This window comes from Helicobacter pylori, from assembly GCF_003638305.1.
In the GTDB taxonomy this organism is placed as follows: domain Bacteria; phylum Campylobacterota; class Campylobacteria; order Campylobacterales; family Helicobacteraceae; genus Helicobacter; species Helicobacter pylori_DJ.
The window spans coordinates 1-40,604 of record NZ_MVYP01000015.1 but is presented as its reverse complement, the minus strand read 5'-3'; the positions used below and the strand labels follow the sequence as shown (position 1 = coordinate 40,604).

Here is a 40,604-nt window from a genome sequence, read left to right as displayed (position 1 = left end):
ATGCCTTAAAGGGAAAGTGGAAACCTTTTAGAGAATGCCACATTAAGCCTGATATTTTGCTTGTGTATTTAGTGAAAGATGATGAGCTTATTTTGTTAAGGTTAGGCAGTCATAGCGAGCTGTTTTAACCCACCCACACAATTTATAACGCTTAAACCAACTACCCCCCTTTTTTAGGGATAAATTCAGGGGTAAAACACCGCTTACGCTTTTTTGCTTTTTAAACACCCTCGTGTTTCCCGCTTTTTAAACACCCTCGTGTTTCCCGCTTTTTAAACACCCTCGTGTTTCCCGCTTTTTAAATACCCTCGTGTACGCATTTCCTTGCGCTTCAAAGCCCCTTCATAACGGCGGATTTCAACCTCTGTTTTAGGCTCGTATTTAGGCATGGGGGTGGGTTTGCCATTTTCTACAGCCACCATCGTGAAATAGCAAGAATTAGTGTGCGTGATTTCACGAGTTTTAATATCTTCGCTCAAAACCTTAATCCCCACTTCGCACGAGGTGTTGCCCACATAATTGATGCTGGCTAAAAAAGTGAGCAAATTCCCTACAGGAATGGGGTATTTAAAAGTAACCCCATCCACGCTTAAAGTGACCGTTCCTTTAGCGCAATAACGAGTTGAGCACACATAAGCCACTTTATCCAATAAATTCAATAATTCCCCCCCATGCATGACGTTGTTGAAATTAGCGGTTGTAGGCACGACTAAATAGCTCATCAATAATTTAGTGCGATCCGCTGTGTCTATAGTGAAATCAAAATGATTGGAATGCGATGATTGTATTTGAGGCATTGCTTCTCCTTAATTTAAAATTGGTGTTAAAAACGTTTTTTGTAAAAAACATTCCAAGAACTATATATTAGTAAAAATTAAGTAATATTAAGTGAATATTAGAGGAATTAGAAAAATAATAAGAGGGTTAGCGTTAAATAATGGGCGTTGGAGAGAAAGAAGAGAAAAAAGAAAGCCAAAAGGTGGCGGTTATCACTGGGGCGAGTTCTGGGATTGGGTTAGAGTGCGCGTTAATGCTATTAGATCAAGGCTATAAGGTCTATGCGCTCTCTAGGCATGCGACTTTGTGCGTAGCCTTAAACCATGCGTTGTGCGAGTGCGTTGATATTGATGTGAGCGATTCTAACGCTTTAAAGGAAGTGTTTTCAAACATCAGCGCTAAAGAAAATCATTGCGATGTTTTGATCAATTCTGCTGGTTATGGGGTGTTTGGGAGCGTGGAAGACACGCCCATTGAAGAGGTTAAAAAGCAATTTAGCGTGAATTTTTTCGCCCTTTGTGAAGTGGTGCAACTTTGTTTGCCCTTATTAAAAAACAAGCCCCATTCTAAGATTTTTAACCTTTCTTCCATAGCGGGGCGTATGAGCATGCTCTTTTTAGGCCATTACAGCGCGAGTAAGCATGCCTTAGAGGCTTATAGCGATGCCTTGCGTTTAGAGCTTAAACCCTTTAATGTTCAAGTGTGTTTGATTGAGCCAGGCCCGGTGAAAAGCAATTGGGAAAAAACCGCTTTTGAAAACGATGAGCGAAAAGATAGCGTTTATGCTTTGGATTTAGAAAAAACCAAAAATTTTTATTCTGGCGTGTATCAAAACGCCCTAAGCGCTAAAGCCGTGGCGCAAAAAATCGTTTTTCTTAGCATGAGTCAAAAAATCAAGGCTCGTTATTTGATCGGCTTAAAAACCCAATTGTTGTTGGCGTTGTATCAAATCCTCCCGAGTAGCTGGTATGATTCTTTGTTCAGATTAATCGTTCTTAAAAGGAAGCGTGATGCTTAAAACCTATCATATTGCATTAGCTTGCGTGATTTTAGCGGTGGTGGTGCTGTTGTTTGGAGGGGAGTCTTTGAGTTTGGAAGAATGGAAAGAAGTGTGCCTGAATGTGAAAAACCACTTTTTGCACAATGAAGAACTGAGCTCTTTAAGTGTTATTATTTTAGAAATACGATTACCACGAGTGATTTTAGCGCTTTTAGTGGGGGCGAGTTTGTCCGGGAGTGGGGTGGTGATGCAAACGATTTTTAGAAACCCCTTAGTTGATCCCTTTTTATTAGGGATTTCTAGCGGGGCGATGCTAGGCGTGGCGATGGCGATAGCGGTAGTGGAGTCTAACATTGCGATTTTAGCGTTTTTTGGGGCGATTTTAGCCAGTCTTGCTGTCTTAGCGATGAATAGGGTTTTGGGTAATTCCGTCCTTTCGTTGGTGCTTTCAGGGGTGGTGTTGAGCGCGTTTTTAAGCGCACTTGCCGGAGCGATAAAATTCTTTGTGATCCCCCAAAAAGCGCAAGCGATTGTCGTGTGGCTTTTAGGGAGCTTGTCTTTAAGCAGTTATAAGGATTGCTTGATCGCTTTCATAGGGCTATCTTTAGGCTTTATCCCGCTCTTTTTGTTAAGGTGGCGCATCAATTTATTGAGCTTGAGCGATGCGCAAAGTTTGAGCTTGGGGATTAACCCAGTGCTGTTACGATCGCTTTGTCTGGTGTGCGTGAGCGTGGCGAGCGCTTTAGCGGTGAGCGTGTCCGGCACGATTGGCTGGATTGGGTTGGTCATTCCGCATGTGGCTAGGTTGTTTTTTGGGGCGAATTTACAAAAATTGCTTTTAAGCTCTTTGTTAATGGGGGCGTTTTTCTTGCTTTTAGCGGATGTGGCGGCTAAAACCATTACCCCCTATGATTTACCGGTAGGCATTGCGACAAGCGTTTTAGGAGCGCCTTTTTTCTTGTGGCTTTTGTTTAGAACTAGGGGGGTGTGATGGTCTTAGAAGTTAAAAACCTATCCTTTAAATATTCTCAAAAACTCATTTTGGATAAATTGAGTTTTAGCGTGCCAAAAAACAGCATCACCAGCATTTTAGCACCTAATGGCTCCGGTAAAACCACGCTTTTAAAATGCCTTTTAGGGCTTTTGAAGCCTTTAGAAGAAACCGAAATCAAGGCGTGTAACAAAGATATTTTACCCTTAAAGCCTTATGAAAAAGCCAAACTAATCGCTTATATCCCCCAAGTGGAATATTATGCGTTTAATTTCAGCGTGTTGGATTTTGTTTTAATGGGGAAAGCGACGCATTTGAATCTATTCGCCATGCCTAAAGCCAAGCACATTAAAGAAGCGACTAGCGTTTTAGAGCGCTTGAATTTAGAGTCCTTAAAAGATCAAGGCATTAACGATTTGTCCGGCGGTCAAAGGCAAATGGTGCTTTTAGCCAGAAGTTTATTGCAAAGAACGCCCTTATTGTTACTGGATGAGCCTACGAGCGCGTTAGATTTAAAAAACCAAGCCCTTTTTTTTGATGCGATTAAAGATGAGATGAAAAAACGAGAATTGAGCGTTTTAGTCAATATCCATGATCCTAATTTGGTTGCCAGGCACTCCACGCATGTGGTCATGCTCAAAGATAAAAAACTTTTTTTACAAGCTTCCACGCCAATCGCTATGACTTCGCACAATTTAAGCGCGCTTTATGACACGCCCCTAGAAGCGATCTGGCATGATAACAAGCTTGTCGTGTATGCGTTGTAGGGGTTGAAAGAAGGGGATTTTTGAGTTATAATATTTGGTTTATTTTTTTTTTTAAAGGGTTTTTATGAAAATTAGCACACCTGTTTCCCCCCCCCCCCCCCTCATTTCAAACTATCCCTATAATAGTAGCTTTTGACAATAATTATTGTATCCCTGCGGGTGTGAGTTTATATTCCATGCTTTCTTCTTGCACGCAAGAAAGAGATGGGGTAAAACTCTTTTATCAAATCCATTGTTTAGTGGATAGTTTGAGCGCTGAAAATGCAGAAAAATTAAAGCGGACTATAGCCCCCTTTAGCGCGTTTTCTGGTATTGAATTTTGTGATATTTCAAAGAATGACGCTTACCCTTTTAAATTGGTTTCTCAACTTTTCTTAAGACTCAATCCTTTCGCTAAAAAGCGTTTTTCTAAAATGATTTTATGCCGTTTGTTGCTAGCGAGTATTTTTTCTCAATATGAAAAAATTATCATGTTTGATGTGGATACCTTGTTCGTGGGCGATATTAGCGAGAGCTTTTTTATCCCTATGGATGGAGCGTATTTTGGAGCGACCAAAGAAGATCTCTCATTGATTAACATTCATAGCGCTAATGATTTGTTTGCATCTCGGCTTAATTGGTCTAAGGGAATGGGTGTCAAACTCAATCATAAAAGCCTGAGCTTTCAAGAAGTGGGAATTCTATATGAAAACCCTTTTAATGCAGGTTTTATGCTGGTCAATTTGGCGTTGTGGAGGGAGAGTCATTTGGAAGAAAAGCTGATTGATTTTTTTAAAACAAGAGATGAAGGGTTATTGTTGCCAGAACAAGATTTATTCGTGCTTGTTTGTCAAGGGCGTATTTTAGAAATGCCTTGCAAGTATAATGTCCATCCACGCATGGTTGGGACGAGAATGATACCTAAAAAATCTGATGCTTGCATGTTGCATTTTTATGCTGATGAAAAGCCTTGGAAGCATTTTGGCTACCCGTATTCTAAAGAATGGCACCAAGTCGCTTTTAAAACTTCTTTTGACTCTTTAGTTTTTGAGAATTTAGTGGGTAAAATTGAAACTTTTACTGAACTCAATAACCACAACAAAAAGAGTTTTTTTGAATTTTTAAACACTAGGCTGAATAAAAAATTTCTTATACAATATGTTTTGTTTAAGATTTTTAAAAAGCTAGAGTCTTTTTGTTTGCGTTAAGCAGAATTTATTTGAAGGCTAACCCATTATTTGGGGTTAGTTTGCTAACACACTCCCCCTAGTTATATTTTTTTAACTCATCACACCCCATGCCAAAGCATGGGTTTTAGATCGGTATTAGAAACTATACCTCATTCCTAAATTGGAAGCGAAATGGCCTATATTGGAAATCAAATTGTGCAAATAAACCACGCCCAAATTCAAAAACACTTCTTTAGCTAATTTCAATTCCCCACCCATCATCACTCTCGCATGGGTATTTAAAGGGTTGCGAGCGGTATTCACTTTAAAGGTGTTTAAAGACGCGGCGTTATTAGAGCCAAAGCGAGCGAACTCTTGTAAAACTCCAGCGTTCATATAGAAGTATGAAGTGTCCCCATAATAATAGCGCGCTTCCACATTAGCGCTAGCCCAAACATTGGTAGGTTTTTCATATTTAGGGGCAAATTGATACAACACTTCTGCCGCGCTCTCTAAAGAAGCGAATCTTTGGCCTTTTAAAGCTTGTAAGCGTTGAGCGAACGAGTTGATATTGTTGGTGTGTCTCCTAGAGAGATTGACTAAACGAGAATTTAAAATCATCGCATTACTCAAGCTCAAAGTTTGTAAGCCGCTGGTTTTATGCTCTAAACTGGCTACGTTGTTTAAAGTGGTAGTGGCCGCATTCAATTGCTTGGTGATTTCACCGGTGCTTGTGTTATCAATCATTTGTCTGGCATAACCCGCATCATGGCTATCAATCAATAAAGTTTGTAAGAGATCCCTGCCTTGCGCACCTGAATGAGTATAAAGCGTGTCAATATCTTTAGAGCGGTTAGCCAATTCAAACACGCTCTCAATAGTGCCAAAATCATGCTGATTGATAGCGACTAAATTAGGAGTGGCGCTGTGAGCGAAAGGAGCGTTCTTCACGAGGGCGTAGTTAGCAGAACGCACATTATTAGTGGTGCTTGTAGGCAAGTTTGTGGTATTGCCACCATTCTCAGTAGGCGTAGAATTGCCTAAATAATACACCGAAATTTTAGAGCCGTTAGCCGTTTTACTGATGCCTATATTTCTCCATGCCTTACCGATAAGATACTTGTAATTGTCAGGGTTGTTCACCATGCTTTGATTGCCGATAGCCATACCGCATGCTTTAATGTCATTTTCATTTCGCACCACACAAGTATCCATGCGGTTATTATTGTTATAAAGGGCTAGGCGCTCTTTGAATTGCTCTTCTAGATTAACATTACTAATGCCATTGGTACCTGTAGAAACATTACCATAACCAATGATTTTCGCTTTCAATAAAACATGCTCTGTATTTTTAATGAGATCTTGAGCGCTGTTAATCTTGATGAGCGGTTTGTAAAATCCGGTCGCGCTGTCTATATCATTATTAAACATCATAGCTGCTGCATTGCCTACATTTAAGGTTGCCACTTTCCCGCCTCGGACCAGATAGTTGATAGTGCCTTGATTGTTGATAAAATCCCCCTAAATGGTTAAATTTGAAAATTGACTATAGTCCATGACCGCATTTTGACCCAGGGTTAGATTATTAAACATGAGCTTTGATGTGCCCCAAGGGTTTTCTGGGGTTGAAGAAGCGAATTTTCTGGTGATTTCAACATTTTTAATATTCCTAGCGTCAAAATAATTCCAAGGGCTATAGTAAAACTCATCTATAACCAATTTTTCGCCGCTTTTAAATTTGACACCCCCAGAAAAGATTGACCTAGTGCCAGTTTCCAAACGCACGGTATTGATGCGCGATTGACTGCCTATATCTTCGCTAAAATGAGTGTATTCCCCCACGCTCACCCCATTGGTTTTAACAATCAATTCATTAATGTTGAAGTTTTTAACGGCCACATTAGTGGAAGCTGTGATGAGCTTGTTGATATTGACCTTACCTGTAACACCACTAAAATCTAAGGTGTTGAAACCACCATTACCCGTATCAATACCTTTAAAATTAGCTGTATGAGCATCCACCTTTAAATTCACAAATCTTCCCAGACTAATATCGTTATTAAAAGTGGCTGTGCCGTTTTTAGTATCCACACCAGCCTTAAATTCAAAATTCGCGCTTGATCCTGCCAAAGCATAGCCACCCACTTGATTATTCACTCTTAAAGGCCCATCAACGGTGATATTCCCGGTTAGATTTTCCACTAAAAGGGTGCGCCCGCTCGCTTGATTGGACAGATTGACACCGCCTTTGCCGATATTCAAATGAGCTGCATTGGTGGTAAGAGAAGCTTTAAACCCTCCCACTCTAATCGTGCCATCGGCTTTAGTGTTGATGCGATCAATATTGACAACCGTGTCTTTGCCACCCGCAAAAGGCCCATCAATGACTTGCGTGGGTTCAGTTTCTGTTTTTTGCGTGTTATTGGGTGGGTTAATGACCTCTGTGTTGCTATTGTTATTTTGACTGATCTCTTGCTTGTCGTTTTTAGCACCACTTTGAGAAGTGGTATTATTAGGTTTATCCTTGTAGCCGCCTTCTGGAGGGGCGATAATGTTTAACCCGGCGCTTTGCCACAAATCCAGTGTGCCAATATGAGTCTTATTGCTAGCGATAATGCCCGCTTGAGCGGCGTTTTGATCCCCCACAGTGAGATGGTTAAAATCCACTTCTCCTGTTACTTTTGAAGTGTTGATTGTGCTGTATGAAGGGGCCAAATACGCTCCCACGTATTGCAAACGGCCCATCCACACATTACCATTTAATTTAACGCTGTTTGAAGCTAAATTGAGCGTGGCACCATCATAAAGAGAAATTTCCGCATTTTTACTGCTAGTAATCCCTTCTGAAGCTTGCAAAGTCAAAACCGTAGAGCTGGCTTTCCTCCCGGCTCCAGAACCCACACGATTATTGATTTCTACAAAATTATCAATTGAGATGTTTTTAGCGTTGAAATTCACTCTCGTGGTGCGATCGGCGCTATCCTTATAGCTTGTGAAAGAATTGCCATTGAATTGGCCCAAGCGTAAAGTGGCTTTTTGCATATTGACATCTAAATCCCCACCAGTAAAGTTTCTAAGCCCTGATAGTTTATAAGTCCCTACAGCGTCTTTCATATCCACTTCAAGCTTGTTCCATTGCCCGCCTTTGACCCAATAATGCCTAGCGGCGTTCCCCCAGTCCCAACCTCCATCAATCTTACTGGATAAAAGGGATTGGTATAAGTCGTACTCCTTGTTAGGGAATTCATTAAAGCCTTTTCCTGCTTGAATGCGCCAAACTTTATCGGGTTTATCTGGGGTTTTATTCGCTTCTTCGGCTTGTTTGAGTCCCCAGCTAAGAAGCCCTGAGACCGTTCCTACAGCGGTGCCTGTAGCGATACCCCCAACAATGGCTGGAATGATCACGGTCGTGAAAAAGGCGGCATGACTCTCTTGTGGTATGGCGCTAACCAACGCTCCTGCTAAAACAAGAGAAACTAAAGGGCGATTCATTTTGCGGTGTGTTTGTTGTATTTCCATTTTCTTCCTTTCTTTTTGTAAAACGATTTTTGCACAAAGGGTGCGACTCTAGACTAGAAAATTTCTGTTGCATTTACGATTAAGGTTATAAACATGTAGTATCTACAACCAATGTTAAACTTTTATCAAATTAAGGTAAATAAACATAAAACTTAACAAGATTAAAAAGCAACATGGCTGAAATTTGTGGCTAGAGCGTGTAAATAGGTAAAATTTGAAAAGCTTAAAAAAGCTTCTCCCAAATCGTGCCTTGTGGGGTGTCCATCAAAGCGATTTTGTGGTTTAAAAGCTCTTCTCTGATGCTATCGGCTTTTAAAAAATCTTTTTGTTCTTTGGCGCGTTTTCTTTCTTCTATCTTGTTTTCAATGTCTTGTTTTTCGCTCTCGCTCACGCCTAACTGGAAATACGCGCTAGGGTCTTTAAACCCGATGCCAAGCAGTTCTTCTATGAATTTCAAATTCGCTAAAATTTCGCCCTTTAGAGCCTTGTTTTTGGGGTTTTGATCCAGTTTTTCATTCGTAGAAGAAAGCATGCTTTCTAAAACGCTCAACGCTTTAGAAACGTTTAAATCATCTTGCATGCATTCTAAAATTTCTTTTTTAAAATTTGGATTTATTCCCCCAAGATTCCCTAAAACGCGCTGTTTCAAACGATAGATTTTATCCAAGCGTTTTTTACTCATTAACAAGTCTTCTTCATTGAAATTCAAAACAGAGCGATAATGCACCCCCAATAAGTAATTGCGCAAAATCTCGCCATCATAGTTTTTCAAGGCGTCTTTAATAAAAAAGCTATTCCCTAAACTTTTAGACATTTTTTCGTTATTGATATTCACAAAGCCATTGTGCATCCAGTATTTGGCGATCTCCACGCCAAAAGCGCAACGGGTTTGGCACGCTTCATTTTCATGGTGGGGGAATAACAAATCCGCTCCGCCTGCATGGATGTCAATTTGATAAGGGGCGTTAGCGAGCGCTAAAGTTTCAAAAACCATGCTAGAGCATTCTATATGCCAGCCAGGGCGCCCTTTGCCTAAAGGGCTATCAAAACCCACATCATTATCCCCCTTATAGCTTTTCCACAACACAAAATCCTGCTCAAGCCGTTTTTCTTGCACCAAACCGATACGGCTAAATTCCATACTGCTATTATGCACGCTCAAAGAGCCGTAATCTTTATCCTTGCTCGTGTCTAAATAAATATCCCCATTAGAGACTCTATAAGCGAAATTTTTTTCTAAAAGCGTTTCAATCATGCGCACCATAGCGTCTAAATACTCGCTCGCTTTAGGCTCTAGGCTGGGTTTTTTCACATTCAAAGCGTTTAGATCCCTTGTGTAAGATTCAATGTAAATGCTGCTTAATTCTTGAATGCTTTTGTTTTCTTTGAAGGCTTTGTTGATGATCTTATCATCAATATCCGTGAAATTCCTTACTAGCACCACTTCATAGCCGCTCAATTCAAGCGTTCGCCTCAACAAATCAAAAGCAATCGCGCTCCTGGCATGCCCTAAATGAGCGTCATCATACACCGTAGGCCCGCACACATAAATATTCGCCTTATTTTGGATTAAAGGCTCAAAAGGGACTTTTTGTTTTGATTTGGTATCATAAATGAACATTTAAAAACCTTGAAAATAATAAAATAAATATAAATGTGTAACCCACGATTTGAACGCTAAGAGTAATAAGATTTCCACGCAAGCGAGGAAAAGGATTACAAGCCATGATTTTAAATTCTTGATTATACCCAAGAATGGTTGAAAGCCAAACGCTTTGATCGTTAAAACAAATAAAAACAGCCCGCTCAAACTATTCGCTAACGCCAAGCCTAAAACCCCTAACAAAGGCATTAAACTCAAAGAAGCCACCAAACCTAAAAAAAGCGAAATTAAAGAGATTTTAGCCGCTTTTTTTTGCTCTAATTTCGCATAAAGCCACAAAGAAAAGAGTTTGGTTAGCCCAAAAGGGAGCAAGCCTAAAAGATAGAGCGAAAAGACTTGCGAAGTGATTAAAGTGTCTTTAGGGCTAAATTGCCCCCTTTCAAATAAAAGCTCGGTGATTTCTTTGCTTAACATGATCCCCCCAATGCTGCAAAAGAGCAAAACCCCCATCAAAAAAAACCACGCCTTTTGCAAGCGTTGTAAGACTAAATCCTGCTTGTTGTTTTTAAGCGCGATCGCAATGCTGGGGAAAAGAGCTGTGGAGATAGCGATAGCAAATAGGGCTAAAGGGAGCTGGAAGACTCTGTTAGCGTAATACAAATAAGACACGCTCCCGCTCGCTAAAAAAGAAGCGATTGTGGTGTCTAAAAAAGAAGCGATTTGAGCGCTAGAATTGCCTAAAACGCTAGGGATGAATTGCTTGAAAAACCCTTTCAAATCCCTTTTAGCCCTATTCAAACGATATTCTTTTTTGAGCGCGTTTTTAGTCTTAAAGCCCAACAACCCTTTAAATAATAAATCCCATAAGCCTAATTTCACTAAAGGGTAAAAGTGTAATAAAATTTGAGCCACGCCCCCTAAAAGCACGCCATAGCTCAAATAATACAACGCTTCTAAATGCGTTTTTTCTTTAGAAATAAAAAGGGCTAAAATCATGCATACATTGAGTAAGCTTGCGCTATAAGCGCTGGCAAAAAAGCTGTGTTTGTATTGTAAAAGCGCGCCTAAAAAAGTGGTAATAAACACCAATAAAAGATACCAAAAATTGATCGCTACAATAGGGGCGCATAATTTGAGCGTCTCTTCATCAAAGCCGTAAGCTAGGAGTTTGGTTAGCCATAAGGGATTGAGCGCTACTAATAAGCACCACATGAATAAAACGCCGCAAAAAATAAGCCCCACTAAACTCGCAAAACTCCCTTTAATGGAGCTTCGTATGAAGCTCGGTAAAAAGCTTTGAGAAAAAGAGCCCTCCGCAAAAATACGCCTGAATAAATTAGGCAATTTGAAAGCCACAAAGAAAATATCGCTATACACCCCAGCCCCTAGAATATTAGCCATCATCAAATCCCGTAAAAAGCCAAAAATCCTAGAGCATAAAATCCCTAAGCTGTTGGTTAAAAATATTTTTTTTAGCATACTAGTTGTATTTATTACCTAATTTTCAGTGTTTTTTTGTTAGCATATTTCTTTTTTCAAATTCTCATATTATACCATTTAAGGATTAAAAAATGAGCTTGGAGCGTTTTGCCCCTATAAAAGTTGAGCGGTGCAAAGACATTCAAAAGGAATTAAAAAAAGCGGCCGCTGAAAATAAATTACAAACAGAAGATCTATGGTTTGAGATCTTAAAAACTTCTATTTTTATCAAAAACAGCGCTAAAGACGATTTTAGCGAGGCTTTTGGTGGGGAATTGCAGCAATTAGAAGAAGAGGAATACTATGAAAAAAAAGAGCTAACTCTTTATCAAACCCACGACATTAAAATCAAATCAAACGCTTACAAACGCTTTTTTGAAGTAAAAGTGGATGAAGATTTAAGCAAAATAGAAATTATTTTAGACGAGTGTTTTATTGTCCTAGACACTGAAGAGCATTACCAAGAAATGTTTGCGTATATTAAGGAGCGTTTAGCCTTTGAAGGTGTGGTGTTTAGGCATTTTTCACAAATGTATGAAAATTTAAAAACAGAGTTAAGAAAATATCAAAAAGAAGCCCAAAACAAGCACTTTATTTTATACGCTTCTTTAACCTTTATCCCTAATATTGAAGAAAAATCGCATTTTTTATTAGAAGAAGAATACCTTCCAACCCATACCATTTTTTTAAGCGATCAAGAAGAATCTTTTGTTAAAGAAAATTATTATATCGCTAAAGAAAATCAAAAAGTCGCTTGCGTGAGTTGCCCCAAACAAGGCAGAGACGGCCGTAACCTCAAAGGCCTTTATATTGAATTGCCTAAAGTCGCTCATTCGCCCACCCCCATAGGGCATGACAAAAACGCTTTTGAAGAAAGAGAAGAAAATAACGCCTTAGTGTATTACTCCAAAGCCTTACAAGGGGTTAAAATGGAAAAGGGGCGTTTGGTTTCTAAGCAAAATTTTATTTTTAAAAACGGGATCAAGTCTATTGAAACGCCTAATCTTTTAGGGGGAGTGGAAAGCGGGTTAGTTTTAGAGATCCAAGCTAAAGACGAATTGAGCGATGCGATTGATTCCAACCTCATTTTAGAAGCGAGCGTAATTAACATTAAGGGCAATGTGGGCAAGAATGTGATCTTAGTGGCTAAAGAAATCACTATAGAGGGGCAAATCCACCCTGAAAGCTATGTCTATGCCAATCAAGCGCGTATCACTAACCATAAGGGCGTGTGCTACGCTAAAGAGTTTGAGTGCAAGTATTTAGAGCGCGCTAAGGTGTATGCCAATAGCGTTAAAGTGGAAGCGAGCGCGGGGAGCGTGGTCTATGCGAAAGAAATCGCTTTGGAAAAGCTTAAAAGCGATAACAAGCTGTATTTTTCCAAGCAATGTTGGATTGATGAGGTGGATGGCAATGGCAACCGCTTTATTTTTTACGCTTTTGGGGGGCGAGAAAACCAAGAAGAATTGAAAAACGCCAAACAAAAACTCAATGCCTTAGGGGTAAAATCTAAAAAAATCATCGCTCAGCACCAGTCCTTAAACCATTTAGTCAAAAACAATCAAATCATCATGGAAAAGCTTAAAAACGCCACTGAAGAAATCAAACGCTCTTTAATGCAACAAGAAAGCGTGAAAGACGCTTATAGCGAGTTTATGTTTGCTCTAAAGCGTTTGAAAATCTTAAAAGCTCAAATGCTAGAATTGCAAAAAATCAATAACGAATGTTACGCCAAACTCATCAGCATAGAAAACAGCTTCCAGCATGCAAGCATTACGACTAAAAACCCTTTCAAGCAAGAAAATATCGTGATTTACCATCGCAATTACCCTAAAGTGAGCAACTTGAGCGCCATGTTAAGCCATAATGAAAGCGTGAACGTGATCTATGAAGACCATAAAATCAAAAAAGTCCCTAAAAGCGCTATAAAAGGCTAGAGCAAGAAATAAAAAAGGGATAAAATGATAGTGGGTTTGATAGGGGTTGTGGAAAAAATCTCCGCTTTAGAAGCGCATATAGAAGTGCAAGGGGTTGTTTATGGGGTGCAAGTTTCTATGCGAACGGCCGCCTTGCTTCAAGCGGGCCAAAAAGCGCGTTTGAAAATCTTACAAGTGATCAAAGAAGACGCGCATCTTTTATACGGGTTTTTAGAAGAGAGCGAAAAAATCCTCTTTGAAAGGCTTTTGAAAATCAATGGGGTAGGGGGGCGTATCGCTTTAGCCATTCTTTCAAGCTTTTCGCCGAATGAATTTGAAAACATTATCGCCACTAAAGAAGTCAAAAGACTCCAGCAAGTCCCAGGCATAGGGAAAAAGCTCGCCGATAAGATCATGGTGGATTTGATTGGCTTTTTCATTCAAGATGAGAACAGACCCGCGCGCAACGAAGTCTTTTTAGCCCTAGAGAGTTTGGGCTTTAAAAGCACCGAAATCAATAAAGTTTTAAAAACCCTAAAACCCAATCTCAGCATAGAAGCAGCGATTAAAGAAGCCTTACAACAACTGTGCTCTTAAAAAAAGGTTTTTAATTTAGTGGCTACGCCTTAAACGAAGCCACCGCAGGCGCGGCTTTAAAGTATCACATCAAGCGAGCGTTAGAAAGAAGCCACAGCATAAGCGAGTTTAGTAAGAATTTAGAACTAAGTGCACAAAACGCTAAATTCTCTAACAACACGCTTAAAATCATTGAAGAGCTTACTAACGGCGTCAGGCAAGCGAGTGAAGAACTAAGCAAGAAAGCGAGCGATTTACAACACGCTACAACCCCACTCAAAGAGTTTGGCAAGAACTACCCAGAGTTTGCACTAAAGCCTAAGGAAGCGTTAGAGAAATTATTACAAGAGAAAAACGGGCAAGTCGCAGGCGCAGCGTATAGGGAGGATTTAGGAGGGATTGATTTTGTTTGGGGAACGCCAAAGACTAAAGAGAGCGTAGGTTATGGGTTAGCGCATGTATTAAAACGAAGAGAACAGCAAGCGCTTGCTGATGGCTTAAATGAAGCAGAAGCTAAAGAATACGCCTTAAATATCGTTAAATCTATTCCTGAAGTGTTAGAGAAAGGCACTAAAGGCACGGATCATTTAGGGCGTGTGTTTGTGGATTATGGCAATAAGAGAGTAGGTTTAAATAACGCATGGAATAACAAAGGTTTAGAAAATCATTGGGTGATAAGCAGTTATGAATTACGAGATACAACAGAGAAGCCCACGCATTTTCCGACCTCGCAAGCAATCACTAAAGAAAAGGACATTCATTCTTTAAACTCCGTAGGACCTAATCCTACCACAAATGTGCTTAAAACGCAAGAGCCTTTAAGCCCCCTAGAACAAGCCAACGCCGAAAAGTATGAATTAATACTAAAAACGAAGCATAAAACGAAATTATAAGGATAGTGTAGCCCATAGAAAAACATTAGCAAAATCTCAGAATAGCGATTAAACATCAGTTATGAGCTGAGCACTAGACATGCTTGATAAAGCTAGTACACTTTGAAATTTTAACATAAAAAATTAAACACAAGGAGTAAGGAATGAAAAGCATCAAAAAGCCTCACCTTGACCATACACAAGCCCTTGCGTCTTATGTGTCAGGGTCTATTGGCACACTTAAAGTGTTTTTAGTGTGGGTTAGAAAATTATTCTCTAACCCACGCCTTAATGATATTAGCGCAAAAACATTAAACAATAGAAATAGTGAATTAGTTTTAAAAACAATGTTCAAGAGTAACGGAGATTATAAGAATAACAAAGCTTACAAAGAATTTTCAAGCACCTCACTCAACGCTAATGCGAAAGTGCCTCATAGGTCGAGTTCCCATGGTGGTGCTACAGAAAATCTTATATAAAAACCACTAACAAGTCAATGAGTGAAAAATGAATTAATCTTAAAAACGATGTACCAATCAAAGCTTTAATACAAGACACCAAACCCTCTAAGGGGCAACCATAGGTCGAGTTCCTATAGCGATGTCTGTAAGAATGCTACCATAAAAACCACAACAAAGCCAAAGAACGACCTAAATCTTTTCAAGGAGAACGCAAGGAGAATGAATGAAAACAAAAAATGACATTAAAGCAGAGATGAACAAGGCGGACATTATCCACTCTTTCATTCCGCAGGATAGCTGAAAATGCTAAAAAGCAATGAGTTGGCTACCATTGAAACTATAAAACAAAAAATTAAATTAAATAAGTCAAGGAAGTTAAGAAATGAAAACACGAGCGAAAGCTATAACCAAATCCTAGAAAAAGCGAGAACGATAATGGATAAGGCGAATGATTAAAGAGTGAGTGGGTTATTGCAAGGTTTGAAGCAGATAAAACAAGGAATGGGCTAATTGAGTCGCCTTTAGCGCCAAATTACAAGGGGAAAGATACTAATCCCCTAAACCTTGATAACCCCAATCCTACCACAAAAAAATAAGCAAGAAGTAACGAACTACCCTAATTTACCCAGTGAGTATGAGAAAAATAAGCCTAAAAACCCCTTTAAAAATTTTGACTTTGTCCTAATCAAACGCCAATAATTGAGTTTTTAAAAAATGATTTTTTAAACTCTATAAAAATGAAATAACCCTTTTTATGGTTTAGTTTAAAGCCCAGTTGGTTTTAGTGAGATTTTCTCTGATGGAAAACAGCTTGTCTTTGACTTCGTTACTGCTCAATTTCCTCACTTTATCCGAATTGTATTTCAAATCCTGACTAAGAAGAGACAACCTGTTAGACAAATCGGCAATATCCACCCTTAACCCCTCATCTCTGGCTAATTTGAGCGCTGGGATTAGATCCGTATCTTTTGAAAATATCAAAATCCTATCAGCTATTTTTTTAAAAGCTATTCTTTGAATGTCAAGACCCATGAGCATATCCACCTGTTTTTGTTCTAATAACGCCCTATAACTCCCATCAAACTCCACTCTTATTGCGTTTAACTTAGTCCTCCCTAACCTTAATTCCACTTGATCCAATGAAGCCAGATCGTGTTGGAAATTTTCCACATCGCTATAAATCTTCTCCCATTTAGTCGCTTCACTGCTTTGTAAGATCTCTTCAATGTCGCTGCTGGTGAAGATTTTCATTTCTGTTCCCGGATTTTTTTCATTTTGGAGGGTGTCATTCCTCTTATCCCATAACGCATGTTCAAAATCAAAAGGTGGGGTGGTATAAAAGTAAATACGACTGATCCATTCATCATCCAGTAAAAAAGCCCTAATAGTAACGATCACATCTAAAGCGATATTGTAATTAACGCATTTTGTTTGTTTGATATCGCGCCTGAAATTCTCCCAATCCACTAGTATGATTGTGTTTGCTTTCATTTATTGCTCCCTTATTTATACGCTAAATTTTTTAAAAGTTCTTAATGCAATCTTGTATTTTGTGCCAACAAGAAACATGGATATAATAATAGCGTTTTTTAAACCTTGCAATTAAATAATAGGAATGATTGATGCGTATTTTAGGAATAGACCCAGGCAGCAGGAAATGCGGGTATGCTATCATTTCTCATGCTTCTAACAAGCTTTCTTTAATCACGGCCGGGTTCATCAATATCACCACGACACGCTTGCAAGAACAGATTTTAGACTTGATAGAAGCCTTAGATTGCTTATTGGATCGTTACGAAGTTAATGAGGTAGCGATTGAAGATATTTTCTTTGGGTATAACCCAAAAAGCGTGATCAAGCTCGCGCAATTCAGGGGGGCGTTGTCTTTAAAGATTTTAGAGAGGATCGGAAATTTTAGCGAATACACGCCCTTGCAAGTCAAAAAAGCCCTAACCGGTAACGGGAAAGCCACTAAAGAGCAAGTGGCCTTTATGGTCAAACGCTTGCTTAACATCACAAGCGAAATCAAGCCTTTGGATATTAGCGATGCGATAGCCGTTGCTATCACGCATGCGCAACGCTTAAAGCCCCACTAATCACCATTTGTAAGCCACTTCAAAGCGCGCGTTAAAACCAGGCTCTGCGATCGCTCTTTTAATAGCGTCAGTGCTTGGCATATCTGGGCTCATGACATAGGGGCTTGTTTGATCCACATAGAATTTGTTGAAAACGTTATTAAACACGGCTGAAAGCAGCAAACCCTTCCAGCGGCTTTTGGTTTTGGGGCTCCAATTGATATAAAAATTACTCACGCCATAGCCCGGTTTGTGCATATGCACTAACCCCAATTGGGATCCGCATTTGGCTAAATCGGTAGGGGTTTTGGGTTTCTCAGCCGTCCCGTAATCAGGCAAGTAAATATCAAACCCGCAATAATCTAAACCGGTAACAAAGCGGCTAAGCCATGCAAGATTGATCCCTGTTTTGGGGATGGTGTAATCCAATTTAATGATAAAAACATTACCGGTGCTTGCGGCAAGCTCATAGCTGTCCGCCATTAAATACCCCCTAGTGGTGGGCCAAGTGCGCGAGATCCCCACGTTCAAGCTCACGCCCTTGTATCTAAAAGTCCCACCCACTTCATAGCCATAAATCCTAATCGCTTGATTTAAATTGGTTACGATCAAATTTTGCGCATATTGTGAGATGAAATTATCCAAAGCTTGATAAAACGCCGCAGCCCTCCCGCTAAAATACTGGCTTGAATAATCAATATTAAATTCAGCGTTAGAACCCACTTCAGGCTTGATATTTTTAGCGTATCGTAAATCGTTTTGGCGCATATACACGCCATCTCCTGGCATCACCCCCCTTGTAACTTGAGAATAAGTGATTTTTAAAGATAAAGGCTCAATGGGGCTTAGCACAAGGGCCGCGCTAGGGCTAAAGCCTTGAGTGTAGCGGTGGTTCCAATCTTTATCATAAAGCGTGTATGCATCCCATCTTACCCCGGCTCCAAAAGTGATGATTTTATGAGGCGAGTAGTTCGCTTGCACATAGCCTCCATAAATATTCCCGTTCGCTTTCCCTCTTTGGCATAAAGTAGGGTCATTGGGGTTATTATCCACAAGACTGCAAGCGATTTGTTTTTGCCCTTTATCATCGGTATAAACTTGATTAGGCCTGTATAATTCTGATTTGGGGATACGAGCGTCAAAAACGCTTAAATTTTGGTAGTTGAATCCGTATTCAAAAAGGCTGTCTGTGGCTTCATCAATCACATGCGCGAATTTAAGGTTTAAGCCGGTGTTGTTTAAAAACAAATTCCTAGGCTGTGAGCTTGGTTTATCCACATCAGAAAAGCTTGGGGTGCAATATCCGCCTTCAACGCATGGGTAATTTTCTCTTTCCCATGCGCTCGCTAAAGAAGTGGGGAATTTAGCATAAACGCCATTAGGATCAAATAAAGGATCAAACTGAGCGTTCCTGATGCTTGTATAAAGGGTAAAATCTAATCGTGGGTCGCCAAAAGAATTTCCCGCTTCCCTTTTGTATTGTAATGAAAGATTATTAGCGCTATTAATAGAGTGATACAAATACCTTGTGAAACTATCTAGCACATTAGGACACCCTTGAGCGCCATCAGGGCTAAAGGGGGCTTCACAAGGATAGGCTAACCCTATAGCGTTACTCCTTAAAGGGCGTGTAGCGTTATCTCGTGTCATGTTCCAGCTGAAAGTGAGCGTGTCTCTGTCGCTCAAATAGCCATTCATTTTAATTAAAGCGTTGTTTTGTTCGCTAGGAGTTCCTGGCTCTTTATCGGCTTGTGTGGGTTTGAAAAGGTTTTTCATCGCTGTAGCGCCGCTCCTATAATAGAAAATATTTTGATGCGTGTAGTAAGCGATAATGTCAAAATGTGTGCTTTGATAAGCCGATCTAAAAGTTTCTCGATCGCCAAAATTGGTATAAAAACTCACCGCCCCGCTCGCTGCATAATTTTTCCCCCTAGGGATAAAATCAGCCGCTCCTTTAGTCTCCATTTTAATCACTCCCGCAATCGCTCCTGGCCCCGCGCTCGCATTCGCCGCGCCTTTAGTCACTTCCACGCTTTTGAGCATGCCAGGGTCAATCACGGTGTTGCCTTGGTGGTGGTAGATATTGCCATTTTGCGCAGCCCCATCCACTGTAACCCTTAAAAGCCTGTCTTCAATGCCTCTCACATAGATTTTCTGCCCCATCACGCTCCCTCCGCCCACATTCACATCAGGGTTAGTCCTAAACAGGTCTTTGACTTCATTGCTTTGGCGTTGATCCAATTCTTTAGAAGTGACTTTAAACTCATTATTGTAAGTGAAAATCCTTTTGGCTTGGGTGGTAACCTTATTTAAAGTGTGCTCCTCGCTATAGCAAGTCTCAGTGAGTAGGGGTAAACATAAAGCGTATCTAAGCTTTGGGTATGATCTTAAAAACATCCAACAACTCTCCTTAAATTTAAAAATTCAAAAAATAAAAATCAAAAAAAAAAAAAAAACAAAATCCGCTAAAACATTGAGATAGAATAGTATGATAATTATTATTAAAACTAGATTAAAAATAAAATTTTGTTTTTAATCTTTCTTATTTTCATTAATTGTTACGAATAGAAATACTTAAGGGGGTTTTTTATTCTTAAAAAAAAGATTTTTTAAGGAAATTGAATCTCGTTAGTCTTTGTATAACAAATTATGTAATAATCACCACAAGTAATTGGCCTAGTGTCGGATTACGAAGATTTAAGATCATAAAAGGAAAAAAGATGGTTAATAAAGATGTGAAACAAACCACTGCTTTTGGTGCTCCCGTTTGGGATGACAACAATGTGATTACGGCCGGCCCTAGAGGTCCTGTTTTATTACAAAGCACTTGGTTTTTGGAAAAGTTAGCGGCGTTTGACAGAGAAAGAATCCCTGAAAGGGTGGTGCATGCTAAAGGAAGTGGGGCTTATGGCACTTTCACTGTGACTAAAGACATCACTAAATACACTAAAGCGAAAATCTTCTCTAAAGTGGGTAAAAAAACCGAATGCTTTTTCAGATTTTCCACTGTGGCTGGTGAAAGAGGCAGTGCGGATGCGGTAAGAGACCCCAGAGGTTTTGCGATGAAGTATTACACTGAAGAAGGTAACTGGGATTTAGTAGGGAACAACACGCCTGTTTTCTTTATCCGTGATGCGATCAAATTCCCTGATTTTATCCACACTCAAAAACGAGATCCTCAAACCAATTTGCCTAACCATGACATGGTATGGGATTTTTGGAGTAATGTTCCTGAAAGCTTATACCAAGTAACATGGGTTATGAGCGATAGAGGTATCCCTAAATCTTTCCGCCACATGGATGGTTTTGGTAGCCACACTTTCAGTCTTATCAATGCGAAAGGCGAACGCTTTTGGGTGAAATTCCACTTTGAAACCATGCAAGGCGTTAAACACTTGACTAACGAAGAAGCCGCAGAAGTCAGAAAATACGATCCGGATTCCAATCAAAGGGATTTATTCAATGCGATCGCTAGAGGGGATTTCCCAAAATGGAAATTAAGCATTCAAGTGATGCCAGAAGAGGATGCTAAGAAGTATCGATTCCATCCGTTTGATGTAACTAAAATCTGGTATCTCCAAGATTATCCATTGATGGAAGTGGGCATTGTGGAGTTGAATAAAAATCCTGAAAACTACTTCGCAGAAGTGGAGCAAGCGGCATTCTCTCCGGCTAATGTCGTTCCTGGAATTGGCTATAGCCCTGATAGGATGTTACAAGGGCGCTTGTTCTCTTATGGAGACACACACCGCTACCGCTTAGGGGTTAATTATCCTCAGATACCGGTTAATAAACCCAGATGCCCATTCCACTCTTCTAGCAGAGATGGTTACATGCAAAACGGATATTATGGCTCTTTACAAAACTATACGCCTAGCTCATTGCCTGGTTATAAAGAAGATAAGAGCGCGAGGGATCCTAAGTTCAACTTAGCTCATATTGAGAAAGAGTTTGAAGTGTGGAATTGGGATTACAGAGCTGATGATAGCGATTACTACACCCAACCAGGTGATTACTACCGCTCATTGCCAGCTGATGAAAAAGAAAGGTTGCATGACACTATTGGAGAGTCTTTAGCTCATGTTACCCATAAGGAAATTGTGGATAAACAATTGGAGCATTTCAAGAAAGCTGACCCCAAATACGCTGAGGGAGTTAAAAAAGCTCTTGAAAAACACCAAAAAATGATGAAAGACATGCATGGAAAAGACATGCACCACACGAAAAAGAAAAAGTAACTCTTTTCTTTGAGCGTTCTTATTTTTTAGGGACGCTTTGTCTTTCACAATTTAGGTTTTTGGATACTCATCAGTTCTTTAGGGTTGGTGGTGTGTCCTACTTTTTCATTCATTCAACGAATTTAAAAATTACAATAAAGAGTTATAGTTATGAAACGAAGGGATTTTATTAAAACGACTGCTTTAGGCGCTATAGGTGCTGTTTTAGGAGCACAGATTTTGCAGGCAGAAGAAAGCAAAGGGAGTGCTGCAAAATATAAAATAGAAGCTCAATACAGCATTGATTTTGATTCTGCAGAACACACTTCACTTTTCATTCCCATGCCAAGTGTTGTAGCGAGCAATGTGCATTTACAAGGCAATCATGCCAGCTATAAAAGCATGCTCAATTTTGGAGTGCCTTATTTGCAAGTGGATTTTTTAAAAAGCGCTCAAAAAAAGCAAGTCCATTTGTCTTATGAGATCGCTAGCTATCAATTGAATGAGCGTTTGTTTGAAACGAGCGATTTTGTAGCAATGGGGCGTTATGAAAGAGACGATGCGAGCGTGGCTAACATTGCCAACCAGCTCAAGGGAACAACCCCTAAAGAAAGCGTTCGCAATTTTTATGCGTTCATCAAGCATGAGATGCCTAAGAGACAAAAGGCTCTAGAGGGTAAAGAAAATTTACCTAAACGAGATAGTTTGCCTTGGTTTGCAACCATTTCACAAGAGAGCATGTTTGTGTCCTTATGCCATGCGTGCGGGATTAAAAGCGCTGAAGTGCAAGGCTTGAAACTAGGTCAAAACAGCGTGGTGAAAAACGCCCCTAGAGTGGAAGTGTATTTGAAAGATTCATTTCTAGCGTTTGATTTTCAAAATAACCACAAGGAAGTCTTTATCCCATTGAATCGTCATAAAGACATGCAGTTAGATTCTGCCTTATTGGCGACTTTTGGCGATGCCTTTGCCCTTGTGGATGGTAGGGATTTAGGCAATTACGAGAGCAAACTTTTTGAAAAAAGAGTGTCCTATACGATTGTCTAAAGGTATGAGATTTAGGAATATTCCTTGATAGCGGGCTTTCCTTTTTAGGGAGAGTTTGCAAAAAGGGTTTATAAAGGGTTGTCTTTATGCGAGAATTTTTTAAGAAACTTGGCACAGAATACACTTCCAAGCTGTTTTTGGTTTATTGGCTTAGATGGATGTTGAGCACGTTGGTGATGTTGCCTTTTATGGAGATTTTTTATTATTTCAATTTTCCGTTGTGGCTCAATCTTTTCTTGGGGCAAACCATTGGAGCGGTGATTTTTTTCAAGCTGGACAAGTTGATTTTTTCTAAAAAATAGTTGTTTTTATAGGGCTAGAAAGTCCTTAAACTTTCTTATTTTTAAGCTTTTGTATTTCCTAAGCTTTTTTAAGGAATTCAGATTTTAAAGACAAACTCTGCCCTTCCACTTTACAATCCACATTGTGATCGCTATTGACAAGTTTGATGTTTTTGATCTTGGTGCCTTTTTTAAGCACTAAAGATGAGCCTTTAACCTTTAAATCCTTAATGAGAATGACCGAGTCCCCATTTTGTAAAAGATTATTATGGCAATCTTTAACGATCAATTCTTCATCATTAGCTTCATTTTCATTCCATTCATACAAACAGCTAGAGCAAACCAATTGCGTGCCATCATGGTAGGTGTAGGCATCGTTGCATTTAGGGCATGGGGGTAAATCTTGCATGATAATTATCCTTATCGTGGCATTAGCACTACCATGTTATCTAAATCAAGGTTATAAAACGCTTTATTTTGATAAGTATCAACCCCCTAAGATCGCATGGCGAAAAATTATCGCCTGCTTAGTGCAAGCTATTTAATTTTTTAAAAAAATCTTTTAGCATTTTTTAATGTTATCAACTTAAGTTTTTCTCGTTGGTATTCAAAAAGCTCTTTTTAAAATAGGTTACTAAATGTTACTAATAAGTCAAAATTCATTAAAATAATCATAATGATTAAAGATTTTAACCGCTATTGTAGAAAAATAACGAGAGAGTTTGTAAAAACTCCAATTAAAAACAAGGAGCGAAAAAGATGAAAAAAGCGGGCTTTCTTTTTTTAGCGCTGATGGCTATCGCTGTTATGAGTTTAAACGCTAAAGATCCGAATGTGTTGCGTAAGATTGTTTTTGAGAAATGTTTGCCTAATTATGAGAAAAATCAGAATCCTTCGCCATGCATAGAAGTCAAACCCGATGCCGGCTATGTGGTTTTAAAAGATATTAACGGCCCGTTGCAATATTTGTTGATGCCAACAACTCACATTAGCGGTATTGAAAGCCCTTTGCTGCTTGATCCTTCTACGCCTAACTTTTTTTACTTATCCTGGCAAGCGCGTGATTTTATGAGTAAAAAATACGGCAAACCCATTCCTGATAGCGCGATTTCTTTGACGATCAACTCTAGCAAAGGGCGATCGCAAAACCATTTTCACATCCATATCTCTTGCATTAGCCTTGATGCGCGCAAACAGCTGGACAATCATCTAAAAAAAATCAACAGCCGTTGGTCGCCATTATCAGGTGGCTTGAACGGGCATAAATATTTGGCGCGTCGGGTAACAGAGAGCGAACTAGCGCAAAAAAGCCCGTTTGTCATGCTTAATAAAGAAATGCCTAACGCGCACAAACGCATGGGGGACTATGGGCTAGCGGTGGTGCAACAGAGCGATAACTCCTTTGTCTTATTAGCGACACAATTTAACCCATTGACTTCAAATCGCGCTTCAGCTGAAGAGATTCAAGATCATGAATGCGCGATTTTGCGCTAAAGCGAGTTAGACTCTTAAATTTGAGCGATAAGCTTTAAAAAGCGTAATTAAGGGGTGGTGTTACAAAACCCCTATTTCCTTATGAATTTGACTGATTTTTTGATTGACAAAACTTTAAAATCCGCAACCAATCATTCTAAAAAGCCATTTAGGAACAACTTTTGCTTTATTTTGCATAGATTGAATTTCTTTAAATTAAAGGATAACCATGCTTAGGTCTTTATGGTCTGGTGTCAATGGGATGCAAGCCCACCAAATCGCTTTGGATATTGAGAGTAATAATATTGCGAATGTGAATACCACTGGGTTTAAATATTCTAGGGCTTCTTTTGTGGATATGCTCTCTCAAGTCAAACTCATCGCTACCGCGCCCTATAAAAATGGGTTGGCAGGGCAGAATGACTTTTCTGTGGGGCTTGGGGTAGGCGTGGATGCGACGACTAAAATCTTTTCACAAGGCAATATCCAAAACACAGATGTCAAAACCGATCTAGCGATTCAAGGCGATGGCTTCTTTATCATTAGCCCTGATAGGGGGATCACACGCAATTTCACTAGAGATGGGGAGTTTCTTTTTGACTCGCAAGGGAGTTTGGTTACCACCGGCGGGCTTGTGGTGCAAGGGTGGGTGAGAAACGGGAGCGATACCGGCAATAAAGGGAGCGATACGGACGCTTTAAAAGTGGATAACACCGGTCCTTTAGAAAATATTAGAATTGATCCTGGAATGGTGATGCCAGCTAGAGCGAGTAACCGCATTTCTATGAGAGCGAATTTAAACGCTGGAAGGCATGCGGATCAAACAGCGGCGGTATTCGCTTTAGATTCTTCAGCCAAAACCCCTTCAGATGGCATTAATCCGGTGTATGATTCAGGCACGAATCTAGCTCAAGTCGCCGAAGACATGGGATCTTTATACAATGAAGATGGCGACGCTCTTTTATTGAATGAAAACCAAGGGATTTGGGTGAGCTATAAGAGCGCCAAAATGGTTAAAGACATCCTCCCTTCCGCAGAAAACAGCACGCTTGAGTTGAATGGGGTTAAGATTTCTTTCACGAACGATTCAGCGGTGAGCCGGACTTCAAGCTTAGTAGCAGCCAAAAATGCGATCAATGCAGTCAAAAGCCAAACAGGGATTGAAGCTTATTTGGACGGCAAGCAATTGCGTTTGGAAAACACCAATGAATTAGACGGCGATGAAAAGCTTAAAAACATTGTGGTCACTCAAGCCGGGACCGGGGCGTTCGCTAACTTTTTAGACGGCGATAAAGATGTAACGGCTTTCAAATACAGCTACACGCATTCTATCAGCCCTAATGCGGATATTGGGCAGTTTAGGACCACCGAAGACTTGCGTGCCTTAATCCAGCATGACGCTAATATCGTTAAAGATCCTAGTTTAGCGGACAATTACCAGGACTCAGCCGCTTCTATAGGGGTTACAATCAACCAATACGGCATGTTTGAAATCAATAATAAAGACAATAAAAATGTCATTAAAGAAAATCTCAATATCTTTGTGAGCGGGTATTCTTCAGACAGCGTAACGAACAATGTTTTGTTTAAAAACGCGATGAAAGGGCTTAACACCGCTTCTTTAATTGAAGGGGGAGCGTCAGCGAGCAGTTCTAAATTCACCCACGCTACCCATGCGACAAGCATTGATGTGATAGACAGCTTAGGCACTAAACACGCCATGCGCATTGAGTTTTATAGAAGTGGGGGGGCGGAATGGAATTTTAGGGTGATCGTGCCTGAGCCTGGGGAATTAGTAGGGGGGTCAGCGGCTAGGCCTAATGTGTTTGAAGGAGGCCGTTTGCGCTTCAATAATGACGGATCGCTTGCAGGCATGAACCCGCCTCTTTTGCAATTTGACCCTAAAAATGGCGCTGATGCCCCCCAACGCATCAATTTAGCTTTTGGTTCCTCAGGGAGTTTTGACGGGCTAACGAGCGTGGATAAGATTTCTGAAACTTATGCGATTGAGCAAAACGGCTATCAAGCGGGCGATTTGATGGATGTCCGCTTTGATTCAGACGGGGTGCTTTTAGGGGCGTTCAGTAATGGTAGGACTTTAGCGCTCGCTCAAGTGGCTTTAGCGAATTTCGCTAACGATGCGGGCTTACAGGCTTTGGGCGGGAATGTCTTTTCTCAAACTGGAAACTCAGGGCAAGCCTTAATCGGCGCGGCTAATACGGGGCGTAGGGGTTCAATTTCAGGATCCAAACTAGAGTCTAGTAATGTGGATTTGAGCCGGAGTTTAACGAATTTGATCGTGGTTCAAAGGGGGTTTCAAGCGAACTCTAAAGCGGTAACCACATCCGATCAAATCCTTAACACCCTATTGAATCTCAAGCAATAAACCAAAGGATTACTCTAATACAATATAATAGGAGCCAATTTAAAGATTAAGGTTTAGTATGCATGAATACTCGGTCGTTTCTTCTTTAATCGCTCTTTGCGAAGAGCATGCGAAGAAGAATCAAGCCCATAAGATTGAAAGAGTCGTGGTCGGTATTGGTGAAAGAAGTGCTATGGATAAGAGCTTGTTTGTGAGCGCGTTTGAGACTTTTAGAGAAGAATCTTTGGTGTGTAAAGACGCTATTTTAGACATTGTAGATGAAAAGGTTGAATTAGAGTGTAAGGATTGTTCGCATGTTTTTAAGCCTAACGCATTAGATTATGGGGTGTGTGAGAAATGCCACAGCAAGAATGTCATTATCACTCAAGGCAATGAAATGCGTTTGTTGTCTTTAGAAATGTTAGCGGAATAAAAACCGATGCAAGAAGAATTGAACGCTTACCAGCAAGAAATTGAAGACACTAGGGAAGTTTTAAAAAAAATCCGTTTGGAATTGAAGCAAGTCCAAGAAATCTTGCGTAAGAAAAAGAGCGTTTTAAAAGGTTTGAAGCAAGAAATCTATCAAAAGAAATTAGAAAAAGAAAACTCCCGCTCAAACAAAGAAGTGCAAAATACAGAAGAAGAATGGATTTTTCCTAAAGCCCTTGAAGAAGTGGAAGTTTATGCTAAAGACAATCAGGTTATTATGGCTAAACCATGTAAGCGTTTATTCAATGAAGGGCTTTACTTGCAATACCGCAGCGTTTTGCGCGAAAACAGGCTTTTAAAAAACCATCTCTCTAAAAAAGATTTTGAAAATTCGTTACTCAAAATTGAATTGAGGGATTTGCACAAAGAAATCAAGCTCTATCAAGTCCAAAACCTTTTGAAAGACAAATAATGCCCACGATTTTAGTGAGCGCTTTAGAAGCGAGTTCTAATGTTCATTTAGAGGAGTTACGGTGCAATTTGCCCAAAGATTATCGTTTTATTGGGGTGTTTGAAAGCAAAGACGCGCTTTATAGCCCTAGAGAATTTTCTGTCATGGGTTTTAGAGACGTGATAGGCCGTTTGGGGTTTTTACTCAAAGCCCATAAAGAAATGGTCCAATTAGCCAAACAAGCGGACTTGGTGCTTTTAATGGATTCTTCTTCTTTCAATATCCCCCTAGCCAAAAAAATCAAAAAACAAGATCCGCATAAAAAAATCATGTATTATATTTTACCGCAAGTTTGGGCATGGAAAAAATGGCGCGCTAAAAGCCTTGAAAAATACTGCGACTTTTTGGGGGCGATTTTGCCTTTTGAAGTGGGCTATTACCAAAAAAAAGCCCAATATGTGGGACACCCTTTACTAGATGAAATTAAATATTATAAAAAAGATATTAAGGGCGAAACTCTGGTGTTTATGCCAGGAAGCAGGAAAAGCGAAATCGCTAAAATGTTCCCTTTGTTTGTCAAAGCGGCTCAAATTTTAGAACAAAACGAAGGGTTTAAAAGGCGTGTGTTAGTCGTGCCGAGTTTCTTTAAGGGGTTGGATTTGAAAGCCCTTTATGGAGAAGACATTCAATTATTTGAAATTTCTTATGATGCGCATAAGAGTTTGTTTGAAGCGGAGTTTGCGTTCATTTGCAGCGGCACAGCGACTTTAGAGGCCGCTTTGATTGGCACGCCTTTTGTGTTAGCGTATAGGGCTAAAACGATGGATTTTTTGATCGCTAGAATGTTGGTCAATTTGCATTATATAGGTTTAGCGAACATCTTTTATAACGCCCTAAATAATGAAACTCCAGGGCTTGGGGAGAGCCAATTGCACCCGGAATTGATCCAGCATTTTTTGAGCGTAGAGGGTTTGTTAAAAGCGTATAAAGAAATGGATAGAGAACGCTATTTTAAAGAAAGTTTGAGATTAAGGGAATATTTAAAACATGGGAGTGCGAGAAAAGTCGCCGAAGAGGTGGCTTTTTTGCTGAATTTAACTTAATTTTTACTATAATCTCTACTGAATAAGCTTAGGAGATTAAATGAATAAAGAACCTATGAGTATGCATGGATACAATAAGATTTGCGCGGAATTAAAGCAATTAAAAGAGGTGGAACGGCCTAATATTGTGAAAGAAATTGATATTGCTAGAGGGCATGGAGACTTGAAAGAAAACGCTGAATACCATGCCGCTAAAGAAAAACAACGCTTCATTGAAGCGAGAATTGTGGATTTAAGCGAAATTGTCGCTAACGCTCAAGTGATTGATCCGAGCGTTTTAGCCCATAATAAAGTGAGTTTTGGGAGCACGATTAAAATCCTTAATTTGGATAACGATAAAGAGTTTTCTTATACGATAGTAGGGAGCGTGGAGAGCGATCCGGCTAAAGGGTTAATCTCTTTTGGTTCGCCGATCGCTAAGAGTTTGATCGGTAAGAGCAAGGGTGATGCGGTGAGCATTCAATTGCCCAATGGCGAGAGCGATTTTGAAATTTTAGACATTTATTATAAAGAGATTTGTTTTGATGAAAATTAAAATCCAAAAAATCCACCCAAACGCCCTTATCCCTGAATACCAAACCGAGGGTTCTTCAGGTTTTGATTTGCATGCTGTAGAAGAAGTGATGATCAAACCTCATAGCGTGGGGTTGGTGAAAATAGGGATTTGTTTGTCTTTAGAAGTGGGGTATGAATTGCAGGTGCGCACCCGTAGCGGTTTGGCTTTGAATCATCAGGTGATGGTATTAAATTCCCCTGGCACGGTGGATAATGATTATAGGGGCGAAATTAAGGTCATTTTAGCGAATTTGAGCGATAAAGATTTTAAAGTTCAAGTAGGGGATAGGATCGCTCAAGGGGTGGTTCAAAAAACTTATAAAGCCGAATTTATAGAATGCGAACAATTAGATGAAACTTCAAGGGGTAGCGGAGGATTTGGCAGCACAGGAGTGAGCAAGGCATGAATATTAAGGAAAATTTAGAACAAGTTAAAAACGAATTCAAAAGCGATGAAAAGCTTTTAGAGGGGGCGTTTAGATTAGAAAAGTTTTTCAAACGCTACAAGTGGGTGTTGTTGTTTATCGTGGTGGCTTTTATCGCTTATTTAGGGGATACGAAATTGCAAGATTATAAGCATGAGCAAACTAGAGAGCGGATCACTCAAATTTATAACGAAGTGCTAGAGAGTCCTAATAATATAGCTTTGCAAAAAAGATTGAAAGAAGTCGCCCCAGAGTTGTATGATTTGTATCAGTTCGCCAGAGCGAGTGAAAGAAACGATGCAAACGAGTTTAAAAAACTTTCGCAATCTTCTAATGAAATCGTTAAAGTGTTCGCCCAATATTCTTACGCATCGCTCTCTAGAGATAAAAACTTGCTCGGAAAAAGCCCCATTCTTAAAGAAATGAGCGCTTTACAAGAAGTGAACTTGTTGTATGAAGAAAATTCTAAAGACGCGATCAAAAAAGCGCATCAAAGTTTATCCACTATCCCTCTAAGTTCTTCACTCTATGCTATAATCTCTGTTTTAAAACACTATGGAATGTTAGAAGATATTCAGCAAAACCCTTCCAAACCAACTAATCTAAAAAAAGAAACTATTCAAGGAACGCATTGATTTGATGAATAAACCATTTTTAATCTCACTCATAGCCCTAATTGTCTTTAGCGGCTGTAACATGAAAAAATACTTCAAACCCGCTAAACACCAGATTAAAGGTGAAGCGTATTTCCCTAACCATTTGCAAGAGAGTATCGTTTCGTCTAATCGTTATGGAGCCATTTTGAAAAATGGGGCGGTTATAGGCGATAAAGGTTTAACGCAGCTAAGAATCGGTAAGAATTTCAATTATGAAAGCAGTTTTTTAAATGAGAGTCAGGGGTTTTTCATCCTTGCGCAAGATTGTTTGAACAAGATTGATAAAAAAACAAGCAAAAGCAAGGTGGCTAAGACTGAAGAAACGGAATTGAAATTAAAGGGCGTTGAAGCGGAAGTCCAAGATAAAGTCTGTCATCAAGTGGAATTGATTAGCAATAACCCTAACGCCAGCCAACAATCTATCATCATTCCTTTGGAAACTTTTGCCTTGAGCGCGAGCGTTAAAGGGAATCTTTTAGCGGTGGTGTTAGCGGACAATTCAGCGAATTTATACGACATCACTTCTCAAAAATTGCTTTTTAGCGAAAAAGGTTCCCCAAGCACCACGATCAATTCTTTAATGGCGATGCCTATTTTTATGGATACGGTCGTGGTGTTCCCTATGCTAGATGGACGCCTGTTGGTCGTGGATTATGTGCATGGAAACCCTACGCCTATTAGAAACATTGTTATCAGCAGCGATAAGTTTTTCAACAATATCACTTACCTTATCGTAGATGGCAATAACATGATCGCTTCTACAGGGAAAAGAATACTCTCAGTCGTGAGCGGTCAAGAGTTCAACTATGATGGGGACATTATAGATTTGCTCTATGATAAGGGGACTTTATACGTGCTCACGCTAGACGGGCAGATTTTGCAAATGGATAAGAGTTTGAGGGAATTAAACAGCGTGAAACTGCCCTTCGCTTCGCTCAACACGATTGTGTTAAACCATAATAAATTGTATTCTTTAGAAAAGCGTGGGTATGTGATAGAGGTGGATTTGAATGATTTTGATTCGTATAATGTCTATAAAACGCCAACTATAGGCAGTTTTAAGTTTTTTTCATCCAATCGTTTGGATAAAGGGGTGTTTTATGATAAAAATCGGGTGTATTATGACCGCTATTATTTAGATTATAATGATTTTAAACCAAAACTTTATCCCATTGTGGAAAAACCGGCATCTAAAAAATCTCAAAAAGGCGAAAAAGGGAACGCTCCTATTTATTTGCAAGAAAGACATAAAGCTAAAGAAAAGCCTTTAGAAGAAAACAAAGTTAAGCCAAGAAATAGCGGGTTTGAAGAAGAAGAAGTTAAAACCAGAAGGCGCGATATGGAGCCTATTAACAATCAAAATAACGCTATCCAAAAAGGCATAAAAGAAAATCAAGAAAACAAAAACGCTCCTGCTTTAAAAGAGGGTAATGAAAAAGGCGCAGAAAACGCTCCTGTTTCAAAAGAGAGTAACGCTTTTAAAGAAGCGCCAAAACTCAGCCCTAAAGAAGAAAAACGCCGCTTGAAAGAAGAAAAGAAAAAAGCCAAAGCCGAACAAAGAGCGAGGGAATTTGAACAAAGAGCGAGAGAGCATCAAGAAAGAGATGAAAAAGAGCTTGAAGAAAGAAGAAAAGCTTTAGAAATGAATAAGAAGTAGGTCTATGCCAGCTAGGCGATCTTTTACAGATTTGAAAAACCTAATTTTATGCGATATAGGCAACACGCGCATCCATTTTGCACAAAACTATCAGCTCTTTTCAAGCGCTAAAGAAGATTTAAAGCGTTTGGGTATTCAAAAGGAAATTTTTTACATTAGCGTGAATGAAGAAAATGAAAAAGCCCTTTTGAATTGTTACCCTAACGCTAAAAATATTGCAGGATTTTTTCATTTAGAAACCGACTATATAGGGCTTGGGATAGACCGGCAAATGGCGTGTTTGGCGCTAAATAATGGCGTGGTGGTGGATGCGGGGAGCGCGATTACGATAGATTTAGTCAAAGAGGGCAAGCATTTAGGAGGGTGTATTTTACCCGGTTTAGCCCAATACACCCATGCGTATAAAAAGAGCGCTAAAATTTTAGAGCAACCTTTCAAAGCCTTAGATTCTTTAGAAGTTTTACCCAAAAACACCAGAGATGCTGTGAATTACGGCATGGTTTTGAGCGTCATCTCTTGTATCCAGCATTTAGCCAAAGATCAGAAAATCTATCTTTGTGGGGGCGATGCGAAGTATTTGAGCGCGTTTTTACCTCATTCTGTTTGCAAGGAGCGTTTGGTTTTTGACGGGATGGAAATCGCTCTTAAAAAAGCAGGGATACTAGAATGCAAATGATGCATCATTTGAGTTTTTTGGGCATGTTTTTAGCCGCTTTGAGCATGTCTTTAGGGCATTGTGTGGGCATGTGTGGGGGGATTGTGAGCGCGTTTAGTCAAATAAGATTTTCTAAAATTACGAGCTTTTCTTACCAGCTCACTTGCCATGCCCTTTATAATATAGGGAGGATCAGCACTTACATGCTTTTAGGGGCTATAACGGCAGGTTTAGGGCATAGTCTTAGCGTGGGCATGGGCTTTAGGGGTGTTTTATTGATGAGCATGGGGATTGTTTTGATCTTTTTAGCGCTCTTGGGAGCTAAAGCGGAAAAATTAAGCTTTCAAATCCCTTTCATCTCTTTTTTGATGAAAAAAACCTTGCAATCTCAAAACATTCTAGGGCTGTATTTTCTAGGCGTGCTGAACGGGTTTTTGCCTTGCATGATGGTGTATTCGTTTTTAGCGAGCGTGATTCTCAGTCATAGCGCGTTTATGGGAGCGATGCTAGGCCTTTCTTTTGGGCTTGGCACCAGCGTGCCGTTGTTTTTAATGGGGGTTTTTTTAAGCAAAATTTCTACCTCTTACAGGAAATTTTTCAATCTTTTGTCTAAAGGCTTAATGGGGGTTTTTGGGCTTTATGTCCTTTATATGGGGATCATGCTCATTAGCCACCAAACACCCCATATAATGCACCACAAAAGCGATATGATGCGCCATCAAAATAACGCTACACCACAGCAAGAAAGCCACCATGATCACCACTAACAAAGCCCTTTTTTTAGACAGAGACGGCATTATCAATATTGATAAAGGCTATGTGAGCCAAAAAGAAGATTTTGAATTTCAAAAAGGGATTTTTGAATTGCTAAAGCATGCGAAAACTTTGGGCTATAAATTGCTTTTAATCACCAACCAATCCGGGATCAACCGGGGCTATTACACCCTTAAAGATTTTGAAAACCTCACCGAATACCTCCAAGAAAGCTTGCTCAAAGAATTAGGTTTTAATTTGGATGGCGTCTATTTTTGCAGGCACGCCCCAGAAGAAAATTGCGCTTGCAGGAAGCCAAAACCCTTTTTGATTTTACAAGCCGCTAAAGAGCATCAAATTTGCTTGGAGCGATCTTTTATGATAGGCGATAAAGAGAGCGACATGTTAGCCGGCTTGAACGCTAAAGTTAAAAATAACCTTTTATTGACTACAAATTTTTTAAAAACTCCTCATTCTTGGATACAATGTAAAGATCTTAAAGAGATGATTGATTGGATTAAATAAGGATAAATTATGCGTTATATTGATGATGGATTAGAAAATCAAACGATTTTAATCACCGGTGGGGCTGGCTTTGTAGGCAGTAATCTGGCCTTTTATTTTCAAGAGAACCACCCTAAAGCTAAAGTAGTCATTTTGGATAAGTTTCGCAGTAACACGCTTTTCAGTAATAACCGCCCCAGTTCTTTAGGGCATTTTAAGAATTTAATCGGTTTTAGGGGCGAAGTGATCATCGCTGATATTAATAACCCCTTAGATTTAAGGCGTTTAGAAAAGTTGCATTTTGATTATTTGTTCCACCAGGCCGCTGTCTCTGATACGACCATGCTCAATCAAGAATTAGTGATGAAGACCAACTATCAGGCTTTTTTAAACCTTTTAGAAATCGCTCGATCAAAAAAGGCTAAAGTGATTTACGCTTCTTCAGCGGGCGTTTATGGCAACACCAAAGCCCCCAATGTGGTAGGCAAAAACGAAAGTCCTGAAAACGTTTATGGCTTTTCCAAGCTTTGCATGGATGAATTTATTCTTTCGCATTCAAGCGATAACATTCAAGTGGGCTTAAGGTATTTTAATGTCTATGGGCCTAGGGAATTTTATAAAGAAAAAACCGCTTCCATGGTTTTGCAGCTCGCTTTAAGCGCGATGGCGTTTAAGGAAGTCAAGCTTTTTGAATTTGGCGAGCAATTAAGGGATTTTGTCTATATTGAAGATGTGATCCAAGCGAATGTGAAAGCGATGAAGGCTCAAAAAAGCGGGGTTTATAATGTGGGTTATTCACAAGCCAGGAGTTATAATGAAATCGTTAGCATTTTAAAAGAGCATTTAGGGGATTTTAAAGTGAGCTATATTAAAAACCCTTATACTTTTTTCCAAAAGCACACCCAAGCGCACATTGAACCCACTATTTTAGATTTAGATTACACCCCTTTATACGATTTAGAAAGCGGTATTAAAGATTATTTGCCCCATATCCATGCGATTTTCAAAGAACAATGCGCATGAAAAAAATTTTAGTCATAGGCGATCTGATCGCTGATTATTATTTGTGGGGGAAGAGCGAACGGCTTTCGCCTGAAGCCCCTGTGCCTGTTTTAGAAGTCAAAAAAGAGAGTAAGAATTTAGGCGGAGCGGCCAATGTGGCTAATAATCTTATCTCTTTAAAAGCTAAAGTCTTTTTATGTGGGGTGGTGGGCGATGATTTAGAGGGCAAGCATTTCATTAGCGCTTTAAAAGCAAGAGGGATTGACACTTCAGGCGTCTTAATAGATAAAACCCGTTGCACCACGCTTAAGACGCGCATCATCGCGCAAAACCAGCAAATCGCGCGCGTGGATAAGGAAATCAAAGACCCCTTAAACGCTGATTTAAGAAAAAAACTTTTAGATTTTTTCACAGAAAAAATCCAAGAAATAGATGGCGTGATCCTTTCAGATTACAATAAGGGCGTGTTGGATTTTGAACTCACTCAAAAAATGATCACTCTGGCCAACCAACACCACAAGCTCATTTTATGCGACCCTAAAGGGAAGGATTATAGCAAATATTCCCATGCGAGTTTGATCACGCCTAATCGCGCCGAATTAGAGCAAGCGCTCCATTTGAAATTAGACAGCCATGCGAATTTATCAAAAGCGCTCCAAATCTTAAAAGAAACTTATCAAATCGCCATGCCTTTAGTAACTTTGAGCGAACAGGGCATCGCTTTTTTAGAAAAAAACGAGTTAGTCAATTGCCCCACTATCGCTAAAGAAGTTTATGATGTAACGGGGGCAGGCGATACGGTGATAGCGTCTTTAACGCTTTCTTTATTAGAATCAAAAAGCCTAAAAGATGCTTGCGAGTTTGCCAATGCGGCTGCGGCGGTGGTGGTGGGTAAAATGGGGAGCGCGTTAGCGAGTTTAGAAGAAATCGCTTTGATTTTGAACCAAACGCACCCTAAAATCCTCCCTTTAGAAAAGCTGTTAGAAACTTTAGAACACAACCAGCAAAAAATCGTTTTCACCAATGGCTGTTTTGACCTCCTCCATAAAGGACATGCGAGCTATTTGCAAAAGGCTAAAGCTTTAGGGGATATTCTTGTTGTGGGGTTAAATAGCGATGATTCCATTAAAAGGCTTAAGGGGGATAAACGCCCCATAGTGAGCGAAAAAGACAGAGCGTTTCTTTTAGCGAGTTTGTCTTGCGTGGATTATGTTGTGGTGTTTGAAGAAGACACACCCATAAAATTGATTCAAGCCCTAAAGCCTGATATTTTAGTCAAGGGAGCGGACTATCTCAATAAGGAAGTCATAGGGAGCGAGTTGGCTAAAGAAACCCGTTTGATAGAATTTGAAGAAGGTTATTCCACAAGCGCTATCATAGAAAAAATTAAAAGGACACATAATGATTGATGATTTGATTCAAAAAGAATTTTTAGCCCATAAGGAAGCGTTAGAAAAAAGCTTAGAAAGTTTGCAAGAAGCGTTAAAGCAAAGCGTTCATCTTTTGATAGAAACTTTAGAAAATCAAGGGAAGATCCTTATTTGCGGTAATGGGGGGAGCGCGAGCGATGCGCAGCATTTTGCCGCTGAATTGACCGGGCGCTATAAACTAGAAAGGAAAGGCTTGAGCGCGATAAGTTTAAGCACGGATACCTCAGCCCTTACCGCCATTGCGAACGATTATGGTTATGAAGAAGTGTTTGCCAGACAAGTGGAAGCGTTGGGGGTAAAAAATGATGTTTTGATAGGGATTTCTACAAGCGGTAATTCCAAAAATGTCCTAAAAGCTTATGAAAAAGCCAAAGATTTAGGGATGAAAACGCTTAGTCTAGCGGGGCGTGATGGGGGGAAAATGAAGCCTTTAAGCGATCTGGCTTTGATTGTCCCTAGTGATGACACCCCACGAATCCAAGAAATACACATTCTTATGATCCATATCTTATGCGATTGCATTGAGAGGCATTTCGCTCGTAAAAATTAGCTTTATTGTTTCATTGATCTTTTTTAGATTGTGTCCCCATTGAAAATTGAATTTTTCACAATCACATAATCCACTTTTCGAATCGCTTCAAGGTCTCTCCCACCCACATAGGAGATTGAAGATTGCAAATCTTGATGCATTTCAACCAGCGTGTCTTTTAACGATCCTTTATGTTGGATCCAAATTTTCTTACCTTCAACATTTTTCTTTTCACCTTTTTGGAACTCTGATGCCGAACCGAAATATTCTTTATATGCGACACCATTTTCTATTTTTGTTTCTCCAGATGATTCTTCATGCCCTGCAAAAAGCGAGCCAATCATTACCATTGTCGCGCCAAAGCGTATGGATTTTGCAATATCCCCATGCGCACGAATGCCGCCATCTGCAATAATGGGTTTTCTTGCTGCTTTAGCACACCACCTAAGAGCCGCTAGTTGCCAACTACCCGTGCCAAAGCCTGTTTTGATTTTAGTGATACACACTTTCCCAGGCCCGATGCCAACTTTCGTAGCGTCAGCACCGGCGTTCTCTAATTCACGGACTGCTTCTGGCGTGCCAACATTCCCGGCAATCACAAAAGTTTCGGGCAAACGCGTTTTGATGCGTTGGATCATTTCAATGACAGAATTTGAATGGCCATGCGCAATATCGATCGTGATATAGTCTGGCGTTAATCCTTGTTTGGCCAACTCTTCTATCAAAAGATATTCTTCCTTTTTCACCCCAACACTGATGGAGCTGATCCATTGGCGTTTTTTCATTTTTTTGACAAACGGGATTCTTGTCGATCCATCAAAACGGTGCATGATGTAGAAATAGCCATTTTCTGCTAGGAATTCTGCGATCGGTTCGTTGATGATTGTTTGCATGTTGGCTGGGACTATGGGCATTTTAAACGCATGTTTGCCTAGAATAACGGTCGTATCGCACTCTGAACGGCTATTCACGATGCATTTATTAGGAATGAGTTGGACATCTTCGTAATCAAACACTTTCAATGACATGATCCTTTTTTGCTTTAAAACATTATTTTTACCTTAATTTGAATAAAAAATCAAGAGGAAATGATATAGGCTCGATCAAATTTTGGGCGTCAAAGACCTTATGAATAACCATAATAAGCAAGGGATACAATATTGTAAAGAAAACGCTACAATAAACTTTCTCTAATCACAAAAAATAAGGAAATCACAAGATGCTGCAAACCATCAACTTAACGCAACGCTATGCGACTAAAAAATTGTTTGAAAACGTGAATATCAAGCTGGATAAAAACAAACGCTATGGGCTTATTGGGGCTAATGGGGCAGGAAAGTCCACTTTTTTAAAGATTTTAAGCAAGAGCATTGATTGTAGCAGTGGGGAAGTCATTATCACAAGCGGCATGAGGATGGGGGTTTTAGGGCAGGATCAATACGCTTTTGAAGATTTGAGCCTTAAAGATGCGGTTTTGATAGGCAATAAGCGTTTGTATGACGCTATCAAAGAAAAAGAGCGCTTATACACCGAAGGCGATTTGAGCGATGATAAAGTGAATGCGAGACTAGGGGAGTTAGAAACCATTTGCGTAGAAGAAGATCCCATGTATGAATGCGAAGTGGTGATTGAAAAAATCCTAGAAGATTTAGGCATTCCTAGCTCTAGGCACAACGATTTGATGAAAACCTTGCCAAGCAGCGATAAATTTAAAATCCTTCTCGCTCAAGTCTTGTTCCCTAAACCGGATATTTTGCTTTTAGATGAGCCTACGAACAACCTGGATTTAAACGCCATTGAATGGCTAGAAAACAACCTCAAACGCCATGAAGGCACGATGGTAGTCATCAGCCATGATAGGCATTTTTTAAATGCGGTATGCACGCACATTTTGGACTTGGATTTCCACAGCGTGCGCGAATTTAGCGGGAATTATGACGATTGGTATATCGCTTCTACTTTGATGATTAAACAGCAAGAGGCCGAACGCAATAAAAAACTCAAAGAAAAAGAAGAGCTAGAAAAATTCATCGCGCGCTTTAGCGCTAACGCTTCTAAAGCCAAGCAAGCCACAAGCCGCCAAAAACAACTGGATAAATTAGACATTCAAAGTTTAGCGGTATCTAGCAGGAGGGATCCTAGCATTATTTTTAAACCCAAACGCACCATTGGGAATGAAGCTTTAGAATGCGAAAACGTCTCTAAAAGTTATGACGGGCAAATGGTTTTAAATCAAGTGAGCTTGAAAGTGATGCCTAAAGATAAAATCGCCCTCATAGGGCCAAATGGTGTGGGTAAATCCACGCTTTGTAAAATTTTAGTAGAAGAGTTAAAGCCGGATAAGGGCGTGGTGAAATGGGGAGCGACGGTTTTAAGAGGGTATTTCCCTCAAAACGTGAGCGAAGAAATTAGCGGCGAAGAGACCTTGTATCAATGGCTTTTTAATTTCAATAAAAAGATTGAAAGCGCAGAGGTGAGAAACGCTTTAGGGAGGATGCTGTTTAATGGCGAAGAGCAAGAAAAGTGCGTGAACGCTTTAAGTGGGGGCGAAAAACATAGAATGGTTTTATCCAAACTCATGCTAGAGGGGGGGAATTTTTTAGTCCTAGATGAGCCAACCAACCATTTGGATTTAGAAGCCATTATCGCTTTAGGAGAAGCGCTCTTTAAATTTGATGGGGCAGTGATTTGCATAAGCCATGACAGAGAGCTCATTGATGCGTATGCTAATAGGATTATTGAATTAGTCCCAAGCCCTAAAGGCGCTCAAATCATTGATTTTAAAGGCAGTTATGAAGAGTATTTAGCGAGCAAAAAATGAAACCGCAAGACATTGAAATCGTTCAAAGCGTTTTAGAGATTACAGGACCGATTAGCCCTACTAAAGTGTATGATAAAGCCAAAGAGCTTTTTGAAAAAGGCGAGATTACAAAAATGTTTGATTATGGGGGCAACACACCACACCAAAGTGTTAGATCCCTTATTTATACGGCTCTAAACAAGGGCGAAGAACTACCCTTTTTTAAGGTGCAAGAAAAGCCGGTTTTAATCGCTTTAAAAAGCGCGGCTAAAGAGCCGGTTTTAAACATTGAAAAAATAAGCGCTCCAAGCGCTAAAATCGCGCATAATAAAATCATGCATGAAAGGGATTTGCACCCCTTTTTAACTTACATGGCTATTCATAATGAAAATTTGAAATGCTACACGAAAACCATTTTTCACGAAGAGAGCGTGAAATCGCCAAAAGGCATGGATAGGTGGCTTTATCCGGACATGGTGGGGGTTAGGTTTTTGCACGCTGAATTGTCTAATGAAAATTTAATCGCTTTTTCTAAGAAATTTGACACTTTGCCCGTTAAAGCTTTGAATTGAAAAAAGAAATCAGCGTGAATAATTGCAGGGAGTGTTATTTTCAAGCGATTTCTAACAGCTCTAATGAGGGGTATTTGGTGGGCCGTCATATTGATACGCACAATCCCCAACTCATGGATTTGTTGAAGCGTTTGCATGCGAGTTTTGGGATTGGCGTGATTGATTTAAGAACTGATGAGGACAAAAGCGCTATCTTATTGAACGCTAAATACAAAGAAAAAATTGATTACACTGTGGCTTTAGAGCTTAGCGAGAAAAATCCAAAATTCAGCGGTTTTTTAAAGAGCGTTGTGGATTATGACCCAAATTACCAACACCGCTATAAAGATGAATTTGATGAGGTTAAAAAGAAAGAGGAGTTATACCCTAACTCATCGCTTTCTTTTTAAAAATGAGATTTTAAAAAACGCTTTAAGCGTTTTTGTAAAAAATAGCAAAGAGCTTGATTTTAATCAAGCGATAGCTTATTGAAAAAGCGGTCTTGGGGGTTAGGGGGTTTCTTAAGGGGGTTAAGGG

General features: G+C 39.8%; 35 protein-coding genes and 5 pseudogenes. 31 read left to right on the top strand and 9 right to left on the bottom strand.

The window, feature by feature from the left end; all coding sequences use genetic code 11:
- Window positions 1-128: pseudogene (locus EAL04_RS06860) on the top strand (HP0894 family type II toxin-antitoxin system mRNA interferase toxin); the annotation flags it as partial.
- 144 nt (window positions 129-272) lie between these two features.
- Here EAL04_RS06860 and EAL04_RS06855 read toward each other — a convergent pair.
- Window positions 273-797, bottom strand: coding sequence for an acyl-CoA thioesterase (locus EAL04_RS06855; RefSeq protein WP_001135603.1), 525 nt, complete (start codon window positions 795-797; stop codon window positions 273-275).
- A gap of 140 nt (window positions 798-937) precedes the next feature.
- On the opposite strand from EAL04_RS06855, the gene EAL04_RS06850 reads away from it, so the two are divergent.
- From EAL04_RS06850 to EAL04_RS06835, 4 genes are all read left to right on the top strand, one after another.
- Entirely contained in the window at window positions 938-1,795 is an 858-nt protein-coding gene (locus EAL04_RS06850; protein WP_120974223.1) for an SDR family oxidoreductase, read from the top strand.
- Window positions 1,788-2,768: a FecCD family ABC transporter permease gene (locus EAL04_RS06845; protein ID WP_120974221.1), complete on the top strand. Its 981-nt coding sequence runs from the start codon at window positions 1,788-1,790 to the stop codon at window positions 2,766-2,768. The genes EAL04_RS06850 and EAL04_RS06845 overlap by 8 nt, the downstream gene beginning before the upstream one ends.
- Complete coding sequence (locus tag EAL04_RS06840) at window positions 2,768-3,535, top strand: ABC transporter ATP-binding protein (RefSeq protein WP_000242359.1); 768 nt, start codon at window positions 2,768-2,770, stop codon at window positions 3,533-3,535. Before EAL04_RS06845 ends, EAL04_RS06840 begins: the two co-directional genes overlap by 1 nt.
- Before the next feature lie 176 nt (window positions 3,536-3,711).
- Window positions 3,712-4,722, top strand: coding sequence for a glycosyltransferase family 8 protein (locus tag EAL04_RS06835; RefSeq protein WP_240454727.1), 1,011 nt, complete (start codon window positions 3,712-3,714; stop codon window positions 4,720-4,722).
- A gap of 117 nt (window positions 4,723-4,839) precedes the next feature.
- On the opposite strand, the pseudogene EAL04_RS06830 reads toward EAL04_RS06835, so the two are convergent.
- The 3 genes and pseudogenes from EAL04_RS06830 to murJ form a co-directional block, all read right to left on the bottom strand.
- Window positions 4,840-8,202: pseudogene (locus EAL04_RS06830) on the bottom strand (vacuolating cyotoxin family protein).
- Between the two features lie 223 nt (window positions 8,203-8,425).
- Entirely contained in the window at window positions 8,426-9,823 is a 1,398-nt protein-coding gene (gene cysS / locus EAL04_RS06825) for a cysteine--tRNA ligase (RefSeq protein WP_120974216.1), read from the bottom strand.
- Window positions 9,824-11,284, bottom strand: a complete 1,461-nt coding sequence (murJ, locus tag EAL04_RS06820) for a murein biosynthesis integral membrane protein MurJ (protein ID WP_120974214.1) — start codon at window positions 11,282-11,284, stop codon at window positions 9,824-9,826.
- Window positions 11,285-11,376: 92 nt separating this feature from the next.
- On the opposite strand from murJ, the gene EAL04_RS06815 reads away from it, so the two are divergent.
- Both EAL04_RS06815 and ruvA read left to right on the top strand, forming a co-directional pair.
- On the top strand, window positions 11,377-13,221 hold the full coding sequence (locus tag EAL04_RS06815) for a hypothetical protein (RefSeq protein WP_120974212.1): 1,845 nt from the start codon (window positions 11,377-11,379) through the stop codon (window positions 13,219-13,221).
- 24 nt (window positions 13,222-13,245) lie between these two features.
- A complete protein-coding gene (gene ruvA, locus EAL04_RS06810) occupies window positions 13,246-13,797 on the top strand; it encodes a Holliday junction branch migration protein RuvA (RefSeq protein ID WP_120974211.1) in 552 nt (183 codons plus the stop codon).
- Window positions 13,798-13,861: 64 nt separating this feature from the next.
- Here ruvA and EAL04_RS08160 read toward each other — a convergent pair whose 3' ends face one another.
- Window positions 13,862-14,068, bottom strand: coding sequence for a hypothetical protein (locus tag EAL04_RS08160; RefSeq protein ID WP_240454725.1), 207 nt, complete (start codon window positions 14,066-14,068; stop codon window positions 13,862-13,864).
- Between EAL04_RS08160 and EAL04_RS06805 the strand changes: the two are divergent.
- The 3 genes and pseudogenes from EAL04_RS06805 to EAL04_RS07945 form a co-directional block, all read left to right on the top strand.
- Window positions 13,968-14,627: pseudogene (locus tag EAL04_RS06805) on the top strand (DUF3519 domain-containing protein); the annotation flags it as partial. The gene EAL04_RS08160 and the pseudogene EAL04_RS06805 overlap by 101 nt on opposite strands.
- Before the next feature lie 185 nt (window positions 14,628-14,812).
- Window positions 14,813-15,127: a DUF3519 domain-containing protein gene (locus EAL04_RS06800; protein WP_120974206.1), complete on the top strand. Its 315-nt coding sequence runs from the start codon at window positions 14,813-14,815 to the stop codon at window positions 15,125-15,127.
- Window positions 15,128-15,412: 285 nt separating this feature from the next.
- Window positions 15,413-15,565 carry a hypothetical protein gene (locus EAL04_RS07945; RefSeq protein WP_162982520.1) on the top strand — a complete coding sequence of 51 codons (153 nt, stop codon included), beginning with the start codon at window positions 15,413-15,415 and terminating at the stop codon, window positions 15,563-15,565.
- A gap of 303 nt (window positions 15,566-15,868) precedes the next feature.
- Here EAL04_RS07945 and EAL04_RS06790 read toward each other — a convergent pair whose 3' ends face one another.
- Entirely contained in the window at window positions 15,869-16,600 is a 732-nt protein-coding gene (locus EAL04_RS06790; RefSeq protein WP_000646774.1) for an NYN domain-containing protein, read from the bottom strand.
- A gap of 131 nt (window positions 16,601-16,731) precedes the next feature.
- On the opposite strand from EAL04_RS06790, the gene ruvC reads away from it, so the two are divergent.
- The gene (gene ruvC / locus EAL04_RS06785; protein ID WP_033584174.1) at window positions 16,732-17,205 is read left to right on the top strand and encodes a crossover junction endodeoxyribonuclease RuvC; all 474 of its coding nucleotides are present in this window, start codon (window positions 16,732-16,734) and stop codon (window positions 17,203-17,205) included.
- Here ruvC and EAL04_RS06780 read toward each other — a convergent pair whose 3' ends face one another.
- Entirely contained in the window at window positions 17,206-19,581 is a 2,376-nt protein-coding gene (locus EAL04_RS06780) for a TonB-dependent receptor (protein WP_120974203.1), read from the bottom strand.
- 323 nt (window positions 19,582-19,904) lie between these two features.
- Here EAL04_RS06780 and EAL04_RS06775 point away from each other — a divergent pair, with 323 nt between their 5' ends.
- The 3 genes from EAL04_RS06775 (at window position 19,905) to EAL04_RS06765 (ending at window position 22,750) form a co-directional block, all read left to right on the top strand.
- Window positions 19,905-21,422 (top strand): catalase, encoded by a 1,518-nt coding sequence (locus tag EAL04_RS06775; RefSeq protein WP_120974201.1) that lies wholly within the window; start codon window positions 19,905-19,907, stop codon window positions 21,420-21,422.
- Window positions 21,423-21,572: 150 nt separating this feature from the next.
- The gene (locus tag EAL04_RS06770; protein ID WP_120974199.1) at window positions 21,573-22,448 is read left to right on the top strand and encodes a twin-arginine translocation signal domain-containing protein; all 876 of its coding nucleotides are present in this window, start codon (window positions 21,573-21,575) and stop codon (window positions 22,446-22,448) included.
- A gap of 86 nt (window positions 22,449-22,534) precedes the next feature.
- Window positions 22,535-22,750, top strand: coding sequence for a hypothetical protein (locus tag EAL04_RS06765; protein ID WP_120974197.1), 216 nt, complete (start codon window positions 22,535-22,537; stop codon window positions 22,748-22,750).
- Window positions 22,751-22,808: 58 nt separating this feature from the next.
- Here EAL04_RS06765 and EAL04_RS06760 read toward each other — a convergent pair whose 3' ends face one another.
- Window positions 22,809-23,138: a zinc ribbon domain-containing protein YjdM gene (locus EAL04_RS06760; RefSeq protein WP_001937592.1), complete on the bottom strand. Its 330-nt coding sequence runs from the start codon at window positions 23,136-23,138 to the stop codon at window positions 22,809-22,811.
- 191 nt (window positions 23,139-23,329) lie between these two features.
- Here EAL04_RS06760 and cdh point away from each other — a divergent pair.
- The 15 genes and pseudogenes from cdh to gmhA all read left to right on the top strand — a co-directional run bounded on the left by cdh (window position 23,330) and on the right by gmhA (window position 36,737).
- Window positions 23,330-24,223 (top strand): annotated as a pseudogene (gene cdh, locus EAL04_RS06755) (CDP-diacylglycerol diphosphatase).
- Window positions 24,224-24,431: 208 nt separating this feature from the next.
- Entirely contained in the window at window positions 24,432-26,588 is a 2,157-nt protein-coding gene (flgE, locus tag EAL04_RS06750; protein WP_000946430.1) for a flagellar hook protein FlgE, read from the top strand.
- A gap of 58 nt (window positions 26,589-26,646) precedes the next feature.
- The gene (gene hypA, locus EAL04_RS06745; protein ID WP_000545280.1) at window positions 26,647-27,000 is read left to right on the top strand and encodes a hydrogenase/urease nickel incorporation protein HypA; all 354 of its coding nucleotides are present in this window, start codon (window positions 26,647-26,649) and stop codon (window positions 26,998-27,000) included.
- 6 nt (window positions 27,001-27,006) lie between these two features.
- Window positions 27,007-27,468 (top strand): nickel-binding protein Mua, encoded by a 462-nt coding sequence (gene mua / locus EAL04_RS06740; protein ID WP_120974193.1) that lies wholly within the window; start codon window positions 27,007-27,009, stop codon window positions 27,466-27,468.
- Entirely contained in the window at window positions 27,468-28,550 is a 1,083-nt protein-coding gene (gene lpxB, locus EAL04_RS06735; RefSeq protein WP_120974191.1) for a lipid-A-disaccharide synthase, read from the top strand. The genes mua and lpxB overlap by 1 nt, the downstream gene beginning before the upstream one ends.
- A 40-nt stretch (window positions 28,551-28,590) precedes the next feature.
- Window positions 28,591-29,085 (top strand): transcription elongation factor GreA, encoded by a 495-nt coding sequence (gene greA / locus EAL04_RS06730; RefSeq protein ID WP_001031343.1) that lies wholly within the window; start codon window positions 28,591-28,593, stop codon window positions 29,083-29,085.
- The gene (gene dut / locus EAL04_RS06725; protein WP_000694128.1) at window positions 29,075-29,512 is read left to right on the top strand and encodes a dUTP diphosphatase; all 438 of its coding nucleotides are present in this window, start codon (window positions 29,075-29,077) and stop codon (window positions 29,510-29,512) included. The genes greA and dut overlap by 11 nt, the downstream gene beginning before the upstream one ends.
- Window positions 29,509-30,165: a hypothetical protein gene (locus EAL04_RS06720; protein ID WP_120974189.1), complete on the top strand. Its 657-nt coding sequence runs from the start codon at window positions 29,509-29,511 to the stop codon at window positions 30,163-30,165. The genes dut and EAL04_RS06720 overlap by 4 nt, the downstream gene beginning before the upstream one ends.
- 4 nt (window positions 30,166-30,169) lie before the next feature.
- Window positions 30,170-31,843 (top strand): plasminogen-binding protein PgbB, encoded by a 1,674-nt coding sequence (pgbB, locus tag EAL04_RS06715; protein WP_120974187.1) that lies wholly within the window; start codon window positions 30,170-30,172, stop codon window positions 31,841-31,843.
- Between the two features lie 4 nt (window positions 31,844-31,847).
- Window positions 31,848-32,519: a type III pantothenate kinase gene (locus EAL04_RS06710; protein WP_120974185.1), complete on the top strand. Its 672-nt coding sequence runs from the start codon at window positions 31,848-31,850 to the stop codon at window positions 32,517-32,519.
- Window positions 32,510-33,265, top strand: coding sequence for a sulfite exporter TauE/SafE family protein (locus EAL04_RS06705; RefSeq protein WP_120974183.1), 756 nt, complete (start codon window positions 32,510-32,512; stop codon window positions 33,263-33,265). The genes EAL04_RS06710 and EAL04_RS06705 overlap by 10 nt, the downstream gene beginning before the upstream one ends.
- A complete protein-coding gene (gene gmhB, locus EAL04_RS06700; protein ID WP_162982519.1) occupies window positions 33,252-33,776 on the top strand; it encodes a D-glycero-beta-D-manno-heptose 1,7-bisphosphate 7-phosphatase in 525 nt (174 codons plus the stop codon). The genes EAL04_RS06705 and gmhB overlap by 14 nt, the downstream gene beginning before the upstream one ends.
- A 9-nt stretch (window positions 33,777-33,785) precedes the next feature.
- A complete protein-coding gene (gene rfaD, locus EAL04_RS06695) occupies window positions 33,786-34,778 on the top strand; it encodes an ADP-glyceromanno-heptose 6-epimerase (RefSeq protein WP_120974181.1) in 993 nt (330 codons plus the stop codon).
- Window positions 34,775-36,166 carry a D-glycero-beta-D-manno-heptose-7-phosphate kinase gene (gene rfaE1, locus EAL04_RS06690; RefSeq protein ID WP_120974179.1) on the top strand — a complete coding sequence of 464 codons (1,392 nt, stop codon included), beginning with the start codon at window positions 34,775-34,777 and terminating at the stop codon, window positions 36,164-36,166. The genes rfaD and rfaE1 overlap by 4 nt, the downstream gene beginning before the upstream one ends.
- Entirely contained in the window at window positions 36,159-36,737 is a 579-nt protein-coding gene (gene gmhA / locus EAL04_RS06685; RefSeq protein WP_120974177.1) for a D-sedoheptulose 7-phosphate isomerase, read from the top strand. Before rfaE1 ends, gmhA begins: the two co-directional genes overlap by 8 nt.
- A gap of 23 nt (window positions 36,738-36,760) precedes the next feature.
- Here gmhA and EAL04_RS06680 read toward each other — a convergent pair whose 3' ends face one another.
- Entirely contained in the window at window positions 36,761-37,738 is a 978-nt protein-coding gene (locus EAL04_RS06680; RefSeq protein ID WP_162982518.1) for a GMP reductase, read from the bottom strand.
- A gap of 197 nt (window positions 37,739-37,935) precedes the next feature.
- On the opposite strand from EAL04_RS06680, the gene EAL04_RS06675 reads away from it, so the two are divergent.
- Window positions 37,936-39,537: an ABC-F family ATP-binding cassette domain-containing protein gene (locus tag EAL04_RS06675; RefSeq protein WP_120974173.1), complete on the top strand. Its 1,602-nt coding sequence runs from the start codon at window positions 37,936-37,938 to the stop codon at window positions 39,535-39,537.
- Window positions 39,534-40,477, top strand: a pseudogene (locus EAL04_RS08155) (HrgA protein). Before EAL04_RS06675 ends, EAL04_RS08155 begins: the two are co-directional and overlap by 4 nt.
- Window positions 40,478-40,604 lie beyond the last annotated feature (127 nt).

Coding starts and splice junctions, on each gene's coding strand:
- EAL04_RS06770 (WP_120974199.1), top strand. CDS start 21,573: ATGAAACGAAGGGATTTTATTAAAACGACTGCTTTAGGCGCTATAGGT.
- EAL04_RS06765 (WP_120974197.1), top strand. CDS start 22,535: ATGCGAGAATTTTTTAAGAAACTTGGCACAGAATACACTTCCAAGCTG.
- EAL04_RS06705 (WP_120974183.1), top strand. CDS start 32,510: ATGCAAATGATGCATCATTTGAGTTTTTTGGGCATGTTTTTAGCCGCT.
- ruvA (WP_120974211.1), top strand. CDS start 13,246: ATGATAGTGGGTTTGATAGGGGTTGTGGAAAAAATCTCCGCTTTAGAA.
- EAL04_RS06835 (WP_240454727.1), top strand. CDS start 3,712: ATGCTTTCTTCTTGCACGCAAGAAAGAGATGGGGTAAAACTCTTTTAT.
- greA (WP_001031343.1), top strand. CDS start 28,591: ATGAATAAAGAACCTATGAGTATGCATGGATACAATAAGATTTGCGCG.
- EAL04_RS06800 (WP_120974206.1), top strand. CDS start 14,813: ATGAAAAGCATCAAAAAGCCTCACCTTGACCATACACAAGCCCTTGCG.
- flgE (WP_000946430.1), top strand. CDS start 24,432: ATGCTTAGGTCTTTATGGTCTGGTGTCAATGGGATGCAAGCCCACCAA.
- EAL04_RS06855 (WP_001135603.1), bottom strand. CDS start 797: ATGCCTCAAATACAATCATCGCATTCCAATCATTTTGATTTCACTATA.
- EAL04_RS06815 (WP_120974212.1), top strand. CDS start 11,377: ATGAGCTTGGAGCGTTTTGCCCCTATAAAAGTTGAGCGGTGCAAAGAC.
- pgbB (WP_120974187.1), top strand. CDS start 30,170: ATGAATAAACCATTTTTAATCTCACTCATAGCCCTAATTGTCTTTAGC.
- ruvC (WP_033584174.1), top strand. CDS start 16,732: ATGCGTATTTTAGGAATAGACCCAGGCAGCAGGAAATGCGGGTATGCT.
- cysS (WP_120974216.1), bottom strand. CDS start 9,823: ATGTTCATTTATGATACCAAATCAAAACAAAAAGTCCCTTTTGAGCCT.
- EAL04_RS06760 (WP_001937592.1), bottom strand. CDS start 23,138: ATGCAAGATTTACCCCCATGCCCTAAATGCAACGATGCCTACACCTAC.
- lpxB (WP_120974191.1), top strand. CDS start 27,468: ATGCCCACGATTTTAGTGAGCGCTTTAGAAGCGAGTTCTAATGTTCAT.
- EAL04_RS06720 (WP_120974189.1), top strand. CDS start 29,509: ATGAATATTAAGGAAAATTTAGAACAAGTTAAAAACGAATTCAAAAGC.
- rfaE1 (WP_120974179.1), top strand. CDS start 34,775: ATGAAAAAAATTTTAGTCATAGGCGATCTGATCGCTGATTATTATTTG.
- EAL04_RS06675 (WP_120974173.1), top strand. CDS start 37,936: ATGCTGCAAACCATCAACTTAACGCAACGCTATGCGACTAAAAAATTG.
- EAL04_RS06850 (WP_120974223.1), top strand. CDS start 938: ATGGGCGTTGGAGAGAAAGAAGAGAAAAAAGAAAGCCAAAAGGTGGCG.
- mua (WP_120974193.1), top strand. CDS start 27,007: ATGCAAGAAGAATTGAACGCTTACCAGCAAGAAATTGAAGACACTAGG.
- EAL04_RS06710 (WP_120974185.1), top strand. CDS start 31,848: ATGCCAGCTAGGCGATCTTTTACAGATTTGAAAAACCTAATTTTATGC.
- EAL04_RS06790 (WP_000646774.1), bottom strand. CDS start 16,600: ATGAAAGCAAACACAATCATACTAGTGGATTGGGAGAATTTCAGGCGC.
- dut (WP_000694128.1), top strand. CDS start 29,075: ATGAAAATTAAAATCCAAAAAATCCACCCAAACGCCCTTATCCCTGAA.
- EAL04_RS06775 (WP_120974201.1), top strand. CDS start 19,905: ATGGTTAATAAAGATGTGAAACAAACCACTGCTTTTGGTGCTCCCGTT.
- EAL04_RS06780 (WP_120974203.1), bottom strand. CDS start 19,581: ATGTTTTTAAGATCATACCCAAAGCTTAGATACGCTTTATGTTTACCC.
- EAL04_RS06845 (WP_120974221.1), top strand. CDS start 1,788: ATGCTTAAAACCTATCATATTGCATTAGCTTGCGTGATTTTAGCGGTG.
- rfaD (WP_120974181.1), top strand. CDS start 33,786: ATGCGTTATATTGATGATGGATTAGAAAATCAAACGATTTTAATCACC.
- gmhB (WP_162982519.1), top strand. CDS start 33,252: ATGATCACCACTAACAAAGCCCTTTTTTTAGACAGAGACGGCATTATC.
- EAL04_RS06840 (WP_000242359.1), top strand. CDS start 2,768: ATGGTCTTAGAAGTTAAAAACCTATCCTTTAAATATTCTCAAAAACTC.
- hypA (WP_000545280.1), top strand. CDS start 26,647: ATGCATGAATACTCGGTCGTTTCTTCTTTAATCGCTCTTTGCGAAGAG.
- murJ (WP_120974214.1), bottom strand. CDS start 11,284: ATGCTAAAAAAAATATTTTTAACCAACAGCTTAGGGATTTTATGCTCT.
- gmhA (WP_120974177.1), top strand. CDS start 36,159: ATGATTGATGATTTGATTCAAAAAGAATTTTTAGCCCATAAGGAAGCG.
- EAL04_RS07945 (WP_162982520.1), top strand. CDS start 15,413: ATGCTAAAAAGCAATGAGTTGGCTACCATTGAAACTATAAAACAAAAA.